At 66.2% G+C, this 56,555-nt stretch carries 56 protein-coding genes (1 of these 56 running past the window's edge); 47 read left to right on the forward strand and 9 right to left on the reverse strand.

What is annotated here, in order from left to right; all coding sequences use genetic code 11:
* Nucleotides 1-149 precede the first annotated feature (149 nt).
* Entirely contained in the window at nt 150-1,781 is a 1,632-nt protein-coding gene (locus tag ACODSC_RS04400; RefSeq protein ID WP_488812165.1) for an AbgT family transporter, read from the reverse strand.
* 205 nt (nt 1,782-1,986) lie between these two features.
* Between ACODSC_RS04400 and ACODSC_RS04405 the strand changes: the two genes are divergently transcribed.
* The 26 genes from ACODSC_RS04405 to ACODSC_RS04530 all read left to right on the forward strand — a co-directional run bounded on the left by ACODSC_RS04405 (nt 1,987) and on the right by ACODSC_RS04530 (nt 25,777).
* Nucleotides 1,987-2,364 (forward strand): NADH-quinone oxidoreductase subunit A, encoded by a 378-nt coding sequence (locus ACODSC_RS04405; protein ID WP_488812167.1) that lies wholly within the window; start codon nt 1,987-1,989, stop codon nt 2,362-2,364.
* A complete protein-coding gene (locus ACODSC_RS04410; protein ID WP_159851101.1) occupies nt 2,334-2,963 on the forward strand; it encodes a NuoB/complex I 20 kDa subunit family protein in 630 nt (209 codons plus the stop codon). Before ACODSC_RS04405 ends, ACODSC_RS04410 begins: the two co-directional genes overlap by 31 nt.
* Complete coding sequence (locus tag ACODSC_RS04415; protein WP_488812170.1) at nt 2,960-3,604, forward strand: NADH-quinone oxidoreductase subunit C; 645 nt, start codon at nt 2,960-2,962, stop codon at nt 3,602-3,604. Before ACODSC_RS04410 ends, ACODSC_RS04415 begins: the two co-directional genes overlap by 4 nt.
* Before the next feature lie 83 nt (nt 3,605-3,687).
* Complete coding sequence (locus ACODSC_RS04420) at nt 3,688-4,866, forward strand: NADH-quinone oxidoreductase subunit D (protein WP_488813439.1); 1,179 nt, start codon at nt 3,688-3,690, stop codon at nt 4,864-4,866.
* On the forward strand, nt 4,863-5,540 hold the full coding sequence (nuoE, locus tag ACODSC_RS04425; RefSeq protein ID WP_488812172.1) for an NADH-quinone oxidoreductase subunit NuoE: 678 nt from the start codon (nt 4,863-4,865) through the stop codon (nt 5,538-5,540). The genes ACODSC_RS04420 and nuoE overlap by 4 nt, the downstream gene beginning before the upstream one ends.
* A complete protein-coding gene (locus ACODSC_RS04430) occupies nt 5,540-5,803 on the forward strand; it encodes a hypothetical protein (protein ID WP_488812174.1) in 264 nt (87 codons plus the stop codon). Before nuoE ends, ACODSC_RS04430 begins: the two co-directional genes overlap by 1 nt.
* 5 nt (nt 5,804-5,808) lie before the next feature.
* Nucleotides 5,809-7,122, forward strand: a complete 1,314-nt coding sequence (gene nuoF, locus ACODSC_RS04435; protein ID WP_488812176.1) for an NADH-quinone oxidoreductase subunit NuoF — start codon at nt 5,809-5,811, stop codon at nt 7,120-7,122.
* A 2-nt stretch (nt 7,123-7,124) separates the two neighbouring features.
* The gene (locus ACODSC_RS04440) at nt 7,125-7,616 is read left to right on the forward strand and encodes a hypothetical protein (protein WP_488812178.1); all 492 of its coding nucleotides are present in this window, start codon (nt 7,125-7,127) and stop codon (nt 7,614-7,616) included.
* The gene (nuoG, locus tag ACODSC_RS04445) at nt 7,616-9,661 is read left to right on the forward strand and encodes an NADH-quinone oxidoreductase subunit NuoG (RefSeq protein ID WP_488812180.1); all 2,046 of its coding nucleotides are present in this window, start codon (nt 7,616-7,618) and stop codon (nt 9,659-9,661) included. Before ACODSC_RS04440 ends, nuoG begins: the two co-directional genes overlap by 1 nt.
* A gap of 3 nt (nt 9,662-9,664) precedes the next feature.
* The gene (nuoH, locus tag ACODSC_RS04450) at nt 9,665-10,738 is read left to right on the forward strand and encodes an NADH-quinone oxidoreductase subunit NuoH (RefSeq protein ID WP_488812182.1); all 1,074 of its coding nucleotides are present in this window, start codon (nt 9,665-9,667) and stop codon (nt 10,736-10,738) included.
* Nucleotides 10,738-10,914 (forward strand): hypothetical protein, encoded by a 177-nt coding sequence (locus ACODSC_RS04455; RefSeq protein ID WP_488812184.1) that lies wholly within the window; start codon nt 10,738-10,740, stop codon nt 10,912-10,914. Before nuoH ends, ACODSC_RS04455 begins: the two co-directional genes overlap by 1 nt.
* Nucleotides 10,914-11,405 (forward strand): NADH-quinone oxidoreductase subunit NuoI, encoded by a 492-nt coding sequence (nuoI, locus tag ACODSC_RS04460; RefSeq protein WP_159851118.1) that lies wholly within the window; start codon nt 10,914-10,916, stop codon nt 11,403-11,405. The genes ACODSC_RS04455 and nuoI overlap by 1 nt, the downstream gene beginning before the upstream one ends.
* A gap of 172 nt (nt 11,406-11,577) precedes the next feature.
* Nucleotides 11,578-12,204 (forward strand): NADH-quinone oxidoreductase subunit J, encoded by a 627-nt coding sequence (locus tag ACODSC_RS04465; protein WP_426016670.1) that lies wholly within the window; start codon nt 11,578-11,580, stop codon nt 12,202-12,204.
* Nucleotides 12,204-12,509, forward strand: coding sequence for an NADH-quinone oxidoreductase subunit NuoK (gene nuoK / locus ACODSC_RS04470; RefSeq protein WP_039247409.1), 306 nt, complete (start codon nt 12,204-12,206; stop codon nt 12,507-12,509). The genes ACODSC_RS04465 and nuoK overlap by 1 nt, the downstream gene beginning before the upstream one ends.
* 2 nt (nt 12,510-12,511) lie before the next feature.
* On the forward strand, nt 12,512-14,629 hold the full coding sequence (nuoL, locus tag ACODSC_RS04475; RefSeq protein ID WP_488812187.1) for an NADH-quinone oxidoreductase subunit L: 2,118 nt from the start codon (nt 12,512-12,514) through the stop codon (nt 14,627-14,629).
* A 4-nt stretch (nt 14,630-14,633) separates the two neighbouring features.
* Nucleotides 14,634-16,118, forward strand: a complete 1,485-nt coding sequence (locus ACODSC_RS04480; protein WP_488812189.1) for an NADH-quinone oxidoreductase subunit M — start codon at nt 14,634-14,636, stop codon at nt 16,116-16,118.
* 7 nt (nt 16,119-16,125) lie between these two features.
* The gene (gene nuoN, locus ACODSC_RS04485) at nt 16,126-17,568 is read left to right on the forward strand and encodes an NADH-quinone oxidoreductase subunit NuoN (protein WP_488812191.1); all 1,443 of its coding nucleotides are present in this window, start codon (nt 16,126-16,128) and stop codon (nt 17,566-17,568) included.
* A gap of 4 nt (nt 17,569-17,572) precedes the next feature.
* Complete coding sequence (locus ACODSC_RS04490) at nt 17,573-18,337, forward strand: biotin--[acetyl-CoA-carboxylase] ligase (RefSeq protein WP_476693792.1); 765 nt, start codon at nt 17,573-17,575, stop codon at nt 18,335-18,337.
* Nucleotides 18,334-19,113: a type III pantothenate kinase gene (locus ACODSC_RS04495; RefSeq protein ID WP_488813440.1), complete on the forward strand. Its 780-nt coding sequence runs from the start codon at nt 18,334-18,336 to the stop codon at nt 19,111-19,113. Before ACODSC_RS04490 ends, ACODSC_RS04495 begins: the two co-directional genes overlap by 4 nt.
* Nucleotides 19,114-20,787 carry a ribonuclease J gene (locus ACODSC_RS04500; protein ID WP_488812193.1) on the forward strand — a complete coding sequence of 558 codons (1,674 nt, stop codon included), beginning with the start codon at nt 19,114-19,116 and terminating at the stop codon, nt 20,785-20,787. It abuts the gene before it with no gap.
* 53 nt (nt 20,788-20,840) lie between these two features.
* Nucleotides 20,841-21,749, forward strand: coding sequence for a hypothetical protein (locus ACODSC_RS04505; RefSeq protein WP_488812195.1), 909 nt, complete (start codon nt 20,841-20,843; stop codon nt 21,747-21,749).
* 40 nt (nt 21,750-21,789) lie between these two features.
* Complete coding sequence (locus tag ACODSC_RS04510) at nt 21,790-22,128, forward strand: DUF3088 family protein (protein WP_488812197.1); 339 nt, start codon at nt 21,790-21,792, stop codon at nt 22,126-22,128.
* Between the two features lie 8 nt (nt 22,129-22,136).
* The gene (locus tag ACODSC_RS04515) at nt 22,137-22,403 is read left to right on the forward strand and encodes a DUF1467 family protein (protein WP_488812199.1); all 267 of its coding nucleotides are present in this window, start codon (nt 22,137-22,139) and stop codon (nt 22,401-22,403) included.
* Between the two features lie 77 nt (nt 22,404-22,480).
* Nucleotides 22,481-23,797, forward strand: coding sequence for a proline--tRNA ligase (gene proS / locus ACODSC_RS04520; protein WP_488812201.1), 1,317 nt, complete (start codon nt 22,481-22,483; stop codon nt 23,795-23,797).
* Nucleotides 23,794-25,080: a lipoprotein-releasing ABC transporter permease subunit gene (locus tag ACODSC_RS04525; protein WP_488812203.1), complete on the forward strand. Its 1,287-nt coding sequence runs from the start codon at nt 23,794-23,796 to the stop codon at nt 25,078-25,080. Before proS ends, ACODSC_RS04525 begins: the two co-directional genes overlap by 4 nt.
* A complete protein-coding gene (locus tag ACODSC_RS04530; protein WP_488812205.1) occupies nt 25,073-25,777 on the forward strand; it encodes an ABC transporter ATP-binding protein in 705 nt (234 codons plus the stop codon). The genes ACODSC_RS04525 and ACODSC_RS04530 overlap by 8 nt, the downstream gene beginning before the upstream one ends.
* Here the strand turns inward: ACODSC_RS04530 and msrA are convergent, their stop codons facing one another.
* Nucleotides 25,778-26,422 carry a peptide-methionine (S)-S-oxide reductase MsrA gene (msrA, locus tag ACODSC_RS04535; RefSeq protein WP_488812207.1) on the reverse strand — a complete coding sequence of 215 codons (645 nt, stop codon included), beginning with the start codon at nt 26,420-26,422 and terminating at the stop codon, nt 25,778-25,780.
* A gap of 459 nt (nt 26,423-26,881) precedes the next feature.
* Between msrA and dnaE the strand changes: the two genes are divergently transcribed.
* From dnaE to ACODSC_RS04630, 19 genes are all read left to right on the forward strand, one after another.
* Nucleotides 26,882-30,343: a DNA polymerase III subunit alpha gene (gene dnaE / locus ACODSC_RS04540; RefSeq protein ID WP_488812209.1), complete on the forward strand. Its 3,462-nt coding sequence runs from the start codon at nt 26,882-26,884 to the stop codon at nt 30,341-30,343.
* Nucleotides 30,343-30,747 (forward strand): DUF3224 domain-containing protein, encoded by a 405-nt coding sequence (locus tag ACODSC_RS04545; protein ID WP_488812211.1) that lies wholly within the window; start codon nt 30,343-30,345, stop codon nt 30,745-30,747. Before dnaE ends, ACODSC_RS04545 begins: the two co-directional genes overlap by 1 nt.
* A gap of 86 nt (nt 30,748-30,833) precedes the next feature.
* Nucleotides 30,834-31,430 carry a DUF4142 domain-containing protein gene (locus tag ACODSC_RS04550; RefSeq protein WP_488812213.1) on the forward strand — a complete coding sequence of 199 codons (597 nt, stop codon included), beginning with the start codon at nt 30,834-30,836 and terminating at the stop codon, nt 31,428-31,430.
* 225 nt (nt 31,431-31,655) lie between these two features.
* Complete coding sequence (gene rpsB, locus ACODSC_RS04555) at nt 31,656-32,564, forward strand: 30S ribosomal protein S2 (protein ID WP_488812215.1); 909 nt, start codon at nt 31,656-31,658, stop codon at nt 32,562-32,564.
* Nucleotides 32,565-32,714: 150 nt separating this feature from the next.
* Nucleotides 32,715-33,656, forward strand: a complete 942-nt coding sequence (tsf, locus tag ACODSC_RS04560) for a translation elongation factor Ts (RefSeq protein ID WP_488812217.1) — start codon at nt 32,715-32,717, stop codon at nt 33,654-33,656.
* Between the two features lie 127 nt (nt 33,657-33,783).
* Complete coding sequence (gene pyrH, locus ACODSC_RS04565) at nt 33,784-34,518, forward strand: UMP kinase (RefSeq protein WP_488812219.1); 735 nt, start codon at nt 33,784-33,786, stop codon at nt 34,516-34,518.
* Between the two features lie 39 nt (nt 34,519-34,557).
* The gene (frr, locus tag ACODSC_RS04570) at nt 34,558-35,115 is read left to right on the forward strand and encodes a ribosome recycling factor (RefSeq protein ID WP_135195906.1); all 558 of its coding nucleotides are present in this window, start codon (nt 34,558-34,560) and stop codon (nt 35,113-35,115) included.
* 37 nt (nt 35,116-35,152) lie between these two features.
* Entirely contained in the window at nt 35,153-35,929 is a 777-nt protein-coding gene (gene uppS, locus ACODSC_RS04575) for a polyprenyl diphosphate synthase (protein ID WP_488812221.1), read from the forward strand.
* Entirely contained in the window at nt 35,929-36,747 is an 819-nt protein-coding gene (locus tag ACODSC_RS04580) for a phosphatidate cytidylyltransferase (protein WP_488812223.1), read from the forward strand. The genes uppS and ACODSC_RS04580 overlap by 1 nt, the downstream gene beginning before the upstream one ends.
* Nucleotides 36,744-37,940, forward strand: coding sequence for a 1-deoxy-D-xylulose-5-phosphate reductoisomerase (gene dxr / locus ACODSC_RS04585; RefSeq protein WP_488812225.1), 1,197 nt, complete (start codon nt 36,744-36,746; stop codon nt 37,938-37,940). Before ACODSC_RS04580 ends, dxr begins: the two co-directional genes overlap by 4 nt.
* 28 nt (nt 37,941-37,968) lie before the next feature.
* Nucleotides 37,969-39,186 (forward strand): M50 family metallopeptidase, encoded by a 1,218-nt coding sequence (locus ACODSC_RS04590; protein ID WP_488812227.1) that lies wholly within the window; start codon nt 37,969-37,971, stop codon nt 39,184-39,186.
* Nucleotides 39,187-39,215: 29 nt separating this feature from the next.
* Entirely contained in the window at nt 39,216-41,687 is a 2,472-nt protein-coding gene (gene bamA, locus ACODSC_RS04595) for an outer membrane protein assembly factor BamA (protein WP_488812229.1), read from the forward strand.
* 30 nt (nt 41,688-41,717) lie between these two features.
* Entirely contained in the window at nt 41,718-42,332 is a 615-nt protein-coding gene (locus tag ACODSC_RS04600) for an OmpH/Skp family outer membrane protein (protein WP_488812231.1), read from the forward strand.
* Nucleotides 42,333-42,339: 7 nt separating this feature from the next.
* Nucleotides 42,340-43,353, forward strand: a complete 1,014-nt coding sequence (gene lpxD, locus ACODSC_RS04605) for a UDP-3-O-(3-hydroxymyristoyl)glucosamine N-acyltransferase (RefSeq protein WP_488812233.1) — start codon at nt 42,340-42,342, stop codon at nt 43,351-43,353.
* Nucleotides 43,354-43,355: 2 nt separating this feature from the next.
* Nucleotides 43,356-43,832, forward strand: a complete 477-nt coding sequence (gene fabZ, locus ACODSC_RS04610) for a 3-hydroxyacyl-ACP dehydratase FabZ (RefSeq protein WP_488812235.1) — start codon at nt 43,356-43,358, stop codon at nt 43,830-43,832.
* Nucleotides 43,832-44,620 (forward strand): acyl-ACP--UDP-N-acetylglucosamine O-acyltransferase, encoded by a 789-nt coding sequence (gene lpxA / locus ACODSC_RS04615; protein ID WP_488812237.1) that lies wholly within the window; start codon nt 43,832-43,834, stop codon nt 44,618-44,620. Before fabZ ends, lpxA begins: the two co-directional genes overlap by 1 nt.
* Complete coding sequence (gene lpxI, locus ACODSC_RS04620) at nt 44,617-45,456, forward strand: UDP-2,3-diacylglucosamine diphosphatase (RefSeq protein ID WP_426023209.1); 840 nt, start codon at nt 44,617-44,619, stop codon at nt 45,454-45,456. Before lpxA ends, lpxI begins: the two co-directional genes overlap by 4 nt.
* Nucleotides 45,453-46,622 carry a lipid-A-disaccharide synthase gene (gene lpxB / locus ACODSC_RS04625; protein ID WP_488812240.1) on the forward strand — a complete coding sequence of 390 codons (1,170 nt, stop codon included), beginning with the start codon at nt 45,453-45,455 and terminating at the stop codon, nt 46,620-46,622. The genes lpxI and lpxB overlap by 4 nt, the downstream gene beginning before the upstream one ends.
* Nucleotides 46,623-46,678: 56 nt before the next feature.
* The gene (locus tag ACODSC_RS04630) at nt 46,679-47,617 is read left to right on the forward strand and encodes an FUSC family protein (RefSeq protein ID WP_488812242.1); all 939 of its coding nucleotides are present in this window, start codon (nt 46,679-46,681) and stop codon (nt 47,615-47,617) included.
* Nucleotides 47,618-47,674: 57 nt separating this feature from the next.
* Here ACODSC_RS04630 and gltA read toward each other — a convergent pair whose 3' ends face one another.
* Nucleotides 47,675-48,976 (reverse strand): citrate synthase, encoded by a 1,302-nt coding sequence (gltA, locus tag ACODSC_RS04635; protein ID WP_488812244.1) that lies wholly within the window; start codon nt 48,974-48,976, stop codon nt 47,675-47,677.
* Nucleotides 48,977-49,042: 66 nt separating this feature from the next.
* The gene (gene gltX / locus ACODSC_RS04640; protein WP_488812246.1) at nt 49,043-50,458 is read right to left on the reverse strand and encodes a glutamate--tRNA ligase; all 1,416 of its coding nucleotides are present in this window, start codon (nt 50,456-50,458) and stop codon (nt 49,043-49,045) included.
* A gap of 79 nt (nt 50,459-50,537) precedes the next feature.
* Here gltX and ACODSC_RS04645 point away from each other — a divergent pair, with 79 nt between their 5' ends.
* Nucleotides 50,538-52,640 carry a ComEC/Rec2 family competence protein gene (locus ACODSC_RS04645; protein WP_488812248.1) on the forward strand — a complete coding sequence of 701 codons (2,103 nt, stop codon included), beginning with the start codon at nt 50,538-50,540 and terminating at the stop codon, nt 52,638-52,640.
* Here ACODSC_RS04645 and lexA read toward each other — a convergent pair.
* From lexA to ACODSC_RS04665, 4 genes are all read right to left on the reverse strand, one after another.
* Nucleotides 52,621-53,316, reverse strand: coding sequence for a transcriptional repressor LexA (gene lexA, locus ACODSC_RS04650; protein WP_159851186.1), 696 nt, complete (start codon nt 53,314-53,316; stop codon nt 52,621-52,623). The genes ACODSC_RS04645 and lexA overlap by 20 nt on opposite strands.
* 129 nt (nt 53,317-53,445) lie before the next feature.
* Nucleotides 53,446-54,240 (reverse strand): indole-3-glycerol phosphate synthase TrpC, encoded by a 795-nt coding sequence (gene trpC / locus ACODSC_RS04655; RefSeq protein ID WP_488812250.1) that lies wholly within the window; start codon nt 54,238-54,240, stop codon nt 53,446-53,448.
* Nucleotides 54,237-55,274: an anthranilate phosphoribosyltransferase gene (gene trpD / locus ACODSC_RS04660; RefSeq protein WP_488812252.1), complete on the reverse strand. Its 1,038-nt coding sequence runs from the start codon at nt 55,272-55,274 to the stop codon at nt 54,237-54,239. The genes trpC and trpD overlap by 4 nt, the downstream gene beginning before the upstream one ends.
* A 2-nt stretch (nt 55,275-55,276) precedes the next feature.
* Nucleotides 55,277-55,867 carry an anthranilate synthase component II gene (locus ACODSC_RS04665; protein WP_008259403.1) on the reverse strand — a complete coding sequence of 197 codons (591 nt, stop codon included), beginning with the start codon at nt 55,865-55,867 and terminating at the stop codon, nt 55,277-55,279.
* An 88-nt stretch (nt 55,868-55,955) separates the two neighbouring features.
* Here ACODSC_RS04665 and ACODSC_RS04670 point away from each other — a divergent pair, with 88 nt between their 5' ends.
* The gene (locus ACODSC_RS04670) at nt 55,956-56,159 is read left to right on the forward strand and encodes a peptidoglycan-binding protein (RefSeq protein WP_488812255.1); all 204 of its coding nucleotides are present in this window, start codon (nt 55,956-55,958) and stop codon (nt 56,157-56,159) included.
* Here the strand turns inward: ACODSC_RS04670 and trpE are convergent.
* Nucleotides 56,156-56,555, reverse strand: partial view of an anthranilate synthase component I gene (trpE, locus tag ACODSC_RS04675; RefSeq protein ID WP_488812256.1) — the 3' end only. Its footprint extends 1,118 nt past the window's final position; only the last 400 of its 1,518 coding nucleotides appear in the window; its start codon lies off the right edge, out of view; it ends in the stop codon at nt 56,156-56,158. The two genes, ACODSC_RS04670 and trpE, sit on opposite strands and share 4 nt — an antisense overlap.

Below are 56,555 nucleotides of genomic sequence, written 5' to 3' on the forward strand. Positions count from 1 at the left end.
CCGCGACCTCCGGCGTGACAGGCCGGCACTCTAACCAACTGAGCTACACCCGCGTTTCCCGGCCGAAGCGGCTGTGCGCCCCGGCGAGGGGCGTCGTTTAGGCGGGCTGACACATCGCGTCAAGCGACCTTTTCGGAGAAACGCGAGCCTCAACGCGACGGGGCTGTGGACGGGGCGATCGCGGCCGGCTGAGGCGGGCTGTGCGGGCCCGCTAGGCCGCCGCTTGTGGGCTCCTGAGCGGCCACGGCGGGGGCGGGCGGCTCATAGTGGACGCCGACCCCTGGCCCCAACGGCAGGTCGAAGGCGACCCAGGCCGCCACCATGGCCAGACCTGCGACCAGGAAGGCGCCGGCATAGGGCAGCATGGTCGCCATCAACGATCCCAGGCCGAATCGCGGATCCCAGCGCTGGGCGAAGGTCAGGATCAGCGGGAAATAGCTCATCAGGGGCGTGGCGATGTTGGTGACCGAATCCCCCATCCGATAGGCGGCGGTCGTCATCTCGGGCGAGATGCCCAGCAGCATGAACATGGGCACGACGATGGGCGCCAAGGCCGACCATTTGGCCGAGGCCGAGCCGATGAACAGATCGAAGAAGCACGAGACGAAGACGACGCAGATCAGCAGCAGCGGAGCGGGCAGGGCCAGGGTCTTCAGTCCCGCAGCGGCGTTGACGGCCAGGATCGGCCCCAGGCCGGACCAGTTGAACATGGCCACGAAGTGGGCGGCGAAGAAGGCCAGCACGATATAGGGCGCCAGCTGGGCGATGCCGTCGCGCATCATCCGCACCAGGTCGCGGTGCGACTGGATGGAGCCGGAACCGGCGCCGAAGGCCCAGCCCGTCACGAAGAAGACGATGGCGAAGAAGGCGGCCAGCGAGCGGTACAGCGGATTGAACCTCTGCTCCGGGTCCGCTTCCGGGTCGACGAAGGGTGAGGCCGGCAGGACGGTGATCAAGGCCCACAACGCGATCATGCCCAGCAGCGCCAGGCCGGCGCACTTCAGCCCGCGCGTCTCGGCGGCGGTCAGCGGCTCTTTTTCGGAGGCGGCCGGCGGAGCGACGCCCTCGGCGGGCTTCCACACCCCCAGGCGCGGCTCGATCACCCGGTCGGTCAGGAACCAGACGATGGGGGTGAAGACGAACACCACCCCGACGATGAAGAACCAGTTGCCGGCGATGTTCACCGAATAGGACGGGTCGATCAGGTGCGCCGCCGGCTCGGTGATCCCCAGGATCAGGGCGTCGCTGGCGCCGGGAAACAGATTGCCGGCGTATCCGCCCGAGACGGCGGCGAAGCCGGCCGCCAGTCCCGCCAACGGATTGCGGCCCGCCGCCGCGAAGATCACGGCCGCAAGAGGAATGACGACCACATAGGAGGCGTCCGACGCGTGGTGGGAGACCATGCCGGTGATCACGACGACCGGCGTCAGTATGGCGCGCGGCGCATTCAGAAGGGCGCCGCGGATCGCGGTTGAGAACAGGCCTGTCCGCTCGGCGACGGATGCGCCGTATATGATGGTGATGACGATCCCCAGCGGCGGGAAGTCCGCCAGGGTTCGCGGCATGCCGATGATCAGCTGTCCCAGGTTCTCCGACGACAGCAGGCTTTCGGCCACCAGCCGATCGCCGGTCACCGGATTGACGGCGGACCATCCCAGGCCCGCGCCGACCATGCTCAGCACAACCAATCCGCCGATCAGCCACAGGAACAGAAAGACCGGATCGGGCAGGCGATTCCCGATCCGCTCGACGGCGTTCAGGACGCGGCTGGCTGCACTCATTCGGATGACTTTCGGTTACGGGATCGGCGTCGCCATAGGGCTTTGTCGGCGCAAGCCGCGCAAGCGCGGGGCCTGCGACATATGGCCCGCAAAGTTGCGATCCGTTCTCAATGAAAAGCCAATGGCCGCAGGGGTTTGAACGGCGACGTTCTTGGGTCTAAGAAGCGCCGAATCCCGCCTCTCCCCGGCGGACGAGGTTCTTCGAATGAACGCATTCCTGCTCGAGTATCTGCCGGTCGTCATCTTCGCCGGCGTGGCCGCCCTGATCGGCATCCTTTTCATCGTGCTGCCGCTGTTGCTGGCGCCGAAGAATCCCGACTCTGAAAAGCTGTCGGCCTATGAGTGCGGCTTCAACGCCTTCGACGACGCGCGCATGAAGTTCGACATCCGCTTCTATCTGGTGTCGATCCTGTTCATCATCTTCGACCTGGAAGTGGCCTTCCTGTTCCCGTGGGCGGTGTCGATGTTCGACCTGTCGCACGGCGGCATGATCTTCGCCTTCTGGTCGATGATGGTCTTCCTGGGCGTGCTGACCATCGGCTTCATATACGAATGGAAGAAGGGAGCCCTGGAATGGGAGTAGTCGCCACTTCCACGCCGACGACCCTGGTTACGGCATCCGGCGCGCCGCTGGTTCCGGCCGGCGCCGCCGCGCGTTCGACCGTCGAGGGCTATGATCCCAAGGTCCACGACAAGTTCTTCGAGGCCGTGAACATGGAGCTCGGCGAGCGGGGCTATCTGGTCGCCGCCGCCGACGACGTCATCAACTGGGCGCGCACCGGCTCGCTGATGTGGATGACCTTCGGGCTGGCCTGCTGCGCCGTCGAGATGATCCAGATGTCGATGCCGCGCTTCGACGTCGAGCGCTTCGGCATGGCGCCCCGCGCCAGTCCGCGTCAGTCGGACCTGATGATCGTCGCCGGCACCCTGACCAACAAGATGGCCCCGGCCATCCGCAAGGTCTACGACCAGATGCCCGACCCGCGTTACGTCGTGTCGATGGGCAGCTGCGCCAACGGCGGCGGCTACTACCACTATAGTTACAGCGTCGTGCGCGGTTGCGACCGCGTCGTGCCGGTGGACGTCTATGTGCCCGGCTGTCCGCCGACGGCGGAGGCGCTGCTTTACGGCCTGCTGCAACTGCAGAAGAAGATCCGTCGCACGGGGACGATCGACCGATGAGTTCGTTGGCTGTTCAGGCCCAACAGGAAACCGCCCTGACGCCGCTGGGCGCGGAGATGGTCGGCGCCCTTGCCGGTGAAGGTTGGGGTGTCGAGGCGCAGATCGCATTCGGCGAGCTGACGCTGGTCGCGCCGCGCGAGCGGATCATCGAGGTTCTGACGGCGCTGCGCGACCAGTTCGGCTTCCAGCAGCTGCTGGACCTCTGCGGCGTGGACTACCCGGATCGCAAGGAGCGGTTCGAGGTCGTCTATCACCTGCTGTCGATGACCCGGAACGCGCGCCTGCGCGTCAAGGTGTCGACCGACGAGACCCAGCCGGTGCCTTCGGTCATCTCGGCCTATCCGGCCGCAAACTGGTTCGAGCGTGAAGCCTACGATATGTACGGCATGCTGTTCTCGGGCCACCCGGACCTGCGTCGCCTGCTGACGGACTATGGCTTCGAGGGGCATCCGCTCCGCAAGGACTTCCCGATGACGGGCTATGTCGAGGTCCGCTACGACGAGGAACAGCGCCGCGTGGTCTATGAACCGGTCAAGCTGACGCAAGAGTTCCGCTCGTTCGACTTCCTGTCGCCTTGGGAAGGCGCCGAATACCCCGCGCCGGTCCTGCCGGGCGACGAGAAGGCGGGAGGCCAAGCGTAATGGCTGACGGAAACCCCACCCTGCCGCTGGGCGTCGATGTGTTCGAGGACGACCTCGACACGCGCACCGCCCACGCGCGCGACATGGAAGACCGCAAGTTCACCATCAACTTCGGCCCGCAACACCCAGCGGCGCACGGCGTGCTGCGCCTGGTGCTGGAGCTGGACGGCGAGATCGTCGAACGCGTTGATCCGCACATCGGCCTGCTGCACCGCGGCACCGAGAAGCTGATGGAGGCGCGCACCTATCTGCAGAACGTGCCGTATCTGGATCGTCTCGACTACGTCGCGCCGATGAACCAGGAGCATGCCTTCTGCCTGGCCATCGAGAAGCTGCTGGGCATCGAGGTGCCTTACCGGGCGCAGCTGATCCGCGTCCTGTATTCGGAAATCGGCCGCATCCTGTCGCACATGCTGAACGTGACGACCCAGGCCATGGACGTCGGCGCCCTGACGCCGCCGCTCTGGGGCTTCGAGGAACGCGAGAAGCTGATGGTGTTCTACGAGCGCGCCTGCGGCGCCCGTCTGCACGCCAACTACTTCCGTCCGGGCGGCGTCCACCAGGACCTGCCGATGGACCTGATCGATGACATCGGCCGCTGGTGCCACGAGTTCCCGCCGGCAATGAAGGACATCGAAAGCCTGGTCACCGAGAACCGCATCTTCAAGCAACGCAACGTCGACATCGGCGTGGTGTCCAAGTCGCAGGCCCTGGAGTGGGGCTTCACCGGCGTGATGCTGCGTGGCTCGAACATCGCCTGGGACCTGCGCAAGTCGCAGCCCTACGAATGCTATGCCGAGCTGGAGTTCGACGTCGTCGTCGGCAAGAACGGCGACTGCTGGGACCGCTATCTGGTGCGCATCGAAGAGATGAAGCAGTCGGTGCGGATCATGGAACAGTGCATCCACAAGCTGCGCAACTGCCCCGGCGAGCCGGTGATGATCGAGGACAACAAGATCGTTCCGCCGCGCCGTGGCGAGATGAAGCGCTCGATGGAATCCCTGATCCATCACTTCAAGCTGTACACCGAGGGCTTCAAGACGCCCGAGGGCGAGGTCTACGCCTCGGTCGAAGCGCCCAAGGGCGAGTTCGGCATCTATCTGGTGTCGGACGGCACCAACAAACCCTATCGCGTGAAGATATCGGCGCCGGGCTTCCGCTCGCTGCAGGCGATGGACTGGATGAACCGCGGTCACCAGCTGGCCGACGTGTCCGCCATCCTCGGCTCGCTCGACATCGTTTTCGGAGAAGTGGACCGATGAGCGTTCGTCGTCTCGCAAAGGAACAGCCTGCCTCCTTCGCCTTTTCGAAGGACACCAAGGCCAAGGCCGAATGGTGGATCAGGAAATACCCGCAAAGCCGTCGCCAGTCGGCGGTGATCCCGGTCCTGTGGCTGGTGCAGAAGCAGGAAGGCTGGGTCTCCGAACCCGCCATCCGCGCCGTCGGCGAACTGCTGGGCATGCCCTTCATCCGGGTGCTGGAGGTCGCGACCTTCTACACCATGTTCATGCTGGAGCCGGTCGGCAAGACCGCGCTGATCCAGGTGTGCGGCACCACGCCGTGCATGCTGCGCGGCGCCAATGAGCTGATGCGCGTCTGCAAGGAGAAGATCGGTCCCAAGGATCATCTGTCCGCCGACGGCCGCTTCACCTGGCAGGAAGTCGAATGCCTGGGCGCCTGTTCGAACGCGCCGATGGCCCAGATCAACGACTATTATTTCGAAGACCTGACACCCGAGACGATCGGCCAGATCATCGACGATTTCGCCGCCGGCAAGACGCCGAAGCCGGGATCGTATGTCGGACGCACGACGTCCGAGCCGGCTGGCGGGGCGCTGACCCTGCTGGATCCGAAGCTGTACGACGGCTCGGCGGCCAAGCCGATCAAGAAGCTGCCGAACAGCGACCCGGCGCCGGTCGAGAAGGCGCCGGCCTGATGGCGCCGCCTGATCTGAACACCGACGAGGGCCGTGCGGCCTATCGCAAGGAACTGCGCGGCGTCGGACGTCCATTGCGGGCCGGCGGGCTGTCGATGGTCGTCGGCGCGGCCGTTCTGATCCTGATCTCGCGTCAGGGCGCGGTCGGGCCGTGGGCGGTCAATCTCTCCTACTTCATGCTGGCGGCCGGCTGGGCGATGGTCATCGCGGCCATCTGGATGCGCACTCGCCACCACAAGCGCCGTCTGGCGGAAGGACTCTGAGGGCCATGGTCGGCATTCTCGAAGACAAGGATCGCATCTTCACCAACCTGTACGGCTTCCAGGACTGGACGCTGGACGGGGCGAAGAACCGCGGCGCTTGGAACGCCACCAAGGACATGCTGGACCTTGGCCGCGACTGGATCATCAACAACGTCAAGGCCTCGGGTCTGCGCGGCCGTGGCGGCGCGGGCTTCTCGACGGGCCTGAAGTGGTCGTTCATGCCCAAGGAGGTGAAGGATCGCCCTCACTACCTGGTCATCAACGCCGACGAATCCGAGCCCGCGACCTGCAAGGACCGCGAGATCATGCGTCATGATCCGCACCTGCTGATCGAAGGCGCGCTGATCGCCAGCTTCGCGATGCAGGCCCATGCCTGCTACATCTATCTGCGCGGCGAATACGTGCTGGAGCGCGAGCGGATGGAAGCCGCCGTCAAGCAGGCCTACGAAGGCAAGCTGATCGGCAAGGACAACGTCCACGGCTGGGACTTCGACGTCTATATCCACCACGGCGCCGGCGCCTATATCTGCGGGGAAGAGACGGCCCTGCTGGAATCGCTGGAAGGCAAGAAGGGCCAGCCGCGCCTGAAGCCGCCGTTCCCGGCCGGAGCGGGCCTGTACGGCTGCCCGACCACGGTGAACAACGTCGAGTCTATCGCCGTCGTCGGCACCATCCTGCGTCGCGGCGCCGACTGGTTCGCCAGCTTCGGCCGTCCCAACAACACCGGCACCAAGCTGATGTCCCTGTCCGGCCATGTGAACACGCCCTGCGTGGTCGAAGAGGCCATGTCGATCCCGCTGCGTCAGCTGATCGAGGATCACGGCGGCGGTGTTCGCGGCGGCTGGGGTAATCTGAAAGCCATCATCCCCGGCGGCGCATCCTGCCCGGTAATCACGCGCGAACAGGCCGAGACGGTCCTGATGGACTTCGATTCCATGCGCGAGGTTCGCTCGTCGCTGGGCACGGCCGGCGTGACCGTCATGGACGAGTCGACCGACATCGTGAAAGCGATCGCCCGGATCAGCTACTTCTTCAAGCACGAGAGCTGCGGCCAGTGCACGCCGTGCCGCGAAGGCACCGGCTGGATGTGGCGCGTGCTGGAGCGGATGGCGGTGGGCGAGGCCGATCCGTCGGAGATCGACCTTCTGCTGGACGTCGCCAGCCAGGTCGAGGGCCACACCATCTGCGCCCTGGGCGACGCCGCCGCCTGGCCGGTTCAGGGCCTGATCCGTCACTTCCGTCACGAGATCGAAGACCGCATCGCCAACTACCGCAGCCGCCGCGCGAACTTCGCCGGCCATGCGATCGCTGCGGAGTAGGAATGCGCCTTTCGCCCGCCATCGTGATCGGAGCCTTCGCTCTCGCCGCTTGCGGCGAACGCGACGCTGCGCCCACGCCTGCGGAAAAGGTCTCGGCCGAGGTCAAGGCTTCGGACGCCGTGCAGACGGCGCCCAAGGTTCTGACCGTCGGCGAACTGCGCCGCGTGTGCCAGGCCGGTCTGGCCCAGGTTCACGGCCAAGAGCCGTCGGCGGTCGCCGTTGACGGTGTCGAGAACGGTGTGGTCCACGCCTCGTGGCGCGCGCCGGTCGACGGCGGGCGGATGCGGGCCGACTGCCGTGTCGAAAACGATATGATCGTGTGGAAGCCGCTCGATCTGCCCGATGCAACGCTCGTTCGCTGGATGAACCAGTCGGGCGACCCGGTGATCCGTTACGTCATGGACGGCGATACGATCACCATCACACAGACGCTCCCGGATGGGACCACGGAACAGGCCGAACTGGCCGTTCCCGCTGAAGAAGAGGCCCGCTGATGCCAGTCGCCAAGGTCAACGGCGTCGAAACCGAGTTCGAGCCCGGCATGACCGTGCTCCAGGTCGCCGAGCGCGCGGGGCAGGAGATTCCGCGCTTCTGCTACCACGAACGCCTGTCCATCGCCGGCAACTGCCGCATGTGCCTGGTCGAGGTGAAGCCCGGACCGCCGAAGCCGCAGGCGTCGTGCGCCCTGCCGGCCGCCGAAGGCCAGGAAATCTTCACCGACACGCCGATGGTCAAGAAGGCGCGCGAAGGGGTGATGGAGTTCCTGCTCATCAACCACCCGCTGGATTGCCCGATCTGCGACCAGGGCGGCGAGTGCGACCTGCAGGACCAGGCCATGGGCTATGGCCGCGACGGGTCTCGTTATGCCGAGAACAAGCGCGCGGTCGAAGAAAAGGTCATGGGTCCGACCATCAAGACCTTCATGACGCGCTGCATCCAGTGCACGCGTTGCGTCCGCTTCATCACCGAAGTCGCCGGCGTCCCGGACATCGGCATGATCTCGCGCGGCGAGGACGCCGAGATCACGACCTATCTGGAGAAGTCGGTCGCCTCGGAACTGTCAGGCAACGTCAACGACCTGTGCCCCGTCGGCGCCCTGACGCACCGTCCATGGCAGTACCACTATCGTCCGTGGGAACTGAAGAAGACCGAGACCATCGACGTCATGGACGCCCTGGGCTCGAACATCCGCGCCGACTTCCGCGGCTCCGAAGTGATGCGCGTGCTGCCGCGCGTCAACGAGGGCATCAACGAGGAGTGGCTGTCGGACAAGAGCCGTTATGTCGTGGACGGCCTGACCGCGCGTCGTCTGGACCGCCCGTGGATCCGTGGGAACGGCAAGCTGCGCGCCGCCTCGTGGAACGAGGCGCTGGACGCCGTGGCCGCCAAGCTGAAGGCCGCCCCTGCCGACCGGATCGGCGTGATCGCCGGCGACCTGCAGGACGCCGAGTCGATGAAGGCGACGTTTGACCTGTTCCGCGCTCTGGGCTCGAACAACACCGACTGCCGCCAGGACGGCGCCGCCCTGGGCTATGGCCCGCGCGAGGGCTGGCTGTTCAACACCGGCCTGGAAGGCATTGAAAAGGCTGACGCCATACTGATCGTGGGTGTGAACCCGCGCATCGAGGCGCCGCTGCTGAACGCTCGTTTGCGCAAGAGCTGGATCAAGGGCGACGTCGAGATCGGCCTGATCGGCGAACAGGCCGATCTGACCTTCGACTACGCCTATCTGGGCGCCGGTTCGCAGACCCTGGGCAAGCTGCCCAAGTCGGCGATGGACTTCCTGACCAAGGCCGAGCGTCCGGCGATCATCGTCGGATCCGGCGCGCTGAACGGGGAGGGCGGTTCCGCCGTCCTGAACGCCCTGGGCGCCCTGGCCAAGAAGGTCGGCGTCGTGACCGAGAGCTGGAACGGCTTCAACGTCCTGCACCACGCCGCATCGCGCGTCGCCGGTCTGGACATGGGCTTCGTCCCGGCAGACGGCGGCCTGACGGTCGCCGAAATGCTGAAGCCGGATGCGCTGGACGTGCTGTTCCTGCTGGGCGCCGACGAGGTCGATCCGACCGGTTCGAACGCCTTCCGCGTCTATCTGGGCAGCCACGGCGACCGTGGGGCGCACGGCGCGGACGTGATCCTGCCGGGCGCGGCCTATACCGAGAAGGCCGGCCTGTATGTGAATACCGAGGGCCGGGTGCAGATGGCCGAACGCGTCGTCTTCCCCAAGGGCGAGGCCAAGGAAGACTGGGCCATCATCCGCGCCCTGTCCGCCCGCGTCGATCAGACCCTGCCTTACGACACGCTGGAGCAGCTCCGCGCCAAGCTGATGGGCGATCATCCGACCTTCGGCCGGATCGACTATCTGCCCGCGCCGGCGGCGTTCGACGTGGCCAAGCTGGGCGCCAAGGGCGACCTGGGCGACCGGGTGTTCGCCTCGGCGATCACCGACCCCTATCTTTCCAATCCGATAGCGCGCGCCAGCGCGACGATGGCCGAGCTGTCCGCCCTGCGGATCGCGCCGGTCGCAATGGCGGCGGAGTAAGCCATGGACCCCGTTTCCTTCTGGGCCACGCCTCTGGGCTGGACGCTGATCACGCTGGGTCAGGTCCTGCTGATCACCGTCGGCGTGCTGATCGCCGTCGCCTTCCTGCTGCTGGCGGACCGCAAGGTCTGGGCTGGCGTGCAGATGCGCAAGGGTCCGAACGTCGTCGGTCCCTTCGGCCTGCTTCAGTCCTTTGCGGACATGATCAAATTCGTGCTGAAGGAGGTCGTGATCCCGGCCGGTGCGGACAAGGCGGTCTTCATCATCGCCCCGATCATCACCGTGATCCTGGCCTTCATGGCCTGGGCGGTCATTCCGTTCGCCCCCGGCTGGGTCGTGTCGGACCTGAACGTCGGCATCCTGTACATCTTCGCGGTGTCGTCGCTGGGCGTGTACGGCATCATCATGGGCGGCTGGGCTTCGAACTCGAAGTATCCGTTCCTGGGGTCGCTGCGTTCGGCCGCGCAGATGGTTTCGTATGAAGTCTCGCTGGGCCTGATCATCATCAATGTGATCCTGCTGGCCGGCACGATGAACCTGTCGGACATCGTCGACAGCCAGAAGGGCATGTTCTGGAACTGGTACGGCTTCGGCGGCGGCGCCGACACCTGGCCGCTGGTCGTGATCCTGTTCCCGATGTCGATCATCTTCTTCATCTCGGCCTTGGCCGAGACCAACCGTCCGCCATTCGACCTGCCCGAGGCCGAGTCCGAACTGGTCGCCGGTTATCAGGTCGAATACAGCTCGACCCCATACCTGCTGTTCATGATGGGCGAGTACGTCAACATCGTCTTCATGTCGGCGATGATCAGCCTGCTGTTCTTCGGCGGCTGGAACCCGGGTGTTCCGGTCGAATGGATGGACGCGCTGCCCGCCTGGATCGCCTATACGATCTATCTGCTGACCTTCATGGCCAAGACGGTCTTCTGGTTCATCTGCATCTCGATGGTGAAGGCCTTCGTGCCGCGCTATCGTTATGACCAACTGATGCGCCTGGGCTGGAAGATCTTCCTGCCGACCTCGCTGGTGGCGGTCGTGATCGTCTCGGCCTGGCGCGTGTTCGTGGTGGGGTCGTGATGAAGGGTTTCGTCATCGCCTTCGGCCTGCTGGCCGTGACCGCCGCCTGCGCGCCCGATACGCGCATGCCCGAGTCGAGCTATCAGTGGCAGCGCCGCCAGGACCGCATCGAACAGGACTGGCGCGCCAGCCAGCCCGCCCCAAAGACGACGCCCGCTCCCAAGGATAAGCCCTGATGTTCACCCGTATCGTCCAGGCGACCAAGGGCGCGATGATGCTGGACGTCATCGGCGCCATCGGTCTGTCGCTGAAATATATGGCGCGGCCCAAGATGACCGTGAACTATCCGTTCGAGCGGAACCCGCAGTCGCCTCGCTTCCGGGGCGAACACGTGCTGCGCCGCTATGCGAACGGCGAGGAACGCTGCATCGCCTGCAAACTGTGCGAGGCCATCTGCCCGGCCCAGGCCATCACCATCGAGGCCGAACCGCGCGCCGACGGAAGCCGCCGCACGACGCGCTACGACATCGACATGGTCAAATGCATCTATTGCGGTTTGTGCCAGGAGGCCTGTCCGGTGGACGCCATCGTGGAGGGGCCCAACTCCGAATTCGCCGTCGAGACGCGCGAGGAGCTGCTCTACGACAAGCAACGCCTGCTCGATAACGGCGACCGCTGGGAACGGCAGATCGCCAAGAATCTGGAACTCGACGCGCCTTACCGCTAGAGCGTGATCCCGAAAAGTGGCTACCGGTTTTTCGGATAAGATCACGCTCCACTCAAGTTGCCGTTCAAGACCTCTTCAAGAGGAAGAGGTCTTGAACTAGGCAGCTCACGCAAACGGGTCGGCGATTCCTGAAACGGGGTCGCGGCCGATACGAAAGGGGCTTCGTCCCGACATGCTGCAAGGCATAGCCTTCTATCTGCTGGCGGCGGTCGCCACGGTTTCCGGCCTTCTGGTCGTGACCGCGCGCAACCCCGTGCACAGCGTGCTGTGGTTGATCCTGGCCTTCTTCTCCTCGGCCGGTCTGTTCGTCCTGCTGGGCGCCGAGTTCCTGGCGATGCTGCTGGTCGTCGTCTATGTCGGCGCGGTCGCGGTGCTGTTCCTGTTCGTCGTCATGATGCTGGACGTGGACTTCCTGAAGCTGCGCGAAGGTTACGCGCGCTATCTGCCGCTGGGGGCGATCATCGCCGCCGTGCTGCTGGTGGAAATGATCATCGTCTCGGTCGCCGTGGTCCAGGGCGGCGCGGCGGCGGGCCTGCCAGCGCCGGGTGCGCCGGACGCCAGCGTGACCAATGTCGAGGCCATCGGCCGGGTCCTCTATACGGACTACGTCTACTTCTTCCAGGCGGCGGGGATCGTGCTGTTGATCGCGATGATCGGCGCCATCACCCTGACGCTGCGCCACAAGCCGCATATCAAACGCCAGAACCCCGGCGATCAGGTGAACCGCGACCGCCGCAAGTCGGTCGAGATCAAGCCCGCCGCCACGGGCGAGGGCGTCAGCGCCGAGGAGCTTCTGTGATGATCGGTCTGACCCACTATCTGACGGTCGCCGCGATCCTGTTCACCATCGGGGTGTTCGGCATCTTCGTGAACCGCAAGAACGTCATCATCATCCTGATGTCGATCGAGCTGATCCTGCTGGCGGTGAACATCAACTTCGTCGCCTTCTCGGCCTATCTGAACGAGATCAGCGGGCAGATCATGGCGATGTTCGTCCTGACCGTCGCCGCCGCCGAGGCGGCCGTCGGCCTGGCGATCCTGGTGACCTTCTTCCGTAACCGCGGCGACATCGCCGTGGACGACGCCTCCGTGATGAAGGGCTGAGCGTGACTTTCCATACCCTCGTCATTCTCGGGATATTCGCCCCGCTGCTGGGTGCGGCCATTGTCGGCTTCTTCGGTCGCCGGCTTGGCAACATCCCGTCGCAGGCCATCACGACCGGCCTGCTGTTCTTCTCGTGCGCCGTCGCCTGGACGGTGTTCGGGCAATGGACCTGGGGCCATATGGAGCCCTTCACCATTCGCCTGGCGCCCTTCATCAATGTGGGCGACTTCCAGTCGGCCTGGTCGATCCGCATCGACGCCCTGTCGGCGACCATGCTGATCGTGGTCACCAGCGTCTCGTCGCTGGTCCACCTGTATTCCTGGGGCTATATGGCCGAGGACGACAGCCGGCCGCGCTTCTTCGCCTATCTGTCGCTGTTCACCTTCATGATGCTGGCGCTGGTGACGGCCGCCGACTTCATGCAGATCTTCTTCGGCTGGGAAGGCGTGGGCCTGGCGTCCTATCTGCTGATCGGTTTCTGGTTCAAGAAGCCGACGGCCAGCGCCGCCGCCATCAAGGCTTTCGTCGTCAACCGCGTCGGCGACTTCGGCTTCGTGCTGGGAATCATGACGATCTTCTGGATGTACGGCACGATCGAGTTCGCCGAACTGTTCCCGATGATCGCCACCAAGGCGAACACGACGTGGGAGTTCCTGGGCGTCCAATGGTCCGCCCTGGATCTGGCCGGCTTCCTGCTGTTCATCGGCGCCATGGGCAAGTCGGCCCAGTTCTTCCTGCACACCTGGCTGCCGGACGCGATGGAAGGCCCGACGCCCGTGTCGGCCCTGATCCACGCCGCCACCATGGTGACCGCCGGCGTCTACATGGTCTGCCTGCTGTCGCCGATCTATGAGTATGCGCCGGGCGCGTCGCAGATCATCGCCATCATCGGCGCGATCACGGCCCTGTTCGCCGCCACGGTCGGCCTGACCCAGAACGACATCAAGCGGGTCATCGCCTATTCGACCTGTTCGCAGCTGGGCTACATGTTCTTCGCGGCGGGCGTCGGCGCCTATCAGGCCGCCATGTTCCACCTGTTCACGCACGCCTTCTTCAAGGCCCTGCTGTTCCTGGGCGCCGGTTCGGTGATCCACGGCATGCATCACGAGCAGGACATGCGGAAGATGGGCGGACTGTGGAAGCTGCTGCCGGTCACCTATGCGGTGATGACCATCGGCACCATCGCCATCACCGGCCTTGGCATCCCCGGCGTCGGCGGCTTCGCCGGCTTCTATTCCAAGGACTCCATCATCGAGAGCGCCTATGCCTCGGCGGCCTCGGGTCACTCGGCCATCGGTCTGTTCGCCTTCTTCGTCGGCATCATCGCCGCCGGCCTGACGGCCTACTATTCGTGGCGTCTGGTGTTCATGACCTTCCACAACAAACCGGTGTGGAAGGAAGAGGGCGCGCATCACGCCGACGATCACGCCACGGACGCGCAACTGGAGACGCACTCCGAGCCGCTGCCCGACGCGGACGATCACGGCCACGCCGTCACGCACGGCGCGCATGACGATCACGCTCACGACGACCACGGCCATCATGGCCCGCTGAAGCCGCACGAGAGCCCGTGGGTGATGCTGGTTCCGCTGATCCTGCTGTCGGTCGGCGCGGTCGCTGCGGGCTTCGTCTTCGCGCCGCACTTCATCGGCCATCACGAGCACGAGTTCTGGCGCGGCGCGATCTTCACCGGCGAGCACAACCACGTCCTGCACGAGAGCCACGACGTCCCGACCTGGGTGAAATGGTCGCCGCTGATCCTGACGCTGATCGGCACGGCCTTCGCCTACTGGATCTACGTCGCTCGCGAAGGCATGGGCCGTCGGATGGCCGAGCGGGGAGGGTTCGTGTACAACTTCCTGTACAACAAGTGGTATTTTGACGAGCTGTACGACTTCGTCTTCGTGCGCGGCTTCAAGGCCATCGGCGACGTCTTCTGGAAGATCGTCGACGTGAAGATCATCGACGGTCTTGGCCCGAACGGCGCCGCCTGGGTGTCGCTGAAATCCGCCGCTCGACTGGCCAAGATCCAGTCCGGCTATGTCTATCACTATGCCTTCGTGATGCTGCTCGGGGTGGCCGGTCTGCTCACCTTCGCCATCCTCGCGTGGGGAGCCTGATCTCGTGCCCTACATCCTGAGCCTCGTTACATTCCTGCCTCTGATCGGGGCCCTGGCGATCTTCGTCGCCCGGCTGACCTTCAAGTCGGCCGACGCCGCCGCGCCGGCCGCGCGTTGGATCGCCCTGGTCACGACCCTGGTCGTCCTGGCCGTTTCGGTCGTGCTGGTCGCCGGCTTCGATCCGGCGAACACCGGCTATCAGTTCGTGGAGATGGTCCCCTGGTTCGCGGGCGCCAGCTATCACCTGGGCGTCGACGGGATTTCGGTCCTGTTCGTTCTGCTGACGGCCTTCCTGATGCCGATCTGCATCCTGGCCAGCTGGAAGTCGATCGAGACGCGCGTCGTCGAATATATGATCGCCTTCCTGGTGCTGGAGACGCTGGTCATCGGCGTGTTCACGTCGCTGGACCTGTTCCTGTTCTACATCTTCTTCGAAGGCACGCTGGTGCCGATGTTCCTGATCATCGGCATCTGGGGCGGCGCCAACCGGATCTACGCGGCCTACAAGTTCTTCCTCTACACCCTGCTGGGGTCCGTCCTGATGCTGCTGGCCATGCTGTGGATGGCGCACGAGGCCGGCACCACCAGCATCCCCGAGCTGAAGCAATACGCCTTCGACCCTGCGGTTCAGCCGCTGCTGTGGCTGGCCTTCTTCGCCTCGTTCGCGGTCAAGATGCCGATGTGGCCGGTCCACACCTGGCTGCCTGACGCCCACGTCCAGGCGCCGACGGCCGGTTCGGTCATCCTGGCTGGCATCCTGCTGAAGCTGGGCGGATACGGCTTCATCCTGTTCAACGTGCCGATGTTCCCGCAGGCGTCGGAAATGTTCCGCCCGCTGGTCTTCACCCTGTCGGTGATCGCCATTGTCTATACGTCGCTGGTCGCCTGGCGTCAGACGGACATCAAGAAGCTGATCGCCTATTCGTCCGTCGCCCACATGGGCTTCGTCACGCTGGGCATCTTCTCGGGCAATGACGTCGGCATGCAGGGCGCCATCTTCCAGATGATCAGCCACGGTCTGATCTCGGGCGCGCTGTTCCTGTGCGTCGGCGTGGTCTACGACCGGATGCACACTCGCGAGATCGCCTTCTACGGCGGCCTGACGTCGCGCATGCCCTGGTATGCGGCCATCTTCCTGATGTTCACCATGGCCAACGTCGGCCTGCCGGGCACCTCCGGCTTCGTCGGTGAAGTGCTGACCATGACGGGCGCCTATCAGGCCTCGACCTGGGCGGCGCTGGTCGCGGCCTCGGGCGTGATCTTCTCGGCGGTCTACGCCCTGACCCTGTATCGGGCGGTCATGTTCGGCGAGATCACCAATCCGAAGCTTGAGACCATCACCGACATCGACAAGCGCGAACTGCTGCTGTTCGTGCCCCTGATCATCGGCACCATCTGGCTGGGGGTCCATCCGGCCGCCGTCCTCGATTACACCGGGCCTGCCGTCGAGGCCCTGACCAGCGCCTATCGCGCCGCGATCGGCGGGTGAGACCATAATGCCTGATTTGTCCTCCGCCCTGCATCTCGCCGCCTCGGAAGTCACCCTCGCGGTCGGCGCCCTGGTCCTGCTGATGGTCGGCGCCTTCATCGGCGACAAGAGCGCCCGCCTGGTGTCGATCCTTTCGGTCCTGCTGCTGATCGCCGCCGCCGTCATCTCGATCGTCGGCCCCTGGGGCGTCGCCTTCAACGGCGCATACGTCGCCGATCCGTTGGCCATCTACGCCAAGAGCCTGATCTATCTGTCGGCCGCCGTTGCGGTCGTGCTGGGCGACGGCTGGATGAAGCGCACCCGCATCGCCAAGTTCGAATATCCGGTCCTGATCGTGCTGGCCTCGGCCGGCATGGGGATGATGGCGTCCTCGGGCGACCTGATTTCCATGTATGTCGGGATCGAGCTGCATTCGCTGGCCCTGTATGTGCTCGCCGCCTTCCACCGTAACGACGTCAAGGCGTCGGAAGCGGGCCTGAAGTATTTCGTCCTTGGCGCGCTGTCTTCGGGCCTGCTGCTGTATGGCGCCAGCCTGATCTACGGTTTCGCCGGGTCGATGCGGTTCGACGACATCGCCGCCTTCGCCTCGGACAATCCCGGCCCGGGCCTTGTGTTCGGCCTGGTCTTCCTGATCTGCGGTCTGGCGTTCAAGGTTTCAGCCGCCCCGTTCCATATGTGGACGCCCGACGTCTATGAGGGCGCGCCGACGCCGGTCGTGGCCCTGTTCGCCACGGCCCCCAAGGTCGCCGCCATGGTCCTGATCGCCCGCACGCTGGAACACGGTTTCGGCGACGCCCACGCCCAGTGGTCCCAGGTCCTGATCGCCATTTCCCTGATCAGCTTCGTCGTCGGCGCCTTCGGCGGTCTGGCGCAGAAGGACATCCAGCGTCTGCTGGCCTATTCGTCGATCGCCAACATCGGCTATGCGCTGCTGGGCATCGCGGCCGGCACCGCCGAGGGCCTGCAGGCCATGCTGATGTTCATGACGCTCTATGTCATCGACCAGTTGGGCTTCTTCGCCATCCTGCTCAGCCTGTCCAAGTCGGGCCGTCCGATCCGTCGTATCGCCGACCTGGCGGGCCTGAAGAAGGATCGTCCGCTGACGGCGGTGGCCCTGACGGTGCTGTCGCTTTCGGTCTTGGGCATGCCGCCTTTCTCGGGTTTCTGGGGCAAGTACTATGTGTTCGGCGCTGCGGCAGACGCAGGCTTGTGGCCCGTAGCGGCCGCCGGTCTGGTCGCCTCGGTCGTCGCCGCCTTCTACTATCTGCGCATCCTCAAGCTGATGTGGTTCGATGCCCCGGTGGACGATATCGCCACCGACACGGCGCCGGTCGAGGCCAAGTGGATCGGCTGGGCCTGCGCGGCCTTCGCCTTCCCGCTGGTGATCGTCGGTCTGACCTGGCTGGAGCCGCTGACCAAGGTTGCGAGCGCCGGCTTCGGGAACGGGTAGGGCGTTGACGCCCGTCCCCCTGGTCATTCTCGACGAGGTCGATTCGACGCTGTCGGAAGCCCGACGGCTGGCTGAGGCCGGCGAAGTCGGCCCCAAGTGGATCATCGCCCGTCGTCAGACGGCGGGTCGGGGGCGTCGTGGACGAGGCTGGATCGACAAGCCGGGCAATCTGGCGGCAACCCTTCTCATCAGGGTTCATGCGACGCCGCGCGAGGCCGCTCAGGCGACCTTCATCGCCGCCCTGGCCGTCGCCGACCTGCTGGATGTCTTCGTGTCTCCGGCCCTGGTCTCGATCAAATGGCCGAATGACGTGTTGCTGGACAATCGCAAGGCGTGCGGCATCCTTGTCGAAAGCGGCGCGCATGCGTCAGGCGGGCTCTGGCTGGCCATCGGCATTGGCGTGAACTTGACCCATGCCCCTGAAGGCACGGAAAAAGCATCTGCGGCGATCGCGGAAAAACTGCGAGACGACCTCGCCTTCGCCCCGCCCATCGAGGCCGCCGCCGAGATTCTGGCCGAGACCTTCGCCGTCTGGTGGGGGCGTTGGCAGACGATGGGCTTCGAGCCGGTTCTGGACGCCTGGACGAGCCGCCTGACTGGACTGAACGGCCCTTGCACCGCGCGTCTGGACAACGAAACCCTGGAAGGCCTGGCCGAGGGCGTGGAGCCTGACGGCGCGCTGCGCCTGCGTCTGACCGACGGATCGGTGCGTCTCATCTCCGCCGGCGATGTTTTTTTCGGCCCAGATTCAAAGAACGGCGCCGCCTGATGTTGCTGGCGATCGAGCAGGGCAACACCAATACGCTGTTCGCGGTTCACGACGGCTCGGACTGGATCGCCCAGTGGCGCGCCGCCACCGAGGCCAGCCGCACGGCCGACGAATACGCTGTCTGGCTGAATCAGCTGTTGGCCATGAAGGGGCTGGCGTTCGCCGCCCTGACCGGCTGCATCATCTCCAGCGTGGTGCCCCAGTCGATCTTCAACCTGCGCAATCTGGCGCGGCGCTATCTGAACATCGAACCCCTGGTCATCGGCGAGAACGCCGAACTGGGCATCGACGTCCGCATCGCCAAGCCCAGCGAGGCCGGCGCCGATCGCCTGGTCAACGCCATTGGGGCCAAGCTGGTCTATCCCGGCGACCTGATCGTCATCGACAGCGGCACGGCGACCACCTTCGACATCGTCGCCGACGACGGCGCCTTCGAGGGGGGCCTGATCGCGCCCGGCATCAATCTGTCGCTTCAGGCCCTGCACGAGGCGGCGGCCAAACTGCCCCGCATCGCCATCCAGAAACCCGAACACGTCATCGGCAAGGGCACGGTCGAGGCCATGCAGTCCGGCGTCTTCTGGGGCTATATCTCGTTGATCGAAGGCCTGGTCCAGCGCATCAAGGCGGAGTGGGCGCGGCCCATGACCGTCATCGGAACCGGCGGCGTCGCCAGCCTGTTCGAAGGCGCGACCGACAGCATCGATCACTTCGATCCCGATTTAACTATTCGCGGCCTCCTCGAAATCTGGCGTCGTAACGCCCATTTGACTGACTGAATGAAAAAGCAAAACCAAGACGAACTCGTTTTCCTGCCTCTCGGCGGCTCCGACGAAGTCGGTATGAACCTCAACGCCTATGGCTTCGGCCCGGCGGACAATCGTGAATGGCTGATCGTCGATGTCGGCGTCACCTTCGGCGACCTGTCCACGCCCGGCGTGGACGTGATCGTGCCCGATCCTGCCTTCCTGGAAGGGGAGAACATCAAGGGCATCATGCTGACCCACGCGCACGAGGACCATATCGGCGCACTGGGCTGGCTGTGGCCGCGCATCAAGGCGCCGGTCTACGCCACCCCCTTCACCGCCTATCTGATCAAGGACAAGCTGCGCGAGCGCGGCATCTTTGACGAGGTCCAGGTGATCGAGGTGCCGTTGGGCGGGACCGTCGATGTGGGCTCGTTCGGCGTGACCTTCGTCAATATGAGCCACTCGATCGCCGAGCCGAGCGGCCTGGCCATCGACACTCCGCTGGGCATGGTGTTCCACACCGGCGACTGGAAGATCGACGACCAGCCGATCATCGGCGAGAAGACCGACGCCCCCGCCATTCGCGCCATGGGCGACGAAGGCGTGCTGGCCATGGTCTGCGATTCCACCAACGTCTTCGTGCCCGGCGTCGCCGGGTCCGAAGGCGATGTCGCCGTCGCCATCTCCAAACTGATCGCGAGCCTGAAGGGCCGCGTCGCCGTGGGCTGCTTCGCCTCCAACGTCGCCCGCATGGACAGCGTCATCCGCGCGGCCGAGGCCTGCGGTCGTCGCGTGTCGCTGGCCGGTCGCTCGATGCACAAGATCACAGCCGCGGCCAAACACGTCGGCATGTTGCAGGACGTGAAGCCCTTCCTGTCGGACGAAGAGGCCCGCGTCTGGCCGGCCGACCAAATCCTGTACCTTTGCACCGGCAGCCAAGGCGAAGCTCGCGCGGCTCTGTCGCGCGTCGCCGACGGCACCCACCCGGTCGTGAAGCTGGGTCTGGGCGACCACTGCATCTTCTCGTCGCGCCAGATCCCCGGCAATGAACTGGCCATCGGCAATCTGCAGGATCGCCTCGCGGACCGGGGCGTGCGCCTTTACACCGAGAAGGATCACCCCGGCATCCACGTTTCGGGCCACCCGTGCCGTGACGAACTGAAGCAGATGTACGACTGGGTCCGGCCGCAGATCGCGGTGCCGACCCACGGCGTGCGCCGCTTCCTGCTGGAACACGCCAACCTGGCCAAGGACATCGGCGTCAAGGAAACCGTCACCCCGCGCAACGGCGACATGGTCCGCTTGGCGCCTGGTCCGGCGAAAATCATCGACGAGGTGCCGAACGGCCGCCTCTATGTCGACGGCGGCATGCTGGTCACCGAACAGGGCGAGGCCCTGAAGGAGCGTCGTCACGCCTCGACCAACGGCGTGCTGATCGTCAGCTTCGCCCTGGACAAGCGCGGCCGCATCGCCAGCGATATCGATATCCGCAGCGTCGGCCTGCCCGGCGACACGGGCACGCCGCTGGGCGATGCTCTGGACAAGCTGGCCGAGCGGGTCGAGCAGGTGATCAAGGGTCTGAAGGGCGACGCTCTGGACGACGAGATGGTCATCGAACAGGCTGTGGCTCGTGTGCTGAAGAAGGCCAGCCAGCAGATTTGGGATCGTCGTCCCATCGTCGAGACTGTCGTCCTTAGGGTCTGATGCAACCTTGACCGTTCGGGCGCATTTCCTGCGCCTGAACGGTGAGGGAACTCATGTCTGACAAACCCACACGCGGCCGCCGTCTGCTGGAACGGGTGCGGCACGCGCGCCATCCATTGCATGGCTGGCGGCGTTGGGCTGTGATCGCAGGGCAGGGGATCGTGGGCTTCGTCGCCCTGTTCGCCGCCGTCAATCTGGTGCTCAGCCTGTCGACGTTCCGGGGCGAGGAACCGTTGTCCCGCACGGTGCAGGAACTGCGGGTCCTGTGGTTCAGCCCGCCGGACGGCGCGCCCATGTCGCCGACCGCCTTTCCCACCGTCTATGGCCGCGACCTCGGCCCCGCGCCCGACACTGCCGCCATCCACGCCTATCTGGAGCGTGAGGCCGAAGACGGCGTCTTCCTGCTCGACCATGTCATGATGGACCGGATCCTGAAGCTGAACGGCCGCATCGACGCCCGCAGCCTGCCCTCCGGCGTCTATGTCGGCGCGCACGCCCTGGGGCCGGACGACCTGCCGCTGGTTCCGATGACGAAATGGCTGGCGCAATATCTGCTGTTCCCGCGCCACGCCTACATATTGGTGGTGCCCGAAACCGGCCCCGCCATCGCCTTCTCGGCCAGCCAGAACGCCAAGTTCGGCATCGACGTCCACCCCAATCGTCTGTCCGCCGAGATCGCGCCCTATACGCCCGACGCCTACGACTTCCCCAGTTCGGGCGAGGCGTTGCACGAGATGACCCGGATCACCGACGACCCCGCTCGCGTCGCGGGGGCGGTCTCCGCGCTGAAAGGCGCTCAGGCGCGGCTGGCCGTCGAAGGCATGACCTATGGTCTGCTGGCGCCCAATTCGAACACGGCAGTGGGGTGTGTGCTGCAAGGCGCGGGCGCGATCACCGAACAGGCGCGTTCTTCGATCCTGCTGGCCCTGCGCGCGCCGGGCTTCGGCGCGGCCTGCGATTAGCGGTCGCAACGACGGGCGCTGTTCCGCTATATCCCCGTCGATGGCCGAGCGACTCTTCCTTCTGAATCCCGATTGGCATGACGACCAGGGCGGGCCGTGGTTCTGTCCGGCCGGCGCCTATGTCGAGGGCGTGCTGGCCTTCTATCCGCACCTGCGTGACGCGCTGGAGGTGGTCTATCTGGATCACGCCCGTCCGCGCCCGCCGGTCATCGAACAGGTGGGCGAAGCGCATCAGAGCTGCCCCATACTGATCCTGGACGGCGAACTGGACTGGCCCGAGGCCCAGGTCAGCGCGGCGACCGGCCGGCGCTTCCTGCAGGATCACGCCATCGCGCCCTATTTGGCCGCCCGCTACGGCGTCGGCCGGCCGCATCCCTAGAGGTTCCAATGCCCATCGGCCCCCTGACCATGTTCGGCATCTACATTATCGTCTGGTGGACGGTGCTGTTCGGCGTACTGCCGCTGGGCATGTCGCGCGAGACGCACGAGCCGCCCACCGACGGGACCCAGTGGGGCGCGCCGGCCACGCCGAACCTGAAGAAGAAGTTCCTGACGACCACCTGGGTCGCGGCCATCGTCTGGGCCTTTGTCATGGTGCTGATCTTCACCGGCTGGCTGCCCCTGCCGGACTTCTCTCGCGCGCCGGCCGTCTAATCCCCATCCCGGCCTAGCTTTCGCCCCGGTCCAGCGGCTAAAGCCTTGTTCCGCCTCTACGCCTAGGATTCTCCATCATGCGCCTGTCGCGCTATTTCCTGCCCACGCTGAAGGAAGCCCCTTCGGACGCCCAGATCGTCTCGCACCAGCTGATGCTGCGCGCCGGCATGATCAAGCAGGAGGCCGCCGGCATCTATGCCTGGCTGCCTCTGGGTCTGCGGGTGCTGCGCAAGATCGAGCAGATCGTCCGCGAGGAGCAGCAGCGGGCCGGGGCGGTCGAGCTGCTGATGCCGACCCTGCAACTGGCCGACCTGTGGCGCGAGAGCGGCCGCTATGACGCCTATGGTCCCGAGATGCTGCGCATCACCGACCGTCACGAGCGCGAACTGCTGTACGGGCCGACCAATGAGGAGATGATCACCGACATCTTCCGGGCCTATGTGAAGTCCTACAAGTCGCTGCCGCTGAACCTGTTTCACATCCAGTGGAAGTTCCGCGACGAGCGCCGCCCTCGGTTCGGCGTCATGCGCGGCCGCGAGTTCCTGATGAAGGACGCCTATTCCTTCGACGTGGACGAGGCCTCGGCCCGCAAGGCCTACAACCGCATGTTCGTGGCCTATCTGAACACCTTCGCCCGCATGGGTCTGAAGGCCGTGCCGATGCGCGCCGACACCGGCCCGATCGGCGGCGACCTGAGCCACGAGTTCATCGTCCTGGCCGAGACCGGCGAGAGCGCGGTCTTCTGCGACAAGGCCCTGGTGGAAATGCCGGCGCCGGGCGCGGACGTGAACTGGGACGATCTTCAGTCAATCGTTGATCAACGAACCGCGCTCTACGCCGCGACCGAGGAAATGCACGACGCGGCCCAGTTCGAGGCTCAGACCGCCGAGGGGGACCGTCTGTCGGCGCGCGGCATCGAGGTCGGCCACATCTTCTATTTCGGCACGAAATACTCCGCCCCGATGAAGGCCAAGGTCGCCGGGCCTGACGGCCAGGACGCTGAGGTCCACATGGGCAGCTACGGCGTCGGCGTGTCTCGCCTGCTGGGCGCCATCATTGAGGCCAGCCATGACGAGGGCGGCATCATCTGGCCCGACGCCGTGGCCCCGTTCGACGTGGTCGTGATCAATCTGCGCGCCAATGACGAAACCGTCTCGGCCGCCTGCGAGGATGCGGTGGCCCAGCTGGAGAAGCTCGGCAAGGACGTGCTGTACGACGACACCGACGAACGGCCGGGCGGCAAGTTCGCCACCGCCGACCTGATCGGCGTGCCGTGGCAGCTGACCATAGGTCCCAAGGGCCTGGCCGACGGCGTAGTCGAGCTGAAGCGTCGCGCCACCGGCGAGAAGGTCTCCGTGCCCCTCGCCGAAGCCATCGAAAGGCTGACCGCTTGAGCCTGCCGTCCCGTCCATCCGGCGCCTTCTCCTCTTGGGAGATCGGCCTGGCCCTCCGCTACCTGCGCGCCAAGCGCAAGGAGGGCGGCGTCGCCACCATCGCGGTGATCAGCTTCATCGGCATCATGCTGGCCGTCGCCGTGCTGATCAGCGTCATGAGCATCATGTCCGGCTTCCGCAGCGAACTGCTGGGCCGGATGCTGGCCTTCAACGGGCACATGTATGTGCAGGGTCCGGTCCTGACGTCCGAGGACCGCGACGCCGCCCTGGCCCGCATCGCGGCGGTGCCCGGCGTCTACAGCGTCAACCCGCTCAATGAATCCCAGAGCCTGATCCGTGTCGGCAATTTCACGACCGGGGTGATGGTCAAGGGCATCCGCCCGCAGGATCTGGCCAAGACCCAATATGTCTTCGACAGCCTGACCCAGCAGGAGCGCGACAGCTTCGGCAAGGGCGAGTATGGCGGCGATCGCGTGCTGATCGGCGCGGCGCTGGCCAATTCGATGGGGCTGCGCGTCGGCGACCCGATCACCGTCTATTCCCCGACCGGCGCCGACAGCGCGTTCGGCAGCCTCGGCGGGTTGGAGAAGACCTATTTCATCGGCGGCCTGTTCCGGTCTGGGGCGGCCGATTACGACCGGGCCTTCATGTTCATGCCGCTGGAGCAGCAGCAGCTATTCTTCGGCAAGGAGGGCGTCTGGGACGCCATCGAGATCAAGGTGGACGATCCCGACCAGGTCGGCGCCCTGACCCCCGCCATCCGCGACGCGGCCGGGCCGGGCGCGGTCGTCAACGACTGGCGCGAACGGCTCGCCGCCTTCTATGGCGCGCTGAAGGTCGAGCGGGTGGCCATGAGCATCATCCTGGGCCTGGTCGTGGCCATCGCGGCCATGAACATCATCTCCGGCATCGTCATGCTGGTGAAGAACAAGGGCCGGGACATTGCCATCCTGCGCACCATCGGCGCCAGCCCCTCGGCCATTCTGCGCGTCTTCTTCATGGCCGGCGCCATGATCGGGGTCGCGGGCACCATCGCCGGCCTGGTGCTGGGCCTGCTGTTCTGCTGGAACATCGGCTCGATCCAGCATTTCCTGGAGTGGGTGCTTCAGACCAAGCTGTTCGATTCCGACGTCTATATGCTGGACGCCATCCCTGCACTGGTGGACCCCGTGGACGTCACCTGGGTGGCCTTCTGGTCGCTGCTGATGAGCTGTATCGCCAGCCTGCCGCCGTCCTGGAACGCGTCTCGCATCGATCCCGTGGAGGCGCTGCGCTATGAGTAAGGATCCCATCCTGTCGGTGCGCGGCCTGACCCGCACCTATGACACCGCCCAGGGCGGCCTGATCGTTCTGAAGGGCGTTGATCTGGACGTGTTTCCGGGCGAACTGGTCGGTCTGATCGGGCCTTCGGGCTCGGGCAAGTCGTCGCTGCTGCACGCTGCGGGCCTGCTGGAAAAACCAACCGCCGGCACGGTCGCCATCGACGGCGAACAGGTCGGAAATCTGGACGAGCGCGCCCGTACGCGTCTGCGCCTGAGCCGGATCGGCTTCGTCTATCAGTTCCACCATCTGCTGCCCGAGTTCGACGCCCGCGACAACGTCGCCCTGCCGATGCGGATCGCCGGCCTGTCTCAGGACGAGGCCCGCAAACGCGCCGAGGTCACGCTGACGGCGCTTGGCCTTGGTGAGCGCCTGACGCACCAGCCAGCCCAGCTGTCAGGCGGGGAACAGCAACGCGTCGCCATCGGCCGCGCCCTGGCCAACGGTCCGCGCCTGCTGCTGGCCGACGAACCGACCGGCAACCTCGACCCGACCACCAGCCAATCCGTGTTCGAGGCCCTGCGCGACCTGGCCAAGACCACTGGCGTCGCCGCCCTGATCGCCACCCACAACATGGAGCTGGCCGGTCATATGGACCGCGTCTTCGCCCTGAAGGACGGTCATCTGGAGCAGCGCGCGGCCCAAAGTCAGGCCTATTGATCAGCTGACGGCGGCGTCGCCCCAGATCGCCCGCAGGCGCTCGGGGCGGCGGCATCCGATCCGATAGGCCTGATAGCTGGCGGCGTGCCGCTTGGCGTAGTCCTGATGCTCGGCGCCCGCAGGCCAGAAGCGCTGGACGCCGACGACCGGGGTGGTGAAGCTCTTGCGCAGCACCCGCATGGCCGCATTGCGCGAGGCCACGGCGTCGGCGCGCTGATCGCCCGTGGCGAAGACGGCGGACCGATAGGACGGCCCCTGGTCGCAGAACTGGCCGTTCGGGTCGGTGGGGTCGATGGTGCGCCAGTAGCGATCGACCAGGGTGCGATAGCTGACGACCTGCGGATCGAACGTCACCTGCACGGCTTCCATATGGCCCGTCCCGCCGTGCACCACCTGTTCGTAGGTCGGATTGGCGGTGTGCCCCCCGACGAAGCCCGACACGGCCGCGCGCACGCCGGGCAGACCGTCGAAGGCCTTTTCCTCGGACCAGAAACACCCGCCGGCGAAAACGGCTGTCTGCAGGCCGCCGGGCCGCGCCTGGCTCTGAGATTGGGCCTGGGCCTGGCTTGTGTGGACGGCGGCGGCGCCCGTGGCGGTGAGGGTCGCCGCGGCGAAGAGGGCGAGGGCTGTTCTGCGGTTCAGCATGGGTCTGTCTCCATTGTCCTTCTTCATACGACGGCGCCGCGCCGATGGTTTCAGCCGCATACAGGTTGACCGGAACAAAAAGCCAACATAGAACATTACCGGAACACATTGAGTGAGCAGGAGGCGAGACCATGCCGCGTTTGATGAGGGATCTGCTGTCGCTGGCGTCGTGCGGCGGCTTTGTCTGGATGGCCTGGAGCCTGGCCTTCACCGTCACCACATGATGGGGATGAGGTGGACGGAGTCTGAAATCGGGTCGGAGAAACATCAGTGGGTTAGCGGCGTGTTTGAGACATTTCAGACTCTTGAGACTCATTTTTTCGGGTTGGGAGTCTGAACCGCCTATCCACAACGGATTGTCGCCGCCGGTCGGTCCGGCGCCGCTTTTCGATGTTCCGGGGCGGCCGGCTGTGAGACTCGGTTCAGGATGATCGGTCGGAGGCGACAGGCGGAGGTCCGGTGAGCGAAGTGGTGAACAGTCAGGGTTTCGTCCATCTGCGGGTCCGCTCGGCCTATTCGCTGCTGGAAGGCGCGATCAAGGCCGCCAAGATCGGCAAGATGGCCGCCGATGCGGGCATGCCTGCGGTGGCGGTCGCGGACCGGGCCAATCTGTTCGGCGCGCTGGAGTTCAGCCAGACGGCCAAAGAGGCGGGCGTCCAACCCATCGTGGCCTGCGCCCTTCCGATCTTCGGGCTCGGCGGCCAGATCAACGCCCGCTGGGCCAAGGTCCCGACCGTGGTGCTGCTGGCCCAGAACACCGCGGGCTGGCTGAACCTGTGCGCCCTGTCGTCCTCGGCCTATCTGGACGCGGGCGAGATGGCCGAACCGGGCGTGGGCTGGGAACAGGTCGTCGCCCGTTCGGAGGGACTGATCCTGCTGTCCGGCGGTCCCGACGGGCCGGTCGACCCGCTGTTCGCCCAGGGCAAGACGGCCGAGGCGGTCGCGGCGTTGGCGGCGATGAAGGCGGCGTTCGGCGACCGCTTCTATATCGAGCTGCAACGTCACGGCCTGGACGACGAGAAGCGGGCCGAGCCCGGCCTGGTTGAATGGGCCTACGCCAACGACGTCCCCCTGGTCGCCACCAACGACGTCTATTACGCCAAGGCCGCCCAGGCGAAGTCGCACGACGCCCTGCTGTGCATCGCCGACGGCGCCTTCACCGGCCAGGAAGATCGTCGTCGCATCACGGGCCAGCACTGGTTCAAGCCCGCCGCCGTGATGCGCGAACTGTTCGCCGACCTGCCAGAGGCCTGCGACAACACCATCGACATCGCGCGCCGCTGCGCCTTCCTGGTCGAGACCCATGCGCCGATCTTGCCGCGTTTCGACGCCGGGGCGGGGCGGTCCGAGCCGGACGAACTGGCCCACCAGGCGCGCGAAGGCCTTAAGGTCCGTCTGACCGAGATCACGCCCGCCGTCCCGGAAGCGGAATACTGGACCCGCCTGGAATGGGAGGTCGGGATCATCCAGCAGATGGGCTTCCCCGGCTACTTCCTGATCGTGTCGGACTTCATCAAATGGGCCAAGACCCACGGCATTCCGGTGGGGCCGGGGCGGGGGTCCGGGGCAGGGTCGCTGGTCGCCTGGTCCCTGACCATCACCGACCTTGATCCCCTGCGGTTCGGCCTGCTGTTCGAGCGGTTCCTGAACCCAGAGCGGGTCTCCATGCCCGACTTCGACATCGACTTCTGCCAGGAGCGGCGCGAGGAGGTGATCGACTATGTCCAGGACCGCTACGGCAAGGACCGGGTGGCCCAGATCATCACCTTCGGCACCCTGCAGGCGCGGGCCGTGCTGCGCGACGTCGGCCGGGTGCTGCAGATGCCGCTGGGCCAGGTGGACCGGCTCTGCAAGATGGTGCCGAACAATCCCGCCAATCCGGTGACCCTGGCCCAGGCCATTGAGCTGGAGCCGCGGCTGAAAGAGGCGAGGGACGCTGAACCGGCGGTCAAGACCCTGCTGGAGACCGCGCTGGAGCTGGAGGGGCTTTACCGCAACGCCTCGACCCACGCCGCCGGCATCGTCATCGGCGACCGGCCGCTGACCGAACTGGTGCCGCTGTATCAGGATCCGCGCTCCACCATTCCGGCGTCCCAGTTCAACATGAAGTGGGTCGAGCCCGCGGGTCTGGTGAAGTTCGACTTCCTAGGCTTGAAGACCCTGACGGTGCTGGATCGGGCGCGAGGCTATCTGGAGCGGCGCGGCGCGTCACGCGACTGGAACGGCTTGCCGCTGGACGACGCCCGCACCTATGAGCTGATGGCCTCGGGCCAGACGGTCGGGGTGTTCCAGCTGGAATCCCAGGGCATGCGCGACACCCTGCGCAAGATGCGCTGCGGCTCCATCGAGGAGATCACCGCCCTGATTTCCCTTTATCGGCCGGGGCCGATGGAGATGATCGACACCTATATCGACCGCAAGTTCGGCCGGGCCGAGGTCGATTACCTGCACCCCACCCTGACCGAGGTGCTCACCGAGACCTATGGGGTCATCATCTACCAGGAACAGGTGATGAAGATCGCCCAGGTCCTGGCGGGCTACAGCCTGGGCGAGGCCGACCTGCTGCGTCGGGCCATGGGCAAGAAGAAGAAGGAGGAGATGGACTTTCAGCGGGCGCGCTTCATCGCCGGCGCGCTGGAGAAATCCGTCCCCGAGACCCAGTCCGGCTCCATCTTCGATCTGGTGGCCAAGTTCGCCGGCTACGGGTTCAACAAGTCGCACGCCGCCGCCTATGCGCTGATCTCGTTCCAGACGGGGTGGCTGAAGGCCAACCACCCGGTCGAGTTCTTCGCCGCGTCCATGAGCCTGGACCTGTCGAACACCGACAAGTTGGCGGTCTTCTACCAGGACGCCCGGCGCTTCGACGTGCCGGTGCTGGCGCCGGACATCAACCGCTCGTCCGCCGACTTCGACGTGGCCTTCGACGACGACAAGGGTTCGGTCCTCTACGCCCTGGGCGCCATTCGCAACGTGGGGCTCGATGCGATGAAACACGTCATCGAGGTGCGCGAGACCGGCGGGCGTTTCGCCGACATCTTCGACTTCCTGGAACGGGTCGATCCGCGCAGCGTCAACAAGCGGGCGCTGGAAGGCCTGGCCAAGGCCGGGGCCTTCGACAGCATCCATTCCAACCGTCGCCAACTGGTCGAACAGGCCGATGTGCTGATGGCCTATTGCCAGAGCGTGGCGGCTGAACGCGCCTCGTCCCAGGTCAGCCTGTTCGGCGGCGACCAGGCCCACGCCGGTCGCCCGCGCCTGAAAAGCGCCGAACCCTGGGTCGGTCCCGAACGACTGGACCACGAACTGGCGGCGGTCGGCTTCTACCTGTCCGGCCACCCGCTGGACGAGATAACCTCGGCGCTGAAGCGCAAGCGCGTCACCTTCGTCGCCGAGGCCATTCCTCTGGCCGAGTCCGGCCACGAGGCCTTCCAGATGGCCGGAGTAGTGCGCCGCAAGCAGGAGCGGGCCAGCGCCCGCACCGGCGAGAAGTTCGCCTTCGTCACCTTCTCGGACCCAACGGGCGAGTTCGAATGCCTGTTTCCCCCCGAGCAACTGCGCAAATGCAGAGAGGTGCTGGAGCCCGGCGCCTCGGTCATGGTGCGGGTCCGCGCCAAGGCCTCGGACGGCGAGGTGCGCTTCTTCGGCGACGACGCCTCGCGCATGGACAATCTGCTGGATGACGCCAACATCGGCCTGCGCATCCATGTCTCGGCCCGCACGGCCGACGCCGACGCGCTGAAAGCCCGGCTGGAGCGGGCGCGCTCGGGCGCGATCGGCAAGGGCGGAGAGGTGTCGCTGATCGCCTCTCTGGACGGGCGTCAGGAGGTCGAGTTGAAATTGCCCGGCCGCTATCGACTGGACGGCGCCCTGCGGGGTGCGCTGAAATCGGCGCCGGGCGTCGTCATGTTGGAGGAAGCCTGATGACCGCAATCCACGCCGCCGGAACCTTCGATGTCCAGATCACGCCGATCGCGCCGGACCTCGACGCGCCCGCCGACGCCCACGCCCGCATGCAGATCGTCAAGACCTATCACGGCGGTCTCGATGGGACTGCGGCGGGCGAGATGCTGGCCGTTCGAGAGGGGCGGTCCGGCGCCTATGTGGCCATCGAGCGCGTGACGGCGACCCTTGGGCGTCGTCGCGGCGCCTTTTCCATGGTCCATCGCGGCGTCATGGACGAAGGCGCCCAGGACCTGCTGATCACCATCGTGCCCGGCTCCGGCAGCGGTGAACTGAGCGGCATCAGCGGTGTCTTTCACCTCACCGTCGCCGACGGTGAGCATCGCTATAATCTCGAATACAGCTTGCCGGACGTCGCTTCCTGAGCATGGGCAGGTATGGTCAAGCTGTTGAATTGTCGGAACCTCACGGCCGCGTGAAGGGTTTGGTCAGTCCATAGGGAGACTGTTCCATGAAATATCTCGCCATCGCCAGCGTCGCCTCGCTGGCCCTTCTCGCCGCCTGCAACCAAGGTGGCGACAGCGCTGGCCAGAACGCCGGCGAAGCCGTCAACGCCACGCAGGACGCCACCGCAGGCGTTGTCGGCCAGACCTCGGCCATGACCATGGGCGCCAACACCGTCGACGGTTTCGTCACGGGCCTGGGCACCGGCAACATGTATGAGCTGGAGGCCGCCAAGGTCGCCGCCGCCAAGTCCACCAACGCCGACGTCAAGGCGCTGGCAGCCATGATCACCAAGGATCACACCGCCGCCGGCGAGAAGCTGGCCGCCGCTGCTCCGGCTGCTGCGCCGAACGTCGCCATTCCCACGGCGCTGGACGAGCGTCGCCAGGGTATGATCGACAATCTCAACGCCGCCACGCCAGGCGACTTCGACAAGGTCTATCTGACCCAGCAGGTCGCCGCTCATAATGAGACCCTGACCCTGCTGAACGGTTTTTCGGGCAACACCGACGCCCCGGCGCTGGCCACCCTGGCGCAGGAGCTGGTCGCGCCCGTGACCATGCACCGCGACCGGGCCCAGACGCTGCTGGACGCAATGAACTAAACCTCCGCGACGAAACGACAGAGGGCGGTCCCGAAAGGGGCCGCCTTTTCGCATTGATCAAGGCAATGCTTGCTATTGGGGCGTTTCCCGCCTACATGGCCCCCGCATTTCGCAACGCGGGCGAGGCGCGTTTCGGGGAGACATCCCGATCCGCTCCATTCCGAGGGTCGTTCTCGACCTTTAATCCCCCGCGCCACGTTTGATCGGAAAAAGGACTGAACGATCATGGCTTTGCCAGAATTCTCGATGCGCACCCTGCTTGAAGCAGGCGCCCACTTCGGCCACCAGACGCACCGGTGGAACCCGAAGATGGACCGCTACATCTTCGGCTCGCGCTCGAACATCCACATCATCGACCTGTCGCAGACGATGCCGCTGTTCCACCAGGCTCTGGTGGCCGTGCGCGAAGTCGCCGCCAAGGGCGGTCGCGTCCTGTTCGTCGGCACCAAGCGCCAGGCCGCCGAGCCGGTCGCCGAAGCCGCAAAGCGCTGCGCCCAGTACTATATGAACAACCGTTGGCTCGGCGGCACGCTGACCAACTGGCGTACCGTCTCGGGCTCGATCGCCCGTCTGCGCGAACTGGAAGGCATCCTCGAGAACGGCGGCGAAGGCCGCGTCAAGAAGGAGCTGCTGAACCTGGAGCGCGAGAAGGACAAGCTGGAACTGTCGCTGGGCGGCATCAAGGACATGGGTTCGATCCCGGACATCATGTTCGTGATCGACACCAACAAGGAAGCGATCGCGATCCAGGAAGCCCGCAAGCTGAACATCCCGATCATCGCCATCCTGGACACCAACTCGGATCCGGACGGCATCACCTATCCGGTCCCCGGCAACGACGACGCCGCCCGCGCCATCCAGACCTACTGCGACCTGATCGCCGACGCCGTCCTGGACGGCCTGGCTGCCGGCGCTTCGGCCTCGGGCGTGGATCTGGGCGCTTCGGAAGCTCCGGTCGAGCCGATGCTGCGTGAAGCCTCGACCCCGGTCGAAGCCGACGCCGCTCCGGCCGGCACGGAATCGGTCGCCGCCGAACTGGAAGCCGCTGCTGAACCGGGCGTCGCCGATGAAGCCGCCAAGGCCGCCACGTCGGAAGCGAACGACGCTGTCGAAACCGAGAAGGCCACGGGCTGATCGCCTAGCGGCCATCCTTTTTGACGCTACGCTTGCCGCGCGGCGGCTCGCTACTTGAGCGTCAATCCGAAGGCCGTGCTTGAACTGACACACGGCCGGGCTAAGTCAGCCCGGCCGTTCCCACATACGAAATCCCCCAAGGAGAAGAACATGGCCGAGATCACTGCCGCCCTCGTGAAGGAACTTCGCGAGCGTTCGGGCGTCGGCATGATGGACTGCAAGAAGGCGCTGGTCGAAAACGACGGCAACATCGAAGCAGCAATCGACTGGCTGCGCGCCAAGGGCCTGTCCAAGGCCGCCAAGAAGGCCGACCGCGTCGCCGCTGAAGGCCTGGTCGCCGTTGCGTCGAAGGAAGACGGCAAGGGCGAAGTCGCCGCCGCCATCGAGTTCAATGCGGAAACCGACTTCGTCGCCCGTAACGAACTGTTCCAGAACGCCGCCAAGTCGTTCGCCCAGCTGGGCCTGGAGCATCACACCGTCGAGGCGCTGCACGGCGCCGAACTGGAAGCCGGCAAGACGGTCCAGGACGAAGTGACGAACATGATCGCCACCATCGGCGAGAACATGCAGCTGCGCCGCGCCGCCCGCCTGTCGGTGTCGGAAGGCGTCGTCTCGACCTACGTCCACAACGCGGTTTCGCCCGGCGTGGGCCGTATCGGCGTGCTGGTCGCCCTGGAAGGCGAGGGCGACAAGACCGCCCTGCGCGAACTTGGCCGCAAGATCGCCATGCACGTTGCAGCAACCGCCCCGCTGTCGCTGAACACCGACGACCTGGACCCCGCCGCCATCGAGAAGGAACGCACCGTTCTGACCGAAAAGGCCAAGGAAGAAGGCCGCCCGGAAGCCATGATCGCCAAGATCGTGGAAGGCCAGATCAACAAGTTCCAGAAGGACGTGGTGCTGTCCAAGCAGCCGTTCGTCATGGACCCGGACGTGACCATCGAACAGCTGGTCGCCAACTCGGGCAAGGAACTAGGCTCCTCCAACCTGCGTCTGGCCGGCTTCGTCCGCCTGGCCCTGGGTGAAGGCGTCGAGAAGGTCGAAGGCCCCGATTTTGCGTCGGAAGTCGCCTCCATGATGGGCGGCAATTAAGACCTCTTTCCCTCATTCGTGAGGGTTTTGTATCAGAAGGGCGCGTTCGGCTTTGATGGCTGGCGCGCCCTTCGTCTATAAGAAGTCGCCTGATTCAAGGGCGCAGCAGCCAAACGGACCCTCCCGCATGCCCGACGCCCCTTCGACCTTCCGCTACAAGCGCGTCCTGCTGAAGGTTTCCGGCGAGGTGCTGATGGGCGATCAGTCGTTCGGCGTCGACATGAACACGGTCGACACGGTCGCCAAGGCCGTTGCTGACGTGGCGGCCGAGGGCGTCGAAATCTGCCTGGTCATCGGCGGCGGCAACATCTTCCGCGGCCTGTCCAAGGCGGCGGCGGGGATGGAACGCGCCCAGGCCGACTATATGGGCATGCTGGCCACCATCATGAACGCCTTGGCGATGCAGTCGGCGCTTGAGAAGATCGGCGTCTCGACTCGCGTGCAGAGCGCCATTCCCATGGCCGCCATCGCCGAACCCTACATCCGCCGTCGCGCCCTGCGTCATCTGGAAAAGGGCCGCGTGGTCATCTTCGCCGCCGGCGTCGGCGCGCCCTTCTTCACCACCGATTCGGGCGCCGCGCTGCGGGCCGCCGAAATGGGCTGCGACGCCCTGTTGAAGGGTACCAGCGTGGACGGCGTCTATACCGCCGATCCCAAGAAGGATCCGACCGCGACCCGCTATGAGACCCTGACCTATCAGGACGTTCTGGCCAAGGATCTGCGGGTCATGGATGCCTCGGCCATCGCCATGATGCGCGACACGGGCATCCCGATCGTGGTCTTCTCCATCCGGGAAGACAACTCGCTGCGCCGGACCCTGACCGGCGAAGGCACGTTCACGGTCATTCAGGACGTCGCTTGAACGTCTGCGTGACCAGGAAAGACAAGAGAGACCAAGACCATGGCTAAGCCTGAACTGAAGACCTATCGCGACCGCATGGAGCGGTCGGTCACCGCCCTGAAGGAAGAGTTCAGCGGCCTGCGCACCGGACGCGCCAACGCCGGCCTGCTGGAGCCCGTCCGGGTCGAGGCCTATGGCTCGGCCTCGCCGCTGAGCGCCGTCGCCGCCATCAGCGTGCCCGAGCCGCGCATGATCAGCGTCAATGTCTGGGACAAGGGCATGGTAGTCGCCGTCGAGAAGGCGATCCGCAACGCCAACCTGGGTCTGAACCCAATCGTCGACGGCCAGACGCTGCGCATTCCCGTGCCGCCCCTGACCGAGGAACGCCGCAAGGATCTGGTCAAGCTGGCCGGCAAATATACCGAGCAGCAGAAGATCTCGGTTCGCAACGTCCGTCGCGACGCCAACGACGACCTGAAGAAGGCCGAGAAGGCGGGCGAGATCAGCCAGGACGAACAGAAGAAGATGGAGACCGAGGTCCAGAAGGAAACCGACGCGGCCATCAAGCGCATCGACGAAGCCTTGAAGACCAAGGAACAAGAGATCATGCAGGTCTGAGGCGAAACGGCTTGGCCCCGAAGGGATCGCACGAGAGATGACGGCAGACAGCGCCGCGCCTTCTGGCCAACGCCCACAAGGACGGGGTTCCGATGGGCCGCGTCATGTCGCCATCATCATGGACGGCAACGGCCGCTGGGCGAAGGCGCGGGGCCTGCCGCGCGCGCTGGGCCATCGCGAAGGCGTCCAGGCGTTGAAGCGGACCATACAGGCGGCGCCGGACCTGGGCATCGAGTGCCTGACGGTGTTCGGTTTCTCGACTGAGAACTGGAGCCGCCCCGAAGACGAAGTGTCCGACCTGATGGGCCTGGTCCGCACCTATGTGGCCAGCGATCTGGCACGGCTGGAAAAGGCGGGCGTGCGCCTGCGGATTCTGGGCCGCCGGGACGGCCTGCCCGCCGACATCGCCGCCATCATCGACAAGGCCGAGGCACAGACCGCGCACAACGACCGCTTCCTGCTGCAGGTCGCCTTCAACTATGGCGGACGGGCCGATCTGGTGGACGCCGCGCGGCGTCACATGGAACGACTGCTGTCGGGGGAAACGGTCGCGCCGCTCAATGAAGACGCCTTCGCCGCCGGCCTGGCCACGGCGGGGTCGCCGCCGCTGGACCTGATCGTGCGCACCTCCGGCGAGCAGCGGCTGTCGAACTTCCTGCTGTGGGAAGCCGCCTACGCCGAACTGGTGTTCCAGGACATCCTGTGGCCGGACTACGGGCCCAAGGCCCTGTCGGAAGCAGTCGCCGCCTTCGGGCAGCGCGATCGTCGCTATGGCGGTCGAGAGACCTCCTCCACCGCGCGTGCGACGGCCTGATGGCGGTCAGGGGGCGTGACATCGCATTGAGGGCGGCCTCGGCCGCTGTGCTGGCGCCGGCGGCGGTCGCCGCCACCTGGTTCGGAGGCGTCTGGTTCCTGGCGCTGGTGGTCGCAGCCGCTATCGTGCTGGCCTTCGAATGGGGTGCGATGAGCGCGCCGCGCGCGCCGCGTCCCGTAGGCGCCGCCGTGGCCCTGGCCGTCGTGGCCTCGGTCGTCAGCGCCTATTTCGGCGTCATGTCTGTGGCCTTCGTCGTCCTGGTGTTCGGCGCGGCGGCGGCGGGGCTCTATGCGCGCAAGCGCGGGCAGCAGGCGGTGGATGCGGCCTATGGCGTTCTCTACCTCGGCTGGCCCTCCGTACTGCTGATCTGGCTTCGGGACGGCGAGAGCTCTGTCGGGCTGCATTGGACCGCGCTGGTCTTCGCTGTGACCTGGTCGGCCGACATCCTGGCCTATTTGGCGGGTTCGACCTTCGGCGGCCCGAAGCTGTGGCCGCGCTATTCGCCCAACAAGACATGGTCCGGCTTCATCGGCGGAATTCTGGCGGGCGCGGTCGCCGGTGCGGCCATGACCGCCTGGTTCGATATGGGGCGGTTGACGGTCTTCTGGGGCGCGATCCTGGGTCTGGCGGCGGCGCTCGCGACCATGGGCGGCGACCTTTGGGAATCGGGGCTGAAGCGCCGGTTCGGGGTCAAGGACGCCGGCAACACCATTCCCGGCCACGGCGGCCTGCTGGACCGGGTCGACGGCCTGATGTTCGCTGTCGTGGTGGTCGCGGCCGGTCGCCTTCTGGTGCTGACGCTGGAGCGCGGGGCGTGATCCGGCGTCGCGTGACGGTGTTGGGCTCGACCGGGTCCGTCGGATCATCGACGCTGGACCTGATGGACCAGGCCGAGGCGTCGGGCACGGGCGCCTTTCAGGTCGAGGCCCTGACCGGCGGGGCAAACATCGGCAAGTTGGCCGAGCAGGCGCGACGCTGGCGGCCGAAGCTGGCGGTCACCGCCGATCCTGCGAAACTGGACGCTCTGCGCGACGCTCTGGCTGGAACCGATGTGGAAGTCGCCGCCGGCGACGCCGCTATCGTGGAGGCGGCGACGCGGCCCGCCGACTGGATCATGGCCTCCATCGTCGGCGCGGCGGGGCTGAAGTCGGCCTGGGCGGCGGCGGACACCGGCGCGATCCTGGCGCTGGCCAACAAGGAAAGCCTGGTCTGCTGCGGTCCGGCGCTGATCGAACGGGTCAAGCGGGCAGGGGGGCGGCTGATCCCGGTCGATTCCGAACATTCCGCCATCTTTCAGGTCTTTCCGGCCGACGCGCCCGAGCGGGTGTCCAAGCTGGTCCTGACCGCGTCCGGCGGGCCGTTCCGCCAGACCCCGCGCGAGCGGATGATCGGCATCACGCCTGAACAGGCGGTGGCCCACCCGAACTGGAGCATGGGCGCCAAGATTTCGGTCGACAGCGCCACCATGGCCAACAAGGGCCTGGAGATGATCGAGGCCGCCTATCTGTTCGCCATGCCGCAGGAGCGGATCGATGTCGTGGTGCACCCCGAATCGATCATCCACAGCCTTGTGGAATATGTGGACGGATCGACCCTGGCCCAGATGGGACCGCCGGATATGCGCACGCCCATCGCCTGCGCCCTGGCCTGGCCTGACAGGATCGCCTGGCCGGCGCCCAAGCTGAATCTGGCGACGCTAGGCCGGCTGACGTTCGAGGCGCCCGATCTGGCGCGGTTTCCCGCCCTGGATCTGGCGCGGCAGGCGCTGAAGGCGGGCGGCGCGGCGCCGGCCGTGTTCAACGCCGCCAACGAGATCGCTGCCTTCGCATTTCTTGACCGCAAGCTGGCCTTTCTCAATATTGCCGCAGTCGTCGCCGAAACCCTTGAGCGTGCGACGAAAGCGGGGATGGTTTTCGGCTCTGGAGACGCCTGCGGCGCGGCCCTTTCGGTCGATGCCGAGACGCGTCGAATGGCCGGGTCCGTCGTCGCCGGTCTTGCGAACGCGGCCTGATTAGCAGGCCAGGGGAGACGATTTTCGAATGCTGGGCGTCCTGGGTCAGGTCCTGATCTCCATCGCGTCGTTCCTGCTGGTGCTGACGTTCATTGTCACCATCCATGAACTGGGTCACTTTCTGGTCGCGCGCGCCTTCGGCGTGAAGGTGGATCGTTTCGCGGTCGGCTTCGGCAAGGCCGTGTTCAGCCGCACCGATCGCCACGGCATCGAATGGCGCATGGGCTGGTTGCCGCTGGGCGGCTACGTCAAATTCTCGGGCGATCTGGACGCCTCCAGCGTGCCGGACGAGGCGGGTCTGAACGAACTGCGCCAGCGCGTTATCGCCGAAAGCGGACCGGGCGCCGAGCGGGACTATTTCCACTTCAAGCCGGTGTGGCAGCGGGCGCTGATCGTCGCCGCCGGGCCGGTCGCTAACTTCGTGCTGGCCATCACCATCTTCGCCGTCGTCTTCATGGCGGTCGGGGTCCAACTCCGTCCTGCGCGAGTGGCACAGGTGCAGGCCGGTTCGCCCGCCGCCGCCGCCGGGTTCCAGGTCGGCGACCTGATCACCGACGTGAACGGCAAGGCTATCAAGGACGGCAGCGCCGTGACGCGCACCGTCATGCTGTCCACGGGCGACCCCGTTCGATTCACCGTCGAGCGGGCCGGGCGCCCCGTCGAACTGGTCGCTACGCCCGAACGCCGTGAAGAGAACGACCCGATCGCGGGACGCGTAAAGGTCGGCCGCATCGGGCTGGGGCTGGGATCTTCGGCCGGCGACGTGCGCCATGTCCGCTATGGGCCGGTCGGCGCCGTGGTCGAGGGCGTGCGCCAGACGACGGAGGTGATCGGCTCGACCCTGACCTATCTGGGTCGTCTCGTGACCGGCCGCGAATCCGGCGATCAGTTCAGCGGGCCGCTGGGCATCGCCAAGGCGACCGGCTCGCTGACGACGGCTGCTGTGGCGGCGAATCCGGCGCCGGGCGCGATTGCAATCAATCTGTTGCTGACCCTGACAACTTTGGCCGCCATACTTTCGATCGGAATCGGCTTTCTAAACCTGTTGCCCATTCCGGTGCTCGACGGCGGCCACCTGCTTTTCTACGGCTATGAAGCCGTGGCGAGGCAACCCGTGTCCGCGCGGTTCCAGGAGATGGGCTATCGCGCAGGCCTTGCGCTTTTGGCGGGATTTATGTTGTTCGCGACGTGGAACGACCTACAGAAGCTCAACCTCTTCCAATTCCTCGGCGGGCTCGTCTCGTGAGCCGACGCCAGCCCCCGATGGTTTCCCGAATGAATGATATGACCTCTCGCGCCGCCGTTCGACTGAGCGCCCGTTCCAGCCTGTTGGCGCTGGCCGTCGCCGCCGGGCTCGGCGCGCCGGCCCTGGCCCAGACCGCGCCTGCTCCGACGCCGGCGCCCGCAACGCCTGCCCCTACAACCACGCCGCCCGCTTCGCCCACGGCCCCGGCGCCAGCGGCGACCGCAGAGCAGACGCCGCGCGTTGAGATCGCTGCGCCGCAGACGATCACGATCAACCGCATCCTGGTCCAGGGCGCGCAGCGGATTGATCAGACGACGGTCCTGTCCTACCTGCCGATCCGGCCCGGCGACTCCGTGGACGCCTCGGTGCTGGACGTCGCGGTCCGTACCCTGTCGCGCACCGGTCTTTTCGCAGATGTTCAGTTGGGCGTTCAGAACGGCGACCTGATCGTCCAGATCGTCGAGAACCCGATCATCAACCAGGTGGTCTTCGAGGGGAACAAGGCGCTTTCCGAGGACAAGCTGACCAAGGAAGTCACCCTGTCGCCGCGCGGCATCTATACCCGCGCCAAGGTACAGGAAGACGTCGGCGCCATCATCGAACTGTATCGTCTCCAGGGGCGCATTTCCGCGACCGTGACGCCCAAACTGGTCCAGCTGGAGCAGAACCGCGTCGATGTCATCTTCGAGATCAACGAAGGCCCCCAGACGGGCATCAGCGCGATCAATGTCCTGGGCAACGAAGCCTTCTCGGACAACGACGTGCGCGGCGTGATGGTCACCGAGAAGTCCACCTGGTGGAAGTTCTTCTCGAACAACGACAACTACGATCCCAACCGCCTGGAATACGATCAGGAGCAACTGCGGAAATTCTACACCAACCGCGGCTTTTACGACTTCCGCGTGATCTCGTCCGTTGCCGAACTGCAGCCTGACAATCAGGCGTTCCAGCTGACGCTGACGCTGAACGAAGGCGACAAATACAACTTCGGCGAGGTCAAGGTCGTCACCGAGAACGACCGACTGAACGCGGCCTTCCTCGAGCGGCTGATCCCGATTCGCTCGGGTGATCTGTACGAAAGCGACAAGATCGAAAGCGCGGTCGACGCCTTGACCTTCGCCGCCGGCTCGGCCGGCTACGCCTTCGTCGAGATCAACCCGACCTACAAGGCCAATCCCGAGACGGACACGGTGGACGTGACGTTCAACGTGTCGGAAGGCCAGCGGGTCTATATCGACCGCATCAATGTGGTGGGCAACACCCGCACCATCGACCCGGTCGTCCGCCGAGAACTGATGCTGACCGAAGGCGACGCCTTCAACCGCGCCTTGATGGAGCGGTCGCGCAACAACTTGCGCGCCCTGGGCTTCTTCAAGGACGTGACGGTCGAGGAAACGCGCGGCAGTGCGCCGGACCGCTCGATCATCAACGTCAATGTCGAGGAACAGCCGACCGGCGAACTGTCCGTCGGCGCCGGCTTCAGCTCGGTGGACTCCTTCACTGTCAACCTGGGCATTTCCGAGCGGAACTTCCGCGGTCGCGGCCAGAACGTGGTGGCGCGTCTGGAATGGGGCTCGCTGCGCCAGCAGGTCGATTTCCGCTTCACCGAGCCGAAGTTCCTGGGCCGCGACCTGCGCGCCGGTTTCGACCTGTTCCACTCGCGCTATGACCTCAGCGAATATTCGTCATACGACTATCGCTCGACCGGCGCGGGCCTGCGTCTGTCCTATCCGCTGAACGGCAACATGTTGCTCAGCACCCGCTACTTCCTGAAGTCGGACGAAATCATCGTGCCGACCGGCTATTGCGCCGCCGCCGGCAGCGGTTCGTCGGCTCTGTGCGATCAGGTCGGCAGCTACATCAACTCGTCGGCCGGCTATACGCTGCAGATCAACTACACCAATGATCCGGTCCGCCCGACGCGCGGCTGGGCGGGTTCGCTGCGTCAGGATCTGGCGGGCATCGGCGGCGACGTGAACTATGTGAAGACCGAGGCCGACGCGAGCTGGTACTATGGTTTCACGCCGAGCTGGGTCGTCAGCGTCATGGGTTCGACCGGCTACATCAGCGGCTGGAACGGCGATCCCATCCGCATCAACGACCGCTTCTTCAAGGGCGGCAACAGCTTCCGCGGCTTCGAGACGGCCGGCATGGGGCCGCGCGATCTGGACACGACCGACGCTCTGGGCGGCAACTTCTACGCCATCGGGACCGTCGAACTGACCCTGCCCAACTATCTTCCCGAGCAGTATGGTATCAAGACGTCGCTGTTCGCCGATGTCGGTACGCTGGGCGTGCTGGACGACCGCTACAAGCTGACGTCCACGGGCACCGTCGACACCAGTATCGCCGACGAGCTGTCACTGCGCGCGTCGGCAGGCATCAGCATCCACTGGAAGTCGCCGATGGGACCGATCCGCTTCGATATTTCCAAGGTGCTGTCCAAGGAAGACTACGACAAGACGGAATCCTTCCGCTTCTCGACCTCCACCCAGTTCTAATCGCGGCTTTTTCGACCGCACGAGGAAACTATGAAAGCTTTGATTATCGCGGCTGCGGCCGCTGCTTCGCTTCTGGCCACCGCCGCTTCGGCTCAACAGGCGTCCGCGCCGTCCAACCCCGGTCCGGTCATCCCGGGCGTCTGCGTCTATTACAACGCGCGTCTGCTGGCCCAGTCGTCGGCCGGTCAGGCCGTCGAAGCCCGCATGCAGCAGCTGGCCCAGGAAGTTCAAGGCGAACTGCAGCCCTACGCTACCTCGATCCAGACCGAAGCCCAGCAACTCCAGACCACGGGCGCGAGCCTGCCGGCCGACCAGTTGCAACAGCGCCGTCAGGCCCTGCAACAGCGCGCCCAGGAAGCCCAACAGCTGGAAAGCACGCGCGAGAGCGAGCTGCGCTACACCCTGGGCATGCAGCGTCAGGCGATCACTGAAGCCGTTTCGCCGATCCTGACCGCCCTCTATCAGGAAAAGGGCTGCGGTCTGCTGCTCGACCGTGAAAGCGTCTTCATGATGAACCCGGCCATGGACGTGACCGATCTGGCCATCCAGCGCCTGAACACGGCCCTGCCGACCCTCAGCTTCAACCGCATGCCGGTGCCGGCCCAGACCCAGACCCAGGGTCAACAGCCGGCCGCCGCCAACTAAGCCCTCGATGCCGGATCCCCGCTTCTTCGAAACCCTGCCGCAACTCAGCGTCGCCGATCTGGCGGCGCGAACCGGCGGGACAGTCGAACGGGGCGGGGAGCGGATGATCGCTTCTGTCGCGCCTCTGTCCTCTGCGGACGGGGGCGCGATCGCGTTTCTGGGCGACCGCAAGTTCACGGCGGCCCTGACTGCGACCAAGGCGGGTTGCGTGATTATGTCGGCTGAGGCCGTAGCGTCGGCCCCCGCCGAGACGGCTGTCATCGTTTCCCGCACGCCCCAGGCGTCCTGGGCCATGGCGTCAGCCTTGCTGCACCGTCCGATTCCTCTGGACCGGGCCATTGCGGCGTCTGAGGCGGCCGAGGATGACAGCGTGGTGGTCGAGCCGGGCGCAATCCTGGGTGAGGGCGTCCGCATCGGGCGCGGCACACGCATCGGCGCCAACACCGTCATCGGGCCGGGCGTGCAGATCGGGCGTGACTGCGTCATCGGCTCGAACGTCACCGTCGGCTTCGCCCTGATCGGCGACCGGGTGAAGCTGTACGCCGGCGCACGGATCGGCGAGGCGGGTTTCGGCGCCACCGGCACGGCCTCCGGCGCCATGGACATTCCCCAACTGGGTCGCGTCATCCTGCAAGACGGGGTGACGGTCGGCGCCAACTCCTGCATCGACCGTGGCGCCTATGACGACACGGTCATTGGCGAGAACACCAAGATCGATAATCTGGTCATGGTGGGCCACAACTGCGTCATCGGCCGCAACAATCTGATGGCCGCCAACACGGGCATTTCGGGCTCGGTGACCAGCGGCGACAACGTCATCTTCGGAGGCAAGGCGGGGATCGGCGACCACATCACCATCGGCGAGGGCGCGCGGGTTGCGGCAGGCGCAGGGGTGCTGGCGAACATTCCGGCGGGCGAGACCTGGTCCGGTTATCCGGCCCGTCCGATCCGACAGTTCTTGCGCGAAACCATCTGGCTCGCCAAACAGGCCTCTTCAAAGAAGGCCCCGAAGGAATCATAGGGATGAGCGAAGAGGGCAAGATCGATTACGCCGAGGTGATGCGGCGGCTGCCGCACCGCTATCCCTTCCTGCTGGTGGACAAGGCCGAGGCCTTTGTGCCCCGCACCTCGATCGTCGGCATCAAGAACGTCAGCCACAACGAGCCGTTCTTCCAGGGGCATTTCCCGATCGATCCGGTCATGCCCGGCGTGCTGATCGTCGAGGCCATGGCCCAGACCGGCGCCCTGCTGATGTCCAAGACCCTGGACGTCGCCGTGGCCGACAAGGTCATCATGTTCATGTCCATCGACGGGGTGCGGTTCAGGAAGCCGGCGCGGCCGGGCGACCAGCTGCGGATGGAGGTCAAGGTGATCAAGGCGCGCGGCGATGCCTACAAGTTCCGCGGCGAGACCTTCATCGACGGCAAGCTGGCGGCTGAGGCGGAGTTCATGGCCATGGTCGTGACGGTGCCTACTCCAGCGACAGAGCCTGCCGCCTGATGACCATCCACCCGACCGCCCTGATCGACGCCACGGCGACCCTGGCCGACGGGGTCCAGGTCGGGCCCTGGTGCAACATCGGGCCGAACGTGGTGCTGGCCGAGTGCGTGCGACTGGTCAGCCATGTGGTGGTTCAGCAGGATACGACCGTGGGCGCGGGGACGGTGATCCATCCGTTCGCCGTGATCGGCGGCGACCCGCAGCACAACGGCTACAAGGGCGAGTCGGTGCGGCTGGAGATCGGCGAGAACAACCTGATCCGCGAACACTGCACCTTCAACCGGGGCACGCCGCAGGGGACGGGCGTGACCGTCGTCGGCTCCAACAATCTGTTCATGACCGGCGCCCACATCGGCCACGACTGCGTGGTCGGGAACAATGTCGTCATGGCCAACAACGCCACCCTGGGCGGCCATGCTCATATCGGCGACAAGGTCTTCCTGGGCGGCCTATGCGCCGTCCACCAGAACGGGCGCGTGGGGCAGGGGGCGATCATCGGCGGTCTTGCCGCCGTGACGCGCGACGTCATCCCCTACGGGTCGGCTTGGGGCAATCATGCGCGGCTGCGTGGGCTGAACCTGATCGGGCTGAAGCGCAAAGGTTACGGCAAGGATCAGGTGCGCCGTCTGCTGGCGGCCTATCGCGACCTGTTCGAAGGCCCGGGCGAATTTGCGGGTCGGATCGACGGCGTGGCCCAGGCCTATGCCGACTTGCCCGAGATCATGGAGATCATCGCCTTCATCCGCGACGGCGGGCGGCGTCCGCTGTGTCTGCCGAACGCGGAATGACCGGTTCCGGCAAGCTGGGCTTGATCGCGGGCGGCGGCGACCTGCCGGCGGCGGTGGCGGCGCGGTGCGACGCCGAGGGGCGTCCGGTCTTCCTGATCCGCTTGGCCGGGTTCGCCGATCCCCATCTGGCGCGCTGGCCCGGCTCCGAGTTCGGCATGGCTCAGATCGGGGCGATCCTGAAGGCCCTGAAGGCCGAGCGCTGTACGACCGTCTGTCTGGCGGGCATCGTCAACCGACCCGACTTCAAGACGTTGAAGCCCGATTTCAAGGGCGCGACCCTGCTGCCTGGCATCGTGGCGGCGGCGTCCAAGGGCGACGACGCCCTGTTGCGCAAGATCCTGTCGGTGTTCGAGGCCGAAGGCTTCGCCGTCGAAGGCGCCGACGACATTCTGGGCGGAGAAATGCTGGCGGCCGGAGCCTTGGGCGCGGTTTCGCCCACGCCGGAGCAATTGGTTGACCTGAAGAAGGCGCTTCATGTCGCGGAAAAATCAGGCGAACTGGACATCGGGCAGGGCGCGGTCGTGTGTGACGGCCTAGTGCTCGCGGTCGAGGCGCAGGAGGGGACCGACGCCATGTTGAGCCGGGTCGCGGGACTGCCGGCCGATCTGCGCGGCTCGGCCGGTGATCGTAAGGGCGCGCTGGGCAAGGCGCCCAAGCCGATCCAAGACCTGCGGGTGGACATGCCGGTGATCGGGCCGCGCACCGTTGAGATGGCGGCGGCGGCGGGTCTGGCCGGCATCGGCGGGGTGGCGGGACGGCTGATCCTGATCGACCGCGCGGCCATAATCGCGGCGGCCGACCGCCTGGGTCTGTTCGTGTGGGGCGAAGCGCGATGAGCCGCCCATTGAAGATCATGCTGGTGGCGGCCGAGGCCTCGGGAGACGCGCTCGGCGCCGGGCTGGCCAGGGCGTTGAAGGCGCGGCTGGGTGCGGACGTCACTTTTGTCGGCGTCGGCGGTCCCCAGATGGCGGCCGAAGGTATCGCGAGCCCGTTCGACATCGCCGAACTTTCGATCCTGGGTTGGATCGAGGGCCTGCGCGCCTATGGCAAGGTCAAGCGCCGCGTCGAGGAGACGGCGGCGCTGGCCGAGCGAGAAAAACCCGACGCCGTGGTCCTGATCGACAGCTGGGGCTTCACCATCCGGGTCGCCAAGGCCATCCGCGCGGCGCGGCCGGATGTGCCTCTGATAAAATACGTCGGGCCGCAGGTGTGGGCGTCCCGGCCGGGCCGGGCAAGGACGCTGGCAGCGGCGGTCGATCATCTACTGGCGCTCTACAGCTTCGACGCCCCCTGGTTCGAGCGGGAAGGTCTGCCGACGACCGTGGTCGGCTCGTCCGCCCTGCATGTCGATATGGCCGGCGCCGACGGCGCAGCCTTCCGGGCGCGACGCGGCATCGCCGCCGACGCCAAGCTGCTGCTGGTGCTTCCGGGCAGCCGCCCCAGCGAGATCACGCGAATGACGCCGGTCTATGAGGCGGCGATCGGCAAGTTGAAGGCCATCGATCCGGCGCTGGAAATCGCCGTCGTCGCCGCGGGGACCGTGGCAAGGGATGTCGCGGGACGGGTCGCCGCCTGGCCGTTCCGGGCGCATCTCGTGGACGAGGCCGAGAAGTACGACGCCATGCGCGCCGCGACGGTCGCCCTGGCCACCAGCGGCACGGTCTCCACCGAACTGGCCCTGGCCGGCGCGCCCATGGTCATCGCCTACAAGATCGACGGGCTGAGCTATCAGTTGATGAAGCGGATGGTGACGGCGAAACACATCACCCTGTTCAACGTCGCCGCCGACGACCGGATCGCGCCGGAGTTCATCCAGCACGAGGCGACGCCCGCCATCCTGGCGGCGGCGGTCGGTCGGTTGCTGTCCGATCCGGCCATGGCGGCCGAACAGGCGCAACGTCAGACAGCGGCCCTGGACTTGATGGGGCGCGGTGGAGCGGACCCGTCGGAGTTGGCGGCGGACGCCGTGTTGAAGGTCATCGCTGCAAAAGCACGGGGCTGACCGTGGCGCGGGCGCTCAGTCCCCGACGGGCCGCAGAAGTCCGGGCCGCGTTGCAGATGGCGGTCGGCGCCATGGCGGCCCTCTATCTCGCCACATGGCTGAACCTGCCGCACCCCTACTGGAGCGTGATCTCCGCCATCGTCGTCATCCAGGCCAGCGTCGGGGGCGGGGTGCTGACCGTCGCGCGGGATCGGGCCATCGGCACGGTGACGGGCGCGTTAGTCGGTGCGGTCTTCGCCTTCCTGCGTCCGCCCGGCATGGAAAGCATGGCCCTGAGCATCGCCGCATCCACGGCCTTGCTGGCGTTTTTCGGAGCCGGCCGCCCCTGGCTGAAGATCGCGCCCGTGACGGCGACCATCGTCATCGCCGGCGGGACCGGGGCGGAAGGGCCGGCTTCGCTGGCTCTGGATCGGGTGATGGAAATCCTGGTCGGCAGCGGCGTCGGTGTGATGGCGATCCTGGCGCTGTTCCCCCGTCATGCCCATCAGTCGTTCAAGCTGCAGGCGCGCGAGGCGGCGGGCGAAGCGGCGGCGCTTTTGGCTTTGGTATCGAAGGGTGATCCGGCGGACGCGTCCGAGATCACCCGACGCCATGCCGATCTGAAACGACGGCTAGATGGGCTGGGTCAGGCGGCGCAGAACGTGATCGATCTGCCCGGCCCCCAGCGCGAGACCGCCGACCGCGCCGCCCTGGCGCGCGCCTTCTGGCGGGTGCGCAGCGACATCGTGATTCTGGGGCGTGGTTTTCAGGCCGAAGGCGCAGGCGCGAGGCTGGATCCCTGGTCACAGGACGCGGCGCGTGCGGTGGAGCGGCTTGAAGCCCTTTCGCAGGGTAAGGCCGCCGCGCCGATGGGGCCGATCGACCAGAGCCTGGCCCTGTCCATGGCTGTGGAGGGCGACGACATGGCGTTGGGCGCCGCCGCCATCGGCGTGGCGCACATGCACCGCGACCTGGACGACCTGGCCGCGCGGTTCGCCGATCTGAAGCTGGTCTGACGGCAAAGAAAAACGCCGGGGATGGCTCCCCGGCGTTCTGCATTTCAGTCTCGTGAATCAGCCGCGCTGTTCGATCGGCACGTAATCGCGCTCGGTCGGGCCCGTGTAGAGCTGACGCGGGCGGCCGATCTTCTGCGAGGGATCCGCCATCATTTCCTGCCACTGGGCGATCCAGCCCACGGTGCGGGCCAGGGCGAACAGGACGGTGAACATGCTGGTCGGGAAGCCCATCGCCGACAGGGTGATGCCCGAATAGAAGTCGACGTTCGGGAACAGCTTGCGCGAGGTGAAATATTCGTCCGACAGGGCGACCTTTTCCAGCTCCTTGGCGACCAGGAACAGCGGGTCGTTCTCACGGCCCGTGGCGGCCAGGACCTCATAGGCCGACTGCTGCATGACCTTGGCGCGCGGATCGTAGTTCTTGTACACGCGGTGGCCGAAGCCCATCAGCTTGTACTTGCGGTCCTTCACGCCCTGGATGAAATCGGGGATGTTTTCCGGGGTGCCGATCTGCTTGAGCATGGTCAGCGCCTCTTCGTTGGCGCCGCCGTGCGAAGGGCCCCACAGGCAGGCGATGCCGGCGGCGATACAGGCGAACGGATTGGCGCCCGACGAACCGGCCAAACGCACGGTCGAGGTGGAGGCGTTCTGCTCGTGGTCTGCGTGCAGGGTGAAGATGCGGTCCATGGCGCGCACCAGGGCCGGATCGACGTGATAGTCCTCGGCCGGCACGGCGAAGCACATGCGCAGGAAGTTCTCCGCATAGGACAGATCGTTGCGCGGCGACACGAACGGCTGGCCGATATGGTATTTGTAGGCGCGGGCCGCGATCGTCGGCATCTTGGCGATCAGGCGGATGGCCGAGATGTCGCGTTGGACCGGATCATGGATGTCCAGGCTGTCGTGATAGAAGGCCGATAGGGCGCCGACGGTGCCGACCATGATCGCCATCGGGTGGGCGTCGCGACGGAAGCCCTCGAAGAAGCGGTCGAACTGGCTGTGCAGCATCGTGTGCATGGTGATGCTGTTTTCGAACTTCTCGAACTGCTCCGCCGTCGGCAGTTCGCCGTGCAGCAGCAGATGGCAGACCTCGACGAAGTTCGATTGCGAGGCCAGCTGGTCGATCGGATAGCCGCGGTGCAGCAGCACGCCGGCGTCGCCGTCGATATAGGTCAGGGCAGATTCGCACGCGGCCGTGGAGGTGAAGCCCGGGTCGAAGGTGAAGGCGCCCGTACCCGCATACATCTTGCGGATGTCGATGACGTCCGGGCCGGTGGAGCCCGAAAGGACCGGCAACTCGATGGTCTTGCCCTCGAAGGACAGGGTCGCCGAGCCGGCGGTGTTGGCTTGTTCAGTCATGAATGCCCCTTTGCATCATACGTCCAGGCGCGGGGAGGCGTCGGCCGCTTTTTGGTTTGTGGGTGATCACTTAGTCTGTTGCAGCGCATCATCCAAGCGCCCGAGACTTTCGTCGCGCCCGAGAGCGGACAAAGTTCGTGCGATATCGGGTGAACTTGACCCTGCGGTAAGGGCCGCACGCATCGGCGGCCCGATCTTGCCGAACCCGACCTGTTCGGATTCGGCGAAGCTCTTGAGTTCGGCCTCCAGGGCGAAGACGTCCCAGGACTGGAAAAGCGCCAGCCGATCCCGCAGGCGCCCGAGGCGGTCCAGCGTTTCGCCTGATAGCTGGCCGCGCGCCTTGTCGTTGAGCGCCAGGGGGCGAGCCTTCAGTACGAATGCGGTCTGATCGGCCAGGTCCAGCACCGTCTTGGCGCGATCCTTGACGAAGGGCATGGCGCGCTGAAGCTTGGCTTCGTCGGCCTCTGAAAGGGCGCGACCGCGCGCCAGATGGACGTCCAGCGTCAGCTTGGCCAGGCGTTCGTCGTCGGCGAGCCGCAGCCAGTGCGAATTGACGTGGGCCAGCTTGTCGAAGTCCAGCCGCGCCGGCGCCTTGCCGATCCCCGCCAGATCGAACCATTCCACGGCCTGGGCGTCGCTGAACAGTTCGTCGTCGCCGTGCGCCCAACCCAGGCGCGCCAGATAGTTGCGCATGGCCTCGGGCAGATAGCCCATCTCGGCATATTCATGCACCGCCTGGGCCCCGTGCCGTTTCGACAGTTTGGCGCCGTCGGGACCGTGGATCAGAGGGATGTGGGCGAAGGTCGGCCGGGTCCAGCCCAGGGCGTCGTAGATCAGGCTCTGACGGGCGGCGTTGTTCAGATGGTCATCGCCGCGAATGACATGGGTCACGCCCATGTCGTGGTCGTCCACGACGACAGCGAGGTTATAGGTCGGCGCGCCGTCCGAGCGCAGCAGCACCAGGTCGTCGAGATCTTCGGTGGACCAGCTGACCGAACCCTGGACCTCGTCGGCGACGGTGACGGTCGTCGCCTTGGGGCGGCGGAAGCGCACGACGTGGGGCAGGGCCAGGTCATCGACCGTGGGCTCTCGGTCGCGCCAAGGCGATTCGAAGGTGCGTTTCTCGGCTTTGGCTTCGTCGCGCAGACGGCCCGTGTCCCCGGCGGAGGTGAAGTCGCGGTAGGCGTGGCCCGTTTCGAGCAGTTGATCGACCACCTCGCGGTGGCGGTCGGCGCGGCTGTACTGGAACACCGGCTCGTCGTCGGCGAACAGCTCCAGCCAGCTCAGGCCGTCGAAGATGGCCTTGACCGCCTCGTCGGTGGAGCGTTCGCGGTCGGTGTCTTCGACCCGGATCAGGAAACGCCCAGCGTGTCTCTTGGCGTACAGCCAGTTGAACAAGGCGGTTCTCGCTCCGCCGATATGCAGATAGCCTGTCGGCGAGGGGGCGAAGCGGGTGACGACAGTCGAGGAAGGTGAGGTCATAGGCGAGGGGTCCGTAAGCGAGGCCCTTATACGCCCCGATGCGGCAAAGCCTACCCCCGCCGCGCGATTGCGCGCGTGGTTGGGCGAGGAGGTCGCGGCGCAGACGCTGCGATGGCGGTTGTGGGCTCCGGTCGCGTTCGGCGCCGGCGCCGCGGTCTATTTCGCCCTGCGTGCCGAGCCGCCGTTGTGGCCTCTGTTGCTGGGCGCAGTCGTCGCCTTTGCGACCTGGATCGCGGCGAGGCGGCGGGGTTGGGCGCGGCGTCTGACTTGGCCGCTATTGATGCTGGCCTGTGTCGCCGGCGGTTTGGCGGCCGCCAAGGTCCGCACCGAAATGGTCGCCGCGCCCATCGCGCCCGCAATGAGCGAGCCGACTGTGATCGAGGCCTGGGTCGTGGACGTCGACAGTCCCGGCCAGAGGGGCGCGCGGATCGTGATCGCGCCGGTCTGGGTACGGGGGCTTACGCCAGATCAAACGCCCGTGCGTTTGCGGGCGACGGTGCGAGGCGAACCGCCCAAACCAGGCGAGGCGATCCGTCTGTTCGGCATCCTCAATCCACCGCCTGCGCCGGCCAGCCCCGGCGCCTATGATTTCGGCCGCAACGCCTTTTTCCAGGGTATGGGCGGTGTGGCCTTTGCCCTGGGTGAGACACGGCCCGCCGATCTCGCGCCGCCGCCATGGCGGCTTCGGTTGGCGATGGCTGTAAATGGCGCGCGTTATGCCTTGGCGGAGCGGATCGTGGCGCGCCTGGGCGAGCGGACGGGCGGAATCGCCGCCGCCATGACCACCAGCCACGAGACCTGGATCAGTCAGGAAGACATGGACGTCATGCGGGATTCCGGCCTGGCGCACATCCTGTCGGTGTCCGGGTTGCACATGGCCATCGTCGGCGGTTTCGTCTTCTTCGCCGTGCGGCTGGGCGTGGCGGCTTGGCCTTGGTTGGCCCTGCGGGTTCACGGCAAGAAGGTCGCGGCCGTGGCGGGACTGACGGCGGTTGGCGTCTATCTGGTGGTGTCGGGTGCGCCGCCCCCGGCCGAGCGAGCAGCCATCACCGCCTCCATCGCCTTCCTGGCCATCCTGCTGGATCGGCAGGCGGTGACGATGCACGGCCTGGCCGTCGCCGCCTTCATCGTCCTGGCGATCCAGCCGGAGGCCATCGTCACGCCGGGGTTTCAAATGTCGTTCGCGGCGACCGCCGCCTTGGTTGCCCTGGTCGAGGCCTGGCCCAAGCGGACGCGAGAGATTTCCGCCCCGTGGCCGATTCTGGCGATCCAGCGTTTCGGCGGCTGGCTGACGGCGGCCGTCGCGGCCAGCGTCGTGGCGGGGCTGGCGACCGGCCCGTTCGCCATGCAGCATTTCAATCGCACGGCCATGTACGGGCTGTTGGCGAACCTGGGCACGTCGCCGGTTGCGGACTTCATCCTGATGCCGGCCCTGGCCATCGGCGCGGCGCTGGAGCCGCTGGGACTGGGCGGGCCTTTCCTGGCGGTCGCGGGATGGGGCGTCGATCTGATGCTGGCGATCGGAACCTGGACGGCGGGGCTGCCGGGGGCGGTGCGGACGGTGGCCAGTGCGCCGGACTATGTCCTGCCGATCGCCTTCCTGGGGGTGCTGTTCGTCTGTGTGTGGCAGGGACGACTGAGGTGGCTGGGCCTGCCGCTGGCGGCGGCGGTGCTGGTCTGGCCGCGCGCGCCGACGCCGGATCTGTGGATTGGAGACGGGGGGACAAACGCCGCATTTCATCGCGAGAAGGCGGCGGTTGTCGTCAGGCCCGGCGTCCGAGAGTTCGCTGTCGATCTGTGGTCGCGGCGGCGCGGCCTGACCATGACGGATCGGCCGGAGACGGGCTGGGCCTGCGACCGCTTTTCTTGTCGGCCAGAGTCTAACCAGGGACCTGTCGCGATCTGGTGGGGACGCAAGGCTCCCGGTCCAGACCAGATGAAGGCCCTATGCCGCGCGGCGCCCGTCATCAGCGTGCGCGCGGTCCTCACATCGATTCCAAGCGCTTGTCAGGAACGCCTGGTGCTCGACGGCATCGATTTCACCAGAGGCGGCGCGGTTGAGTTATGGCGTGATAGTCCGTCTGAAACGGGCCGATGGCGCGCCGTCTGGACGGCCGACGTGCGGGGCGACCGCCCCTGGGCACGCCAGCCGAACCCGGACGTCAGTGATAGCGGCGCATGAGGCCGACCAGCTTGCCCTGAACGGCGACCTGATCCGACCCGTAGATCTTGGTTTCGTAGTTGCGGTTGGCGGGCTCCAGCGCGATGGAGGCGCCCTTCTTGCGAAGCCGCTTCAGCGTCGCGTGTTCGCCTTCGACCAGCGCCACGACGATCTCGCCCGAGGAGGCGTTGTCGGTCGATTTGATGACCACCATGTCGCCGTTCAGAATGCCCGCCTCGATCATCGAATCGCCTTCGATCTCAAGCAGGTAGTGTTCGCCCGAGCCCAGCATGGATTCAGGAACGGGATAGCGCGCCGTCTCGTGCTCGATGGCGTCGATCGGCGTGCCGGCGGCGATCTTGCCCATCAACGGCAGCTCTCGGGTGTCATTGGCCGCAAGCGGCGCCAGGGCGCGTCCGCCGCCGCCTTCGATCACGTCAGGCTTGAACCCGGCCCGGCCGCGCGGCGCGCCAGCCGTGGCCTGTTCGGGCAGTTTGGTGACTTCCAGGGCGCGGGCGCGGTGGGCGAGGCGGCGGATGAAGCCGCGCTCCTCCAGCGCCGTTATCAGCCGGTGAATGCCCGACTTGGACGCCAGGTCCAGCGCCTCCTTCATCTCGTCGAAGGAGGGGGAGACGCCTGTCTCCTGAATCCGTTCGTGGATGAACATCAGCAGTTCGTGCTGCTTGCGCGTGAGCATCGCCAGGCCCTCATGCGCCCGCCGACGAATCGGAACGGGCCGTGAACATTTGTCGATGTTCTGTAAGTGTTCCTTCCTAATGTCAACTTAACAGCGCCCTTGGGACGCCGCGTGACGCGAGCAAGTCGATCAGGCCGCCAGCAGTTGTCGCGTCGCCGCCTCAACATCGGCTTGTCGCATCAGGCTCTCGCCGACCAGAATGGCCTGGGCATGGGCGGCCGAAACGCGCTCGACATCGTCGGGCGTGAAGATGCCGCTTTCGGCGACGAGCAGGGCGCGGACAGGGCTAAGCATCGACAGGCGCTCGGTCACCTCCAGATCGACCTCAAAGGTGCGCAGCGAGCGGTTATTGACCCCCACCAGATCGCCGCCCAGCGCACAGGCGCGCGCCATTTCCTCTTCGTCGTGGGTCTCGATCAGGGCGTCCATGCCCAGGCGCTCGGCCTCGGACAGCAGCTCGGCGGCCAGCCGATCATCGACCATGGCCAGGATGATCAGGATGCAGTCGGCGCCCAGGGCGCGGCTTTCGGCGACCTGCCAGGGATCGACCAGGAAATCCTTGCGCAGGCAGGGCAGGGCGACCGCGTCACGCGCCTGGCCCAGATAGGCGTCATCGCCCTGGAAGCTGGGACCGTCGGTCAAGACCGAGAGGCAGGCCGCGCCGCCCGCCTGGTAAGCACGCGCCAGGGCCGGCGGGTCGAAGTCGGGCCGGATCAGCCCCTTGGATGGACTGGCCTTCTTGATCTCGGCGATCAGGGCGGGACGGCCGGTCTCTTCTACCACATGCTCAAGGGCGGCGCGGAAACCACGGGGAGCCGAAGCGGTGCGGGCCAGCGTCTCGATCGCGTCCTGCGAGGTCGCGGCCTTGCGGGCGGCGACGTCTTCACGCTTGTAGGTGGCGATACGATCCAGAACGTCGGTCATGCGGGGTCTTGGCTTTCCAGCGGCGTGGAGGTGATGCGGGCCAAACGCTCCAGCGCCTCGGCGGCCCGGCCGTCGTCAATGGCGGCGGCGGCGAGAACAGCGCCTTGGGCAAGGTCGGTCGCTCGGTCCGATACCACGAGGGCGGCGGCGGCGTTCAGTAGCACGACGTCGCGGTAGGAACCGGCGGCTCCCGCGAGCAGCCCGCGCAGGGCGACGGCGTTCTCCTCGGCGTCGCCGCCACGGATGTCTTCGATGGAGGCACGGGGCAGGCCGGCGTCCTCGGGCGTGACCTGAAAACGGCGAACCGCGCCGTCCTTCCATTCCGCAACCTCCGTCGATCCAGAGGTCGCCAGTTCGTCCAGGCCCTGGCCGTGAACGGTCCAGGCCCTGGCCGCACCCAGCCGGCCCAGCACCTCGGCCAATGGCTCCAGCAGGCGAGGATCATAAACGCCCATGACCTGGCGTTTTGCAGATGCTGGGTTTGAAAGTGGTCCCAATAGATTGAAAACAGTTCGGAAACCGATTTCAGCCCGGACAGGCCCGACATGGCGCATGGCCCCGTGGTAGGCGGGGGCGAACAGGAAGCAGATGCCGGCCTCGTCCAGCGCCTTCCTCTGCTGGGCCTGATCCGCCATCAGGTTCACGCCCAGGATCGACAGAACGTCAGAAGATCCTGATTTGGAAGACATAGCCCGGTTGCCGTGCTTGGCGACCTTCAGGCCCGCTCCGGCCAGAACGAGGGCGGCGGCCGTGGAGATGTTATAGGTGTGCTGCCCGTCGCCGCCGGTGCCGCAGGTGTCGATAACTTCGTAGGGATGATCCAGCGTCATAGCGGCGTCGCGCATGGCCTGGGCGAAGGCGGCGATCTCGTCCACCGTCTCGCCGCGCATCCGCATGGCGGTGACGGCGGCGGCGACCTGCGACGGGGTCGGCTCGCCGCGCAGGCAGGCGGCGAAGAAGTCGTGCGCCTGTTCGGACGTCAGCGGATGGCCCTCGACCAGTCGGGCGAGGATCGGCTTGAACCCGTCTGCCATGATCAGGCGGCCGCGAGGCGCTTCACGCCGGCGATCTCGAGGAAATTGGCCAGCATGTCGTGGCCGTGTTCCGTAGCGATGGATTCCGGGTGGAACTGCACGCCATGGATCGGGCGGCTGCGGTGCTGGAGCCCCATGATCTCGCCGTCGGCGGTCCAGGCGGTCACTTCCAGGCAGTCGGGCAGGGTTTCGCGCTTCACCGCCAGCGAATGATAGCGGGTGGCGGTGAAGGGCGAGGGCAGGCCGGCGAAGACGCTCTTGCCGTCGTGCAGGATCGGCGAGGTCTTGCCGTGCATCAGGGTCTTGGCGCGGATCACGTCGCCGCCGAAGGCCTGGCCGATGGCCTGGTGGCCGAGACAGACGCCGAGGATCGGCATGGAGGCCGGGGCGCTTTCGATCAGCGGCAGGCAGATGCCCGCCTGATCCGGCGCACAGGGCCCAGGCGACAGCAGGACGGCGGCGGGGTTCAGCGCCCAGGCCTCGTCCGCCGTCAGGTCGTCGTTGCGCACCACATGGGTCGGCGCGCCCAACTCCGCGAGGTAGTGGACGAGGTTGTAGGTGAAGCTGTCGTAGTTATCGACGACGAGGATCATGGCTTGGCTTCTAGGCTCGACAGGCGTCCGCGCCAAGCGGGCGCGGCGGTAAAGCGCATTTTAACCCGGCGTGGCGATAAATGCGGCCGTGAAACTCGCCGCTGAAAAAGATATCGCCGCCAAGATCGCCGCCGCCAAGGCGAAGCTGGTCGTGGTCGAGACGAAGCCAAACCCGGTCGCCGCCCTCAGCGCCGCTGCATTCGCCGCGACGGCGGCCGTGCTGATGGCGGGCGTGGTCGTCGTCGGCCCCGGCGTGCATTTCCAAGATCCGACGATGACCGTCACGCGCTAACGATTGCCGGTGCGAAAGCGCCAGGCGTCGTCGGCGGCCCGCATCGGCGCGCGCGCCTTGTGCTGGGTCTCGGCATATTCGGCCGCTGGATCGCTGTCTGCGACCACGCCTGCGCCGGCCTGGACGAAAATCCGGTCGTCGGCGAACAGGGCGGTGCGCAGGGTGATGCAGATGTCCGCCTCGCCGCCAGCCGAGATATAGCCGACGCCGCCGCCATAGCCGACGCCGCGCTTCTCGCTCTCCAGCTCGTCGATGACCTCCATCGCCCGCACCTTGGGCGCGCCCGACAGGGTGCCGGCGGGCAGGGCCGCCAGCAGGGTGTCGACGGCGTCCAGCTTCGGATCGGCCTTGCCGCGCACGTTGGAGACGATGTGCATGACCTGGCTGTAGCGTTCG

Source organism: Brevundimonas sp. FG128, assembly GCF_057809775.1.

Excerpts from the sequence above, each read along its gene's own strand:
- proS (WP_488812201.1), top strand. The coding sequence starts at position 22,481 with ATGCGCCTGTCGCGCTATTTCCTGCCCACGCTGAAGGAAGCCCCTTCG.
- nuoK (WP_039247409.1), top strand. The coding sequence starts at position 12,204 with ATGATCGGTCTGACCCACTATCTGACGGTCGCCGCGATCCTGTTCACC.
- ACODSC_RS04415 (WP_488812170.1), top strand. The coding sequence starts at position 2,960 with ATGAGTTCGTTGGCTGTTCAGGCCCAACAGGAAACCGCCCTGACGCCG.
- fabZ (WP_488812235.1), top strand. The coding sequence starts at position 43,356 with ATGAGCGAAGAGGGCAAGATCGATTACGCCGAGGTGATGCGGCGGCTG.
- ACODSC_RS04440 (WP_488812178.1), top strand. The coding sequence starts at position 7,125 with ATGCGCCTTTCGCCCGCCATCGTGATCGGAGCCTTCGCTCTCGCCGCT.
- uppS (WP_488812221.1), top strand. The coding sequence starts at position 35,153 with ATGACGGCAGACAGCGCCGCGCCTTCTGGCCAACGCCCACAAGGACGG.
- trpC (WP_488812250.1), bottom strand. The coding sequence starts at position 54,240 with ATGACCGACGTTCTGGATCGTATCGCCACCTACAAGCGTGAAGACGTC.
- ACODSC_RS04630 (WP_488812242.1), top strand. The coding sequence starts at position 46,679 with ATGGCGGTCGGCGCCATGGCGGCCCTCTATCTCGCCACATGGCTGAAC.
- lpxI (WP_426023209.1), top strand. The coding sequence starts at position 44,617 with ATGACCGGTTCCGGCAAGCTGGGCTTGATCGCGGGCGGCGGCGACCTG.
- ACODSC_RS04665 (WP_008259403.1), bottom strand. The coding sequence starts at position 55,867 with ATGATCCTCGTCGTCGATAACTACGACAGCTTCACCTACAACCTCGTC.
- trpD (WP_488812252.1), bottom strand. The coding sequence starts at position 55,274 with ATGGCAGACGGGTTCAAGCCGATCCTCGCCCGACTGGTCGAGGGCCAT.
- nuoF (WP_488812176.1), top strand. The coding sequence starts at position 5,809 with ATGGTCGGCATTCTCGAAGACAAGGATCGCATCTTCACCAACCTGTAC.
- lpxD (WP_488812233.1), top strand. The coding sequence starts at position 42,340 with ATGCCGGATCCCCGCTTCTTCGAAACCCTGCCGCAACTCAGCGTCGCC.
- ACODSC_RS04530 (WP_488812205.1), top strand. The coding sequence starts at position 25,073 with ATGAGTAAGGATCCCATCCTGTCGGTGCGCGGCCTGACCCGCACCTAT.
- ACODSC_RS04400 (WP_488812165.1), bottom strand. The coding sequence starts at position 1,781 with ATGAGTGCAGCCAGCCGCGTCCTGAACGCCGTCGAGCGGATCGGGAAT.
- ACODSC_RS04410 (WP_159851101.1), top strand. The coding sequence starts at position 2,334 with ATGGAAGAAGGGAGCCCTGGAATGGGAGTAGTCGCCACTTCCACGCCG.
- ACODSC_RS04420 (WP_488813439.1), top strand. The coding sequence starts at position 3,688 with ATGGAAGACCGCAAGTTCACCATCAACTTCGGCCCGCAACACCCAGCG.
- ACODSC_RS04505 (WP_488812195.1), top strand. The coding sequence starts at position 20,841 with ATGTCTGACAAACCCACACGCGGCCGCCGTCTGCTGGAACGGGTGCGG.
- bamA (WP_488812229.1), top strand. The coding sequence starts at position 39,216 with ATGAATGATATGACCTCTCGCGCCGCCGTTCGACTGAGCGCCCGTTCC.
- nuoI (WP_159851118.1), top strand. The coding sequence starts at position 10,914 with ATGTTCACCCGTATCGTCCAGGCGACCAAGGGCGCGATGATGCTGGAC.
- nuoG (WP_488812180.1), top strand. The coding sequence starts at position 7,616 with ATGCCAGTCGCCAAGGTCAACGGCGTCGAAACCGAGTTCGAGCCCGGC.
- nuoN (WP_488812191.1), top strand. The coding sequence starts at position 16,126 with ATGCCTGATTTGTCCTCCGCCCTGCATCTCGCCGCCTCGGAAGTCACC.
- rpsB (WP_488812215.1), top strand. The coding sequence starts at position 31,656 with ATGGCTTTGCCAGAATTCTCGATGCGCACCCTGCTTGAAGCAGGCGCC.
- lpxB (WP_488812240.1), top strand. The coding sequence starts at position 45,453 with ATGAGCCGCCCATTGAAGATCATGCTGGTGGCGGCCGAGGCCTCGGGA.
- frr (WP_135195906.1), top strand. The coding sequence starts at position 34,558 with ATGGCTAAGCCTGAACTGAAGACCTATCGCGACCGCATGGAGCGGTCG.
- lexA (WP_159851186.1), bottom strand. The coding sequence starts at position 53,316 with ATGCTCACGCGCAAGCAGCACGAACTGCTGATGTTCATCCACGAACGG.
- ACODSC_RS04580 (WP_488812223.1), top strand. The coding sequence starts at position 35,929 with ATGGCGGTCAGGGGGCGTGACATCGCATTGAGGGCGGCCTCGGCCGCT.
- tsf (WP_488812217.1), top strand. The coding sequence starts at position 32,715 with ATGGCCGAGATCACTGCCGCCCTCGTGAAGGAACTTCGCGAGCGTTCG.
- ACODSC_RS04550 (WP_488812213.1), top strand. The coding sequence starts at position 30,834 with ATGAAATATCTCGCCATCGCCAGCGTCGCCTCGCTGGCCCTTCTCGCC.
- gltX (WP_488812246.1), bottom strand. The coding sequence starts at position 50,458 with ATGACCTCACCTTCCTCGACTGTCGTCACCCGCTTCGCCCCCTCGCCG.
- ACODSC_RS04545 (WP_488812211.1), top strand. The coding sequence starts at position 30,343 with ATGACCGCAATCCACGCCGCCGGAACCTTCGATGTCCAGATCACGCCG.
- ACODSC_RS04455 (WP_488812184.1), top strand. The coding sequence starts at position 10,738 with ATGAAGGGTTTCGTCATCGCCTTCGGCCTGCTGGCCGTGACCGCCGCC.
- nuoH (WP_488812182.1), top strand. The coding sequence starts at position 9,665 with ATGGACCCCGTTTCCTTCTGGGCCACGCCTCTGGGCTGGACGCTGATC.
- nuoE (WP_488812172.1), top strand. The coding sequence starts at position 4,863 with ATGAGCGTTCGTCGTCTCGCAAAGGAACAGCCTGCCTCCTTCGCCTTT.
- lpxA (WP_488812237.1), top strand. The coding sequence starts at position 43,832 with ATGACCATCCACCCGACCGCCCTGATCGACGCCACGGCGACCCTGGCC.
- ACODSC_RS04515 (WP_488812199.1), top strand. The coding sequence starts at position 22,137 with ATGCCCATCGGCCCCCTGACCATGTTCGGCATCTACATTATCGTCTGG.
- msrA (WP_488812207.1), bottom strand. The coding sequence starts at position 26,422 with ATGCTGAACCGCAGAACAGCCCTCGCCCTCTTCGCCGCGGCGACCCTC.
- ACODSC_RS04405 (WP_488812167.1), top strand. The coding sequence starts at position 1,987 with ATGAACGCATTCCTGCTCGAGTATCTGCCGGTCGTCATCTTCGCCGGC.
- gltA (WP_488812244.1), bottom strand. The coding sequence starts at position 48,976 with ATGACTGAACAAGCCAACACCGCCGGCTCGGCGACCCTGTCCTTCGAG.
- ACODSC_RS04600 (WP_488812231.1), top strand. The coding sequence starts at position 41,718 with ATGAAAGCTTTGATTATCGCGGCTGCGGCCGCTGCTTCGCTTCTGGCC.
- ACODSC_RS04510 (WP_488812197.1), top strand. The coding sequence starts at position 21,790 with ATGGCCGAGCGACTCTTCCTTCTGAATCCCGATTGGCATGACGACCAG.
- ACODSC_RS04430 (WP_488812174.1), top strand. The coding sequence starts at position 5,540 with ATGGCGCCGCCTGATCTGAACACCGACGAGGGCCGTGCGGCCTATCGC.
- ACODSC_RS04590 (WP_488812227.1), top strand. The coding sequence starts at position 37,969 with ATGCTGGGCGTCCTGGGTCAGGTCCTGATCTCCATCGCGTCGTTCCTG.
- pyrH (WP_488812219.1), top strand. The coding sequence starts at position 33,784 with ATGCCCGACGCCCCTTCGACCTTCCGCTACAAGCGCGTCCTGCTGAAG.
- ACODSC_RS04465 (WP_426016670.1), top strand. The coding sequence starts at position 11,578 with ATGCTGCAAGGCATAGCCTTCTATCTGCTGGCGGCGGTCGCCACGGTT.
- ACODSC_RS04500 (WP_488812193.1), top strand. The coding sequence starts at position 19,114 with ATGAAAAAGCAAAACCAAGACGAACTCGTTTTCCTGCCTCTCGGCGGC.